Below are 43,192 nucleotides of genomic sequence, written 5' to 3'. Positions count from 1 at the left end.
AACGGCCGACTCGAACACCTCCGCGGCTCCGCCCTCGGCTTCCGCAACCTCACCCACTACATCGCCCGATCTCTACTCGAGGCCGGCGGATTCAGACCCCGACTACACCCTCAACTGCGATGAGCCACGAAAGACCCTCGACACAGTCGATTGAGACGTCCCCGCGGCCAAGGCCACATCTTTGGAATTCGCCATATGAACACCTTACCCAAGCATACGCAACCGCACTTTGGCCATGGATGAAACCCGCGCGATGTGAATTGATGCTATCCGCCTGCCGATGCCCTAATCAGCCCAACGACACCGCCATTTCATTGCAAATGGCACTCACATCTCTTCGTGCGTCAGGGGATCCCGGTCCTTCATCCGACCGCGCTCGAGCCCGGAGATCGCAGCCACCTCGGCGGGGGTGAGGGCGAAGTCGAAGACGGCGGCGTTAAGGCGCTGGCGTTCGGGGTTCGCCGACTTCGGGATCGGGATGGAACCGACTTCGATATGCCAGCGCAGGACCACCTGGGCGGGGGTGACATCGTGGGCGGCGGCCGCCTCGGCGATGGGGGCTTCGTCGAACAGCCCCTGGTCACGGTAGAGCGGGGACCAGCTCTCGGTCTGCACACCGATGGAGCGGTGGAAGGCGACGAGCTCGGTCTGCGGGAAATACGGGTGGAGCTCGACCTGGTTGACGGCCGGGGTGACGCCGGTCTTCTCGACGAGCTCGGTGAGCATCTCCGCGGTGAAGTTCGAGACGCCGATGGACTTCACCAGCCCACGTCTGCGCAGTTCGATGAGGCCTTCCCAGGTCTCGACGTACTTGCCGACGCTGGGGTTGGGCCAGTGGATGAGGTGGAGGTCGAGGTAGTCGAGGCCGAGCCGGGCCAGCGATTCCTCGGTGCTGGCGATGGCCTCGTCGAAACCGTGGTGGCGGCCGGGGATCTTGCTCGTGATGAAGAGGTCGCCGCGATCGATGGGGCTCTCGGCGATGGCGCGACCGACCTCGCGTTCATTCTCGTAGTTGACCGCGGTGTCGAGCAGTCGGTAACCGCTTTCGATGCCGGCGCCGATCGCTTCGACCCCGTCATCGCCGGTCATCGCGTAGGTGCCGAGGCCGATCTCGGGGATCGCGCGGCCGTCATTGAGATCGAGCGTGGGAATCTCAGTCATGCCTCCACCCTAGGCCCGCCGAGGCGGCCGCGGCCAGGGGCGGAATCGCTCAGTCGCCTGCCAAATCGTCTGCGACCATCCGCGCGAGCCTGACCGGCGCGGTGCTGCGGTACGAATCGGCGAGGAGTTCGCGGATCTCCCCGGCATCCAGGTCGGCAAGCTCGACGCCGATCCACCCTGTCGGGCCGAGGTACATGGGAACGAACGTGTTCGACCGTTCGAGCATCACCTCGGCGTCCATCGGCTCGAGGAGGACGAGCATCGCATGCGGATGCTGCTCCAGCTCCCCGGTGACGTGCTTCTCCGCGGCTCCGAAATACGCGAAGATCTTCTTCGTGAAGAACGTCGGCCGCCCGTGGGAGACCTTCTCCTGCGCCTCGGGAAAGCTCAACGCGATCTCCCGGAACTGCTTCAGCACCGGATCGTCGGGATCGAACATCAGCTGGTGTGCCATGTGCCCACGATACGTCCCCTCGCCGAGGCGGCCCCTGGCATCCGTCGAGACTGACCCCCGCATCGCCCGCGATTGACTCAGGCGAACAGTGACCAAAGCAACCGTCGTTCCTCGTCAGCGCGACGCTGCCCTCGGATAGGGTCGAAGCCATGACAGGAAAGCCCAGGACGAAGCTCAGGGACCGGTGGGTTCCGCGGACGATTCGCCGGCTCACGGTCCTGCAGCGGATCTCTGCGTTGTCGCTGCTCGGCCTGGGCATCGCGCTGCTGCTCACCGGCGTGCGATACATATGGGCGCTGTCGGAATGGGCGATCGCGCGCAGCCGCGGTCCAGAGGAAGCCTGCGAGGGTCTGTACTCGATGGGCCGAGTCGAAGAGATCGCGATCATCAACCGGGCGCCGTCGGGTTACATCTGTGAGGCGACCTTCGCCGACGGGTCGATCGGCACTCAGGACTTCACTCAAAGCGCGCCTGAACTTCTGTTCTGGAGCGTGGCCTTCGCCGTGATCAGCGTCGTCACCCTCATCGGCGTCCTCATCGCCGTGATCGTCAGAGCGCTGTTCCGCGTTCTCCTGTCCACAACCTCCCGCCGCCCTGCCCTGTGGGGTGTCGCCCTGGTCACCGCCGCAAGTCTACTGATTCCCTGGATCTACCTCTTCCTCTATGTTCAGTGGCAGGCAGGAGAGAGATCGATGAGCGGAATGGTCTGTCCGACCAGTGTCAACGGCCTTGAGGTCTATACCTTCTCCATCTCGCCCGCGCTCCTGCCCCCGCACCTCACGTGCACAGGACACACCTCTGATGGTGCCGAGTTCTCAACCACCAACTACGGCATCCCCTTCGGCCTCTTCATCATCGTCATCGTGCTGTTTGTCGCGGGCCTCGGCCTGATCGTCACCTCACGTTTCCTCCCGAAGCGCGGTGATCTCTCCGACACGTCACGAGTGCCTCAGCCGCTCGAGCACTGAGGTCCGGAACAGCGTCGGTGCCGCCCCGGCAACGGGGCGTGAAATCATCGTGGCGCATGCATGAACTCCGGCCACTTGTGTAGACAAGTGTGGATGCGGCCTGCTCAACTGGACTCATATGAGCGACGACACCCGTACCGCGCCCGCATCGGGCGCCCTGACCGAGCCGACCTCCGTCGCAGCCCAGGCGGCCGACACCCTGTCGGCACCCGCCGGAACACAGCCAGCTCCTGCCGACCGACCGCGGCCCACGACGCCACAGACGGCCGACGCCCTCGTCTGGCTCGGCGGCGAGAGCTTCGAACGGCAGACCATCGCGGTACCGACGTTGGGCGTGGGTGAGAGCCTCATTCGCCTGACCACGGCCACCGTGTGCGGATCCGATCGCCACACCGTTGCCGGACACCGGCCCGGCGCGTATCCCTCGGTGCTCGGCCACGAGGGCGTCGGCCGCGTCGCCGCCACTCAGGCCGGTCTCACGGTCGGTGACCGCGTCGTCTTCGCCGTCACCTCGGTGTGCGGGACCTGCGTCAACTGCCGGCGCGGGCTGAGCGCGAAATGCGCGCAGGTCGCCAAGGTCGGCCACGAATCGACGGCCTCGGGCTGGCCCTTGTCCGGCACGTACGCCTCCTACATCGTCCTCCCCCGCGGCGTCGCCGTCGCCGTCGTCCCGGACTCGGTGCCCGACGCGGTGGCCGCGACCGCCGGCTGTGCGGTCGCCACCGTCATGGCCGTCCTTGACGCCGCCGGCGACCTCACCGACCGTCGCGTGTTCGTCAACGGGCTCGGCATGCTCGGACTCACCGCGGTCGCGGCCGCGAAGTCCCGGGGCGCTGCCGAGGTCATCGCCTTCGATCCTGCCCCTGACCGGGGGCGTCTCGCCGAGGCGGCCGGAGCCGACACGATCGTCACCGCGGATCTCCCCGGCGACGTCGATGTCGCCATCGAACTCTCCGGCGCCGAGGCGGGTGTGCGCGCCTGCCTCGACTCGCTCGGCATCGGGGGCACCGCGGTCCTCGCCGGCAGCGTCTCCCCCGGCCCGCAGGTGGCCATCGACCCCGAGCACATCGTCCGCGGCTGGCGCACGATCACCGGCGTCCACAACTACGAACCGCATCACCTCGTACAGGCCGTGGACTTCCTCGCCGGGGACGGTGCGGACATGCCATGGGAGGACATCCTCGGCGGGCCCATCGGACTCGATGACCTGCCCGCAGAGTTCGCACACCCCTCCCCGGGGCTGCGCACCGTCGTCGACCTGAGCTGAGTCACGCCCTCGCGGTGTCGAGGTCCTGCCGCAGTGCCCGGGCGGCGGCCCCGATGTCGCTCGCCGAGGTGATGAACCGGAACCCCTGCTCCTCCCGGAGTTTGGCTTCCGCACCGTCGGCGCAGTGGATGCCGGGCACGATGCCGGCGGCATCGGCGGCCGAACGGATGCGCAGGAGCGCCTCGGCGTGGGCGTCATTGGGCCGGCCGGGCACCGCACCGACGGCGAACGCGAGGTCCGCGGGTCCGACGTAGATCCCGTCGACGCCGGGCACCGTGCAGATCTCCTCGACGGAGGCGAGCGCCTCGGCGGTCTCGATCATGACGAAGAGCAGGGGACGCTCGGCCCGGGAGTCGCGGACGCTGCCGGTGAGGATGTCCGCGGTCGCACCCCATGACCGGTTGCCGCCGCGGCTCGGGTAGTCGAGCGCCCGGACGGCCGCCTCGGCGTCGGCGACCGAATCGATGAGGGGGACGATGACGGCTTCGATGCCGGCGTCGGCGAGCATCCCGATCTCTGTGAACCGGTTGGCCGCGACTCGGGCGGTGACGAGCGCCGGCCCGTGGGCGCGGATCGCGTCGGAGAGGCGGACGATGTCGGTGGCGCGGATGTAGCCGTGCTGCATGTCCAGGCACACGTAGTCGAAGCCGGTCGCCGCGCCGATCGTCGCGAGCTCCGCGCTCGTCGACATCATCCACAGTCCGTTGTAGATGGCTCCGTCGCAGAGCCGGGCGCGATGGGTCTCGAAGGCTGCAGTCATAGAGGCATCGAAGCACATGAGCGGCCTGCGAGTCGGCACCGTCCACGAATCCGGCGAGTCGGCATCATCGGGCGCCGTTGCCGTGCGCGCCGAGCGCGAGCCGGGCAATGTCCCGCAGCACCGCGAGCTCCTCGCTGTCGACGAGCAGCGACCTCAGCTCCGTCGCGGCCTTCGTCACCGGACCCCGGTAGGCGCCTGCGACATTGTCCGGCTCCCTCGTCAGCGGGTAGGACACGCAGAGCGCGAAGACCGTGGCCCCGACCGTGAAGGCCACACTCGCCGAAGCGGTCCCCTGCACCCGTGCCTGCTTCGTCGCGTAGAACTCCGCCGGGTTCCCCGGCCCGCACAGGGCCAGTGCCGCGGACCCGCCGTCGACGAGCGGGAGGATCGTGCCCACCCCGCGGGTGACCCGCAGTTCGTGGTCGGCTTCGACGTTGCGCACGCACACCCGGTCTTCGCCGACGCGGATCCACAGCTGCACGGATTCGCTCGTGAGCGTGCGCAGGTGCTCGAGCACGGAGTTCGTCGTCGCGATGCTGCGCCGACCGGGGAAGGGCCCCAGACGCAGCACCCCTGAGGAGTCCCGGACGATGAACCGGTGGGCGCGCAGGTCGGCGAGGAGCCGGTAGGTCGTCGACTTCGAGTACCCGAGTCGGCGGCACACCTCGGCGGCGGTCAGCGGCGAATCCCGGAGCGCGGTGAGGATCGCGGCACTGCGGTCGATGACCCCGACCTCCTGCTCGCGGCGTTCCATTCCGGCCTCGCCTGCGGTTTCGCCGGCGGCTGCAGGGGTGCCTGCCACAGCGGACGGGTCGTCTGCGGGGGCGGAGGCGGCGGCGGGACTCGGCGGGGGCCGGCCGGCGGCGGTCGCCTCGGCGGGGGTGGGATCCGCCTCGGCGGGGGCGGGGTCATCGGTCATCGCTGTCCTCTCTGTCATCCGACGCTGACATCCGCGAGCAGCTTGCGGCGGCGCACCCACCAGCGGAAGACGAACGGGCCGACGATGCCTGCGACCATAAGGATGATGATCGCCAGGGACACCGGGCGGGTGATGAGGGGGAGGAACGATCCGCCGGAGATCTGGAGCATCCTGCGGAAGTTGTCCTCGAGCAGGGGGACGAGGACAAGGGCGAGGATCGACGGCGCCAGGGGGATCCCGCCCTTCTCCATGAGGTAGCCGATGACGCCGAAGATGCCGAGGAGCATGAGCCCGAAGAAGCTGAACTCGATCGCGTACGCACCGACGACGACGAGGACGAGGATCGCGGAGAAGAGGATCTCCTTGGGCATCTTGAGCAGTTTGACGAACACCCCGACGAGGGGGAGGTTGAGGATGATGAGGGCGACGTTGCCGACGTACATGCTTGCGATGATCGTCCAGATCAGACCCGAATCGTCGCGGAAGATCAGCGGTCCCGGCTGGAGTCCGTACATCGTGAAGACGAAGAGCAGCAGCGCCGTCGTCGCCGAACCGGGGATGCCGAGGCTGAAGAGCGGGACCATCGCACCGCCGACCCCGGCGTTGTTCGCCGCCTCGGGACCGGCCACGCCTTCGATGGCGCCTTTGCCGAACTCGTCCTTCCGCTTCGAGATCCGCTTCTCCATGATGTAGGACATGAAGGATGCGAGCGAGGGTCCGACGCCGGGGAGGACGCCGATGATGAACCCGAGCACCGAACCCCTGGCCCACGGGCCGGCCGACCGCTGCCAGTCCTCCTTCGTCATCCACTTCTCCGAACCGAAGCTCTGGATCTCCTCCTTCGCCCCACGGCCGAGCGCGAGGTTGCGGATCGCCTCGGGGATCGCGAAGAGCGCCATCGCGAAGATCGTGAAGTCGACGCCGTCGGAGAGCAGGCTGATGCCGAAGGTCTGCCGGGGCAGGCCCGTCTGGAAGTCGAGGCCGATGAGCCCGACAGCGAGTCCGATGAAGATCGAGATGAGCGCTTTGGCCCGTGAGCCTGCCGACATCGTCGAGGCGAGCAGGAGGGCGGTGGCCATGAGGAGGAAGTACTCGGTGGCGCCGAAGACGTTGGCCAGTTGGACGAGCAGCGGGGAGAGGAACGTCAGCCCGATGATCGCGAGCGTGCCGGCGAGGAACGAGCCGATCGCCGCGGTCGCCAGGGCTGCTTTGGCACGGCCGCGGCGCGCCATCTCGTAGCCTTCGATCGCGGTGACCGCACTGGCTACCTCGCCGGGGGTCTTGATCAGCGTCGCGGTGATCGACCCGCCGTACATCGACCCGTAGTAGATGCCGCAGAGCAGGATGAGCCCGTGCACCGGTTCCATGCCGAAGGAGACGGGGATGAGGATCGCGATCGCGGAGATCGGTCCGATGCCCGGCAGCACTCCGACGACGGTGCCGAGGAGCACGCCGAGGAGGGCGAAGGCGAGACTGGCCGGCTGCAGCGCCGAGGCGAAGCCGTTTCCCAGGTCGACGAGAGTGTCCATGTCCGTGCCCTCCCCTACCCTAGGATTCCTACGGGCAGATAGACCGCGAGCCCGTAGACGAAGGCGAAGTAGAGGATCACGGAGAAGAGGACCGAGTAGATGAGGTTGCGGATCCACTTCTGCGGGGAGTAGATGCTCGTGAGCGCCATGAGGAACGCCGCGGTCGAGAGGAGGAAGCCGACCGGGATGACGATCGCCAGATAGGCGAAGAACAGCGCGAACTGGAGCACGACCCGGCGCCCGGGCGGCTCGGGTGGTGCCTCGATGATGACCGCGGAGGCCTCACCGCCCTCAGCGTCCGTGCGGCCGCCGGCCCCGCCGGGCTGGGTCCGTGCCTTCCACACGGACTGCCCGGCGAGGAAGAGGCCGAGGACGATCAGTGCCACCCCGACGATCGCGGGGAACGTCCGCGGGGTGACGATGTCGGTGGTCTCCCTGATCGAGAACGTCGCCACGAAATAGACTGCGCCGATGACGGCGATGACGATCCCGGTGACGAGGTCGCGCCTGGTCGCGGTCATTTGTCCGAGCCCAGTTCGGTCTCCTTGACGCCCTCCTCGACCGTGGTCGCCGCTTCCTGCACGTAGGACTTCGCGTCGTCCCCGGTGCGGAACTCCGGTGACCACTGGTTCTTCTTCACCGTGTCCTCCCAGGTGGGAGACGTGCTCATCTCCTCAAGCGTCTTCGCCCAGAAGTCGACGGCCGGCTGGGGCATGTCGGCTGGACCGTAGACGCCTCGCCAGTTGCCGAGCGTGACATCGTAGCCGGAGTCCTTCGCGGTCGGCACCGTGTCGAACGGTGCGGCCAGAGGCTTCTCGGCGAACGTGACGAGTGGGACGAGGTCGCCGGCCTCAAGCGTCGAGCGGAACTCGCTCAGCCCGGCGATCGCGACCTTCGCATCGCCGTTGAGCATCGCCGTCGTCTGCTCACCGCCCCCGTCGTAGTTGACGAAGTTGACGTCGGCGGGTTTGATGCCCGCGGCCTTCGCGAACAGCGCGAACGGCAGCGTGTCGTCGCCGGCCGCGGCCACGGTGACCTTCTGCGGGTCTTCCTTGAGCGCTGCCACGAGGTCCTCGAGGTTCGCGATGTCCCCGTTCTTCGGGGCCACGACCATGAAGTCCTCGACGTAGAGGGTGGCGATGAGGGTCGCGTCCTCGGGACCGAACTCGCACAGTCCGCGGGCCTTCATCGTCTGGCTCGCCAGCGAGGTGATCGCGATCTGGTCGTCCTTGCCCTTCTCCTGCTGCATCATCGACGTCAGCCACGAGCATCCCGTGCCGCCGGGCCGGTTCTGCACCGGCAGCGGAGTCGTGACGAGTTCGTCGCGCTGCAGGGCCTCGACGACCGCGCGTGCCGTCGTGTCCCACCCGGAACCGGGTTCGGCCGGCGCCGTGACCGTCACCGGCCCCTTCGGGTAGTCCCCGCCCGCACCGGGCGGCTGCGCCTTGCCCTGACATCCTGAGAGGACGAGGATGCCTGCGGCCAGTGCCGCACCCACGCTCGCCCATCTCGTCCGCCGTCGCCCCGACTTCGCCGAGGTGGTCCGTCCTGTGCCTGTGATCGTCGTTGATCGCATTGCCGCTCCTTCACCGACTGCAGTGGTCTGCAGATTCCTGTCTTCTTCGGGTTCCGGTCCGCGTCCCACCGGTGCGGTCACCGGTCGGACGAGACGATGTCCGAGTTCGTCGCGTCATTGCGACTGCGTCCTCTCCTCGCCGAGGTCGACGTCGCCTGCGTCCGGGGGTGTCCCCGAGTGCCCGTCCCGGTGGATGCCGTTGTGCTCGCCGGGGGCGGGGACGTCGCTGCGCAGTCCCAGCCGTCGTCCGTCGAAGGTCAGCGGCAGCAGTGGGATGTCGACGCTGTCCCCGCTCGGCAGTCCCGTGGCCGCCAGTGCCCCCGAGGCGATGAGGTGGGGGTCGGTGGTGAGGTCGGCGGGAGTGTTGACGGGGGCGACGGGCAGGCCGCGGCGCGTGCACTTGTCCTCGATCTCGGCCAGGCTGAGCTGGGAGAGCGCGGCCTGCAGCTCCTGGTGGATGCGGTCGCGCTGGTCGACGCGTCCTTGGTTGTGTTCGAGCGCCGGATCCTCGGCGAGGTGGGTGAGTCCGAACTCGTCGCAGAGGTCGCGCCATTGGCCGTCGCTGACGGCGGCGACGAAGATCTGGTTGTCGTCCGCGTCGCGGAAGATGTCGTAGACGGCCCAGGTGGCGCGGCGGGTGGGCATGGGCCGCAGCGGTTCGTCGCTGAGCTGGGCTTGGGCCATGTGGGTGCCGACGAGGAAGGCGTTGTTCTCGAATAGGGCCGAGTTGACGAGCTGGCCGCGACCGGTCTGCTCGCGCACCCGCAGCGCAGAGAGGATGCCGATGACCCCGAACATGCCGCCCATGATGTCGTTGACGCTCGCCCCGGCCCGCAGCGGCTGTCCCGGTGGGCCGGTCATGAAGGCGAGTCCGCCGAGCATCTGCACGACTTCGTCGAGCGCGGTCCGCTCCCCGTAGGGTCCGGGGAGGAAGCCCTTGAGGGAGGCGTAGATGAGCCGGGGGTTGCGGGCGGCGAGTTGCTCGTAGCCGTAGCCCATCGACTCCATCTTCCCGACCCGGAAGTTCTCGAGGAGGACGTCGGCGGAGTCGATGAGGGTGAGGGCGACCTCCCGGTCGGCCGCCTCGGCGATGTCGAGCTGCACGCTCTGCTTGTTGCGGTTGAAGGCGGGGAAGAGGCCGGACCCGGAGCCGGGGAGGTACCGGGTCTTGTCGCCTGCCCCGCGGGGTTCGACCTTGATGACCTCGGCGCCGAGGTCGGCGAGGATCATCCCGCAGCTGGGGCCCATGACCATGTGGGAGAACTCGACGACCCGGATGCCCGCCAGCGGCAGCGGTGCGGCGGCGGGGGTGGGGGCTGCTGCCTCGGCGCTGGTGTGGGGGTTGTCATCGGTCATGGTCAGCGTCCCGGTCAGCCGCGGTAGGCGGAGGGGGTGGCGGGGATCTGGGACAGGCTCGAGGTGAGGTCGTGGCCGACGGCGGCGGTGAGGGGGTCGCGGACGCGGGCGAGCGCGTCGACGTCGACTCCGGTGGCCACGCCTTCGCGGTGGAGGAGGTGGACGAGGTCGTCGGTGCCGATGTTGCCGGCCGCGCCGGGGGCGAACGGGCAGCCGCCGAGTCCGCCCATCGCGGCGTCGAAGTGGGCGATGCCGAGGTCGAGGGCGGCGATGACGTTGGCCATGCCGAAGTTGTAGGTGTCGTGGAGGTGGAGGCCGATCGGTGTGCCGGGGAAGGCCTCCATGACCGCCGAGGTGTTCGTGCGCACGAGGGAGGGGTTGGCGTTGCCGATGGTGTCGGCGACCCCGATGGAGTGGGCGCCGGCTGTGACGAAGGGGCGGATGACTTCGACGAGGCGGTCGGCCTCGGTGATCCCGTCGAAGGGGCAGATGAAGCTCACGGCGGTGGTGATGTCCCAGCGCAGACCGTTGTCGGTGGCGAATTCGGCGGCTGCGAGGAGACGTTCGGTGGCCTGGGCGATCGGGGCGTCGGAGTTCGCCTGCGAATGCCCTTCGGAGGCGGAGACGACGAGTTTGATGTTCTTCGCCCCCGCGTCGACGGCGCGTTGGGCGCCCTTGAGGTTGAAGACGAGCGTGAAGAAATCGACACCCTGGTCCTCATAGGGTTGGAGACGCTGGAGCACGTCCCCGGTGTCGGCCATCTGTGGGACCTTCTTCGGGTTGACGAAGGATCCGACTTCGATCTGGGTGAGTCCGGCGGCGATGAGGCGCTGCGCGAGTTCGACCTTGGTGTCGGTGGGCACGATGGTCGACTCGATCTGCAGCCCATCACGCAGGGTCGTGTCGAGGATGTGAACCGATGCTGGCCGAACCATGGGACTCCCTCTGCGATGGCTCCCGCTCAGCGGGAACCCTGTTCCGGCATGCACCGTCGCATGCTGTTCTCAGGAATAGCATAGGGCGGTGGATTCGGGGAACACATGCGGGTCGCTATGTGAGAGCCACCCCGAAAGTCGCGGTCGGCAGTCCCGTCAATCGGGACACTCGCCTTCCCCGCACCCCAAAGGTCACCCGACGTCCCAGATTCGACCCGGCGCCACGTGATATCAGGGACGTCGGGTGAAGTTAGCGGGCGGGCGGGGCAGCCTGAGCGCCGGGAAGTGAGTCAGCACCGGGAAGTGAGTCAGCGCCTGAGACTGATTCAGCGCCTCGGGCGGTAGAGGAGCACGGCGGCGCCGGAGCGAAGTTCGCGGCGGTCGGTGGGTTCGAGATCGACGACCTCGGCGAGGCCGTTGAACACGTAGGGTCCGTAGCCGGCGATGCGCGGGTGGACGACGAACTCGTATTCGTCGATGAGGTCGAGTTCGGCCAGCGCCCGCGGCAGGGTCACCCCTCCGACGAAGAGCCCCGTGACCGAGTCGCCCTTGATCCTCTCGATCTCGGATCTGAGGTCGCTGCCGAGGAGTTCGGCGTTCCAGTCGACCTCGGTGAGCGTGCTCGAGACGACGTACTTCTTGGCCTGGTCGATCACCTCGGCGAAGATGTCGATGTCGGACCGCGCTCTCGAATCCCCAGCGGCGGCACCATCGGGCTGGCGCCATGCGGACTCCATGAGCTCATAGGTCTTGCGGCCGAAGAGGAGTCCGTCGGCGCGCCGCAGGTTCTCGGCGTGATGGTCGTGCAGCTCTTCGTCGGGCTCGATGGCCAGGTGGTCGCAGCACCCGTCGACGGTGATGTTGATCGAATACCGCAGCTCTGCCATGGGCTCACAGTACTGCCGGTCTCCGTGTTCGGGAAGGGTGCGCCGCCTACTCCCCGGTGGGCTCCTCATCCGCCGAGGCGGTTCCGTCATCGCCGACCTCATCGTCCTCCGGATCGCTCAGTCCCAGCCAGGCGAGCACCTCGGCGGTGTGTTCGCCGAGGTCAGGACCGAGATGGTCGATGGGGATGGACGCCCCGCCGATGACCGGGGTGATGCCGGGGAACGCGACGTCTGCGAGGATCTCCTCCCCGGTGGAGACGTCGAGCTCCTGGATCATGTTCCTCGCCCGCAGCTGTTCGTCGGTTACGAGATCCTCGGCGGTGTAGATCGGACCGGCCGGAACTCCGGCGTCCTCAAGTACGGCGACGACGTCGTCGACGTCGCGCACCGCACACCATGCACCGATCGCTTCATCGAGTTCGTCCCGCCGTTCCCACCGTCCGGCGTTCGTCTGCAAGTCGGGATCCTCGCCGAGGTTGGGGCGCCCGATCGCCGTCATCAGCCGGGTGAAGATCCCGTCGCCGTTGCCGGCGATGACGACGGACTTTCCGCCCGCGCAGAGGTAGCCGTTCGAGGGGGCGATGCCCTCCATCCGACCGCCGGTGCGGGTGCGCACCTCGCCGAACGCGGAGTAGTCGGGGACGAGGGATTCCATGACGGAGAACATCGCCTCGTTGAGGGCGACGTCGACGGTGCGGTCGGCCAACGGTTCGTCAGAGCCGATGTCTTTGCCGGTGACCGCCTCGGCGGCGCCGTGGATGCGTTGACGCTGCCGGTCGAAGAGCATCATCACGGCCCCGAAGGCCGCCTGCATGCCCGCGATCGAATCCCCGATCGAGATGCCGACGCGCACGGGCGGGCGGTCCGGGTCGCCGACGAGCTCACGGAACCCCGAATACCCTTCGGCGACGGCGGCGAAGCCGGGACGGGCAGAGAGCGGGCCGGTCTGTCCGAATGCGGAGATCCGGACGAGGATGATCTCCGGATTGACCTCGTCGAGGACCTCGGGTCCGATCCCCCACTTCTCGAGCGTGCCCGGCCGGAAGTTCTCCAGGACGATGTCGGAGCGGCGGACGAGTTCGAGGACGGCGTCGCGTCCGGCCTCGGAGCGGAGGTCGAGGGTCACGGACTTCTTGTTGCGGTTGATCGTCCGGTAGAGCATCGACGTCGTCCCGGCCTTGAGCCGCCAGTTGCGCAGTTCGTCGCCGGTGCCGGGGCGTTCGACCTTGATGACCTCGGCCCCGAAGTCGGCGAGCATCCGACCCGCCGTGGGTGCCGCGATGTAGTTGCCGAGTTCGAGGACTCGCACCCCGGTGAGCGGGAGGCGGCGCGTTGTCATGGGAGGCTCCTGTTCGTGCACGGACTGCGAGACGCTCAGGCGCATCTGTCACTGGTCTCGCCCGAGCAAACCGAGAATGAGATCACGATCGATCTTCGCATGTTCGTAGGACACATCGAAGGCCATGGCACGATCCTGTCGCTGAATCCCGCCGAGGATGGTCTCATGATCGTCCAGCGCACGCTGGTGCATCGGCCCTTGCTGGGCTGCGCTGCCCCAGATGTGCAGGGGCGCGCTGAGACTGATTCGCCGATCGAGACTCTGAATGATCTCGTGGAGCATCGGCTGGTGGGCGGCATCGATGATGGCGTGATGGAACTTCCCGTCGGCTGCTTGAGCGCCACGAGGATCATTCCTGTCCACGGCCAACCGGAACTCATCGAGCGCTCCTGAGATCGCAGTGAGATCGCTTTCGGTGCGTCGCATGGCCGCGGTCTGGGCAGCGAGCGCGTAGCCCAGCGCAATGGCGTCGATCGTCTCATCCAGCTGGGCGAGGTCGGACCCGAAGACACGCTCGACCGCTCCTCCGGCAGCAATGCTGCTCACGTCCATGACGAACGCACCACCCGTGCGCCCGCGCCTGGTCTCGATGCATCCCCGATCGATAAGCACGGACAGTGCATTGCGGACGGTGCTCCTGCCGACGGCAAGGGTCTCGGCCAGTTGGCGCTCGCTCGGCAGGCGCGTACCGGGAAGGAAGTCGCCTGCGGCGATCGCCGTAAGGAGACGATCGACGATCGCTGCGGTCTTCGGGTTGTCAGGCACCGGGGTGAGTTGGTTGTCGGTATGCGGCATCGCAAGCCCTCCACTGGTTCGGAACCGAACCGCGGCTCCGACTAGCCGCATGTTCTGTCTGACAGTTCTCAGAATGGTATTGCCATTAAACCATTTACTTCGTACCGTGGTCCATGTCACAGCATCGTCGAACTTCTTCAGAGCGGTGCTCGTGACGCTCTCACCTCGCCGTTCGGACTCCGGCCCACAGCTTCGGCCGCTGACCCACTACCAGCAGTTCTTGACAAGGAAGTCCCATGAACCGTTCCGAACCAAGCAACTCGAACCCACAGAAACCGCCCCTGCCTCCGGAGGCGACCGATGAGGCGCACACTGTCGAGTCCTTCGGATACACGCAGGAGCTGCGACGCTCGATCTCGACGACTGACCTCATCATCTACGGCCTCATCTTCATGGTGCCGATCGCCCCCTGGGCGATCTTCGGAACCGTGTACAACGAAGCCAAGGGCATGGTTCCCCTCGTCTATACGATCGGGCTGATCGCCATGATCTTCACCGCCCTGTCGTATTCGCAGATGTCCCGCCGCGTACCCTTGGCCGGTTCGGTGTTCTCCTACGTCGGTGCCGGTGTCCATCCCAACCTCGGGTTCTTCGCCGGATGGGTGATGCTGCTCGACTACCTGCTCGTCCCGACTCTGCTCTATGTGTTCGCCGCCGAATCGATGGTCGGCATCTTCCCGGGCACAGAACGCTGGATCTGGGCACTCGTGTTCGTTGCCATCAACACGATCGTCAACCTCGCCGGGGTCAACTCGATCAAGCTGATGAATCGACTCTTCCTCATCATGGAGCTCTTCTTCGTCGCCGCCTTCATCGTCATCGCCGTGACCACTCTCAACGGGGGAACTCTGCCCAACGCAGAATGGGCAACCACTCCGATGTGGAATCCCTCCGAAGTGACTGCGCCGCTCATCGCGGCGGCGCTGTCCATCGCGGTGCTCAGCTTCTTGGGATTCGACGGCATCGCCACCATGGCAGAGGAATCCACGGGAGGACATCGATCGGCAGGACGGGCGATGATCGTCTCGCTGATCGTCGTGGCGGTGCTGTTCATCACCCAAACGTGGCTGGCCAGCCTGCTCGCCGGAGGCATCGATGCGTTCCCGGAGGACAAGGTCGGCAATGCCTTCTTCGACATCGTCGCCGCAGCTTCCACCACCGGGTGGGCGAAGGCCTTCCTCGTGTGCAATGTGCTCGCTGTCGGCATCGCCAACGCCATGGCCGCCCAGGCGGCGACCTCGCGCCTGCTGTTCTCGATGAGCCGCGACAAGAAGCTGCCCGGGTTCCTCCACCAGGTCAATAAGCGACAAGTGCCGCAGAACGCGATCCTCGTGGTGTCCGGACTCAGCGCGATCCTCGTGGTCTTCTTCGTCGGCCAGATCGGGCTCATCTCCTCCATGGTCAACTTCGGCGCGCTCTCCGGCTTCCTCCTCCTCCACTTCGCCGTCATCTGGTCATACACCGTGCGCGGCAGATCGAAGGATTGGCTCAACCATGTGATCCTCCCCGGCATCGGGTTCCTCATCATCGGGTACGTTCTCATCAACAGCGACATCCTGGCCAAGATCGGTGGACTCTGCTGGCTCCTCGTCGGCATCATCGTCTTCATCGTCTATCGGAAGAAGGGTGCCGGGATCTCTGCCCTTCCTGCCGAACCACAGCCGACACCCGAAGAGACCACGACGAGACAGGACATCTGATCATGACCGCAACCACTCACTTCCTCCCCAATTCACTCGGCAAGGGTGCATTCGATGCCGGTGCCGAACCGGTTCTGCGCATCAAGCCGGGAACCGGAGAGACCATCGGGTTCGAAACCGATGACGCCGTCTACGCGCAGTTGGCAGAGCGCGGATCCCTCGCCGAGGTCACCGCACAGATCAACCCCATCACCGGTCCCGTGTACGTCGAGGGCGCAGCACCGGGCGACACGCTTGCCGTGACCATCCACGACATCGACCTCATCGACCACGGGTGGTCGGTCTACCTGCCCGGAGTCGGCGCATTGTCCGCACGAATGGGCGAGGCGGCCATGGCTCGGAGGATTCCCATCCGATCCGATGAGGTGGTCCTCACCGACACCCTGAGCGTGCCCGTCCGTCCCATGATCGGGTGCATCGGGACCGCTCCTGCCCAGGGCACCGGGTCGACGATCATGCCGAGTTACTCATTCGGCGGCAATATGGATCTCACCGACGCCGCTCCCGGGTCGACCGTTCACCTGCCCGTCGAGGTCGACGGCGCGCTGCTCTCCATCGGGGATCTCCACGCGATCATGGCACGCGGAGAATCGTCCTTCGTCGCCATCGAAGCGCAGGGCACGGCGATCGTGTCCGTCGATCTCATCAAGAACACGTCGCCGCTTCGTGCTCCGCGCATCGAAACCGACCGTGAGTGGATCTTCGTCGGCCTCGGCGATCCGGTACAGGATTCGATCACCGCCGGATACGAGGACATGTTCGACTTCCTCGTCCGGGACCACGGGTGGAACCGCGACGACGCCTATGTGGTCATGAGCGCTCTCGCCCATTCCGAACTGGGAGGGCCCACCGGTTCGACAGACCCAGATCCGCTGCATCCCATGGCCGCGGTCGGCGCAGTGACCGTCCACCGGCTGCCCAAGTCCGTGCTCACCTGACGTCGAAGTCGAAGCGACCAGGTCGCCGCCTCATCCCGCAGATCCGCCGTCGACCGCGTAGCGTGGGGGTATGGCGACTCAACCCCCCGACGGCCCGGTCGACTTCGATCTCATCAGGATGATCGCCGAGGCGACCGCCGACGACAGCGACCCGGTCCCCCTCCTCGACCTCGCCTCCACCTTGGCTGCCGCCCTCATCCGCGACACCGCCGAGAAGAGAGGCGACACCGACCACTACCCCCTGATGTCACCGCAGACGCGTGCGGAGGTCCAGCGGGAGGGTCTGGTCGCCCTGCAGTCGATCGCCGCGCAGATGCTCGAGTCCACCGACGGCGCTGCCGAACCGCTCGTGCGCGTGTGGGCGGCGATGTTCGACGACGAGCTCTTCCGCCGCCGCCTCCTCCGCGACCTGCCGCCGCGCAACCGTCACGTCCCCGACTGGGTGCGCCGCGCCGACGAGATCCGACCGCGCCGGGCCGCGACGATCGTCTCGCCCGTGCTCATCGAGGAGACGGTCTTCGTCGAGATCACGACCGCGGCCCGATCGTGCACGCTCGCCGTCGCGATCGAACGCAGCGGGCGCCCCTTCCTCGAGGACGCGTTCATCACTCCGGAGTCCTTCGACTCCGTCATGGCCGGCATCGTCGCCAACCCGGAGCTCGACGTCGACCGCATCGAACTCGACCCGGCCGATGCGCGCGCTCGGATCACCGACGCCCTCGAGATGAGCGACCACATCGTGCCTCCCGTCGAGACGGACTCCTGGCCGGGCATCCGAGCCTTCACCGAGTGGATGATCCGCCTCCTGCCGGCCGGCGGGACCGGGATCGAGCTCCGGGAGTGGACGCCCGAGGAGCTCGAATACCTGGCCTCGGAGTTCCACGCCTCCCCGTGGGCGGCCGGCCTGACCGTCACCGAACGCGATCATGCCCTCCGGCTCTTCGAGCTCCAGGCCCACTACGGCAACAACGATCCCCTCCGCTGGTCCGGCGTCTTCGTCGACTTCCTCCTCCATGATCTCTACCCCCGGAAAGTCATGGCCCCCGACGACTACATGCTCGCAATGCCTGCAGCCCTGGTTGCCCTCGTCCAGTACGCCAACGAGCGCTCCGGGGTCGATCCGAGCTTCACGCGCAATGCGCTGGCCGCGATCGAAGCCGGGAGCGCGGCCTACGTCCGACGGGTCACCGAAGGACCGATCGGCTACTCGGAGTACCTCGATTCGCCCGAGTTCCCCCTCACCGAGGAGGAGTACCAGGCTCTGCCCGCAACCCTCAAGGCGCTCATCGACGACGACCTGGCCGGCCCGCCTCCCGATCTGGATCCGGTGTGGGGCCGCTTCCTCAGCGACTACGTCGGCGGGCCCGAGAACCTCGCCAGCCTCGACACCGTACCGCTGCCGCTCGAGGACTTCGACCCGACCGGGCTCCCCGACGACGTCGTCGACCGGCTCCGACCGCTTCTGCCGCAGATCCGCACGGTCGCCACCGACTTCTTCGCCGATGCTGAGATCTCGACGGTCGTCTACCGGATCCTCGCCGAGGCGGCCCGCCGTGACCCGGCGATCTTCCGCCGCCGGTTCGCCGATGCGAACATGCTCGCCGCCCTGTTCTGGGTCGCTGGGAGCAACAACGACGCCTTCGACCTGAGCGAACGCGACGGAGTGGTGCGCTCGATCAAGAACCTCCAGGCCCACCTCGGCGTGAAGACGGCACCGAACCAGCGCGGGAACACGCTCCTCCAGGCCCTTGGACGCCCGAACGAAGGGATGGGCGTCGTCCTCGGCGATCCGGGGCTGCTCACCTCCGAACGCCGGGCCCGCCTCATCGCCATCCGTGAGGTGGTCGCCCCGGACAGCTGAGCCCCGCGCTCAGAACTCGACGTTCTCCGCCCCTTTGAGGCCGAGCATCGCCCGCGCTTCGTCGGGGGTGGCGACCTCCATGCCGAGCTCCTCGACGATGCGGACCATCTTGCTCACCTGCTCGGCGTTCGATTCGGCGAGCCGGCCGGGTCCGATCCACAGCGAATCCTCGAGACCGACACGGATGTGCGAGCCCATTGTCACCCCCATCGTCGCGAGCGGCTGCTGATTGCGCCCGGCGCCGAGGATCGACCACTCGTAGTCCTCGAGGAGACGGTCCGCGGTCCGACGCATGTGCATGAGATCCTCCGGGTGCCCGCCGATCCCGCCGAGGAGGCCGAAGACCGACTGGACGAACAGCGGGCCCCTCGCCAGTCCCCGGCTCTGGAAGTGTGCGAGGTTGTAGAGGTGGGAGATGTCGTAGCACTCGAACTCGAACCGGGTGCCGTTCGCGTTGCCGATCTCGAGGATCCGCTCGATGTCGGCGAAGGTGTTCTTGAAGACGAGGTCACGGGAGTTCTCGAGGTGCTCGCGCTCCCAGTCGTGGTCGAACTCGGTGTACTTCTCGAGCATCGGGAAGAGCCCGAAGTTCATCGACCCCATGTTCAGGCTCGCAAGCTCCGGTTTGAACGTCGCGACCGGGCGCATCCGCTCCTCGACGCTCATATGCGGGGATCCGCCGGTGGTGATGTTGACGATCGACTCGGTGTTCGCGGCGACCTTCTCGAGCACGGGGGCGAAGTGCTCCGGCTCCTGCGAGGGCCGACCGTCCTCGGGATCCCGGGTGTGCAGGTGGAGGATCGCTGCTCCCGCCTCGGCGGCGCCGATCGCGGCATCGGCGATCTCGTCCTGACTCACCGGCAGGTGCGGTGACATCGACGGGGTGTGGATGGCCCCCGTGACCGCCGAGGTGATGATGACTTTGCGTGGCTGTGCCATGGTTCGTTGTCCTCTGGATTCGGTGGGGTGCTCAGTAGAGCTTCTCGGTGTTGCCGTCGACGGCCATCGCCTGCCCGGTGACGTGGGAGGCCATCGCCGAGGCGAGGAACACGGCCATATCGCCGATCTCGCTCGCCTCGGCGAGCTTGCCCAGGGATGCCTGCGACGTGTAGAGCTCGGTGACCTCGGCGACGGTGGACCCGAGCATCTGGGCCTTCGCGGCGATGACCGCGTCGATGCGCGGACCGCCCACGGCGCCGGGGCAGATCGCATTGCAGCGGATCCCTTCGGCACCGAGTTCGATGGCGAGGGTCTTCGTCAGCCCGACGACCGCCCACTTCGACGCCGAGTACGGGCTGCGTCCGGCCATGCCGAGGCGGCCGGCGGCCGAGGAGAGGTTGACGATCGAGGCGCGCTCGCTCGTCCGCAGCAACGGCAGAAAGTGCTTGACGCAGTAGAACTGGCTGTGGATGTTGACGTCGAACGTCGCCAGCCACGCCCCTGAGTCCAGGGTCTCGATCGCACCGGTGGGTCCGGCGATCCCGGCGTTGTTGACGAGGACGTCGAGGCCGCCCCACTGCGCACCCACCTCGGCGGCAAGGGCCCTCACCTCGTCCTCGTCGGCGGCGTTGGAGACCGTGGCATGCAGGCCTGCTGCGGCGGCGTCGGCGACCGCGGCCTCGGCGATGTCGGTCACCCACACCTGCGCCCCGGCCGCGCGGAAGCGCTCCGCGATGCCCCGTCCGATGCCGGCGGCTCCCGCCGTGATGAGCACGCGAGCCCCGGTGAGTCCGAGCATGTCCATGATGTGTCCTTCCGTTGGTCGGGCAGTCGTCACCGGTCGATGCCGGGGGTCGTATCGGGGGTCGCCGAGGTGGTCGACACCGTCGCCGGGTCGGCCTCGTGTCCGCGCTTGAGGAACGGGATGAGGCACGCGCCGATGACGCAGACGGCGATGATGAACCACAGTCCCGAGGTCGCCGAACCGGTGAGGTCCTCCATGTAGCCCATGATGTAGGGGCCGAGGAATCCGCCGAGGAGGCCGATCGTGTTGACCAGCGCGAGACCGGCGGCGAGGCTCACCCCGGTCAGGCGGGTGGCGGGGAAGGTGAAGAGGATCGGCTGGAGGACGAAGAAGTTGAAGGCGGCCAGCGAGAACCCGATGAGGCCGAGGACAGGGCCGCCGATCGCCCCGATGATGTAGCCGACGATGATGCCGATCATCGCGGCCAGGGCGATCTTCTTCGACATGCTCGCGGTGGTCGCGAAGCGCGGCAGCAGCAGGGCGCCGATCGCGGAGAAGACCCACGGCACGGCGGTGAGCAGGCCGATCTCGACGCTGTTCATCTCACCCCAGCTGCCGACGATCGTCGGCAGGAAGAAGTTGAGAGCATAGACGGCGAGCTGGTGGCCGAAGTAGACGCCGATGACGAGGAGGATCTGCGGGTCGCGGATGATGTCGAGGAGCCGGTGGTTCGCAGCTCCGTGGGCGCCAGCGGCCTCCTCGGCGGCGATCGTGTTCTCGAGCCAGTCGGCTTCCTGTGGGGAGAGGAACTTCGCGGTGCGGGGGCTGTCGGGCAGGAACTTCCAGACGATGAGGGCGAGGAAGCAGGCAGGCAGACCTTCGATGAGGAACATCCACTGCCAGCCGTGGAGGCCGAGGAGACCGTCCATTGTGAGCAGGAGTCCGCCGATGGGGGCGCCGATGATGTTGGCGATCGAGACGCCGAGGAGGAACATGCCGTTGGCCTTGGCCCGGTCCTTCACGGTGAACCACTGCGTGAGGTAGTACATGACACCGGGGAAGAGTCCCGCCTCGGCGATGCCGAGGAGCATGCGGAGGATGTAGAAGGACCATTCGCCCTGGACGAACATCATCGCCGCGGAAATGAGGCCCCACGTGATCATGATCCGCATGATCCACCAGCGGGCGCCGACCTTGTGCATGATCATGTTCGAGGGGACCTCGAAGAGGGCGTAGGTGAGGAAGAAGAGGCCCGCGCCGATGCCGAAGGCCGTCGCGGAGATGCCGAGGTCGATCTCGAGGCGGTCCTTGGCCATGCCGATGTTCGTCCGGTCGAGGAACGCGAGGATGTAGGCGGCGATGAGCAGCGGCATGAGGCGGGCGAAGATCACCCGGTTGAGCACGGCCGGGGGTCGCAGGCCGTGTGCGGTGGAGTTCGTCATGGTCGTCCTTGTCGTGGTTCGGGCACGGCAGCGCTGCCGTGCTCACGGATCGGTGCGGGGTGGCTGGTGCTGGTGTTGGGGTGTCAGGGTCGAGGGGTGTCGGGCCGGCGGGTGGTCAGGGAGTTGAAGGTCTCCGGGTGGCATCCGCAGCTCGTGCCGATGTGGAGCCGGTGGGTGCAGATCACGGTGCGGGTGGGGGTGCTCGGATCGGCGATGCGTTCGAGGAGGACGGTGAACGCCGACCTCGCCATCTCGGCGACGGGTTGGACGATCGTCGTCAGCCCCAGCAGCGGCGAGCGCGAGCGGGCGAGCCCGTCGCTGCCGACGACGATGAGGTCGTCGGGGATGTCGATGCCGGCCACGAGGGAGTGCTCGATGATGCCGAGGGCCACCTCGTCGGAGCCGCAGACGATGGCCTGGGGTCGGTCGTGTGGGTCGGCGAGCAGCTCTTCGGCGGCGATGCGTCCGCCGTTGCGGTTGAGCCGGGTGCTCACTCGCCACCTGCCCGGGATGGTGATCCCGTGCTCGGCGGCGGTGGTGAGGAAGGAGTGCTCCCGGGTCGCCGAGGCGGTCGAGAAGCGGGGACCGATGACCGTGGCCACCCGCTGAACGCCGTGTCCGAGCACATGGGTCATGAGCTCTCGGGCCGCCTGCGCATCGTCGATGCCGATGAAGCTGGCATCGGCGTGCTCGACGGACCTGGAGAGGTTGACGACGGGGATGCGCGCGGTGCTCAGCGTCCGGTGAGCGCGGGCGTCGAGGCGCATGCCCCCGGTCGAGATGACCCCGTCGACGCCGCGGGCGGCCATCGTCGTCGCCACATGGGCGAGGCGTTCGGGGTCGTCGCCGGTGGTGGCGACGAAGACGTCGTAGCCCTCCTCGTCGGCGGCTTCGATGATCTCCTGCGCCCAGTGCATGTGCATGTAGTTGACCATCGACGGCACGATGAGTCCGATGACGCGGGTGAGCGTGCGGTTGTGCTGAGCCGTCGTCAGGGGTGAGCGGTAGCCCAAGTCGTTCGCGGTTTCGATGACCTGCCGCCGGACCGAGGCCGAGACACCCTGTTTGCCGTTGAAGACGTAGCTCACCGTCGCCGTGGACACACCGCAGGCCCGAGCCACCTGAGCCGCTGAGACCCGCGGCCTGGGCTTCGCCGTCTGCCTGTCGTCCATGGTGACCCTTCACGTCCTCGTAAAGCTCGCCTGCGGTGTGCAGGTCGACTGCTTCCATTGGACGCCCGCAGCCGAACGTTAAGCAATGTTAAGTCGATCGCGGGTGCGCGGGTGGTCGGCGGCCGGTGGATGGTGTGTCGGATCGTCAGGCAGCATGGACCGACCCCCGCCGAGGTGGGGGTCGGTCGGGCCGTGTCCGCCGGTTGAGGGTCGGCGACAGGGAGGGTGCGCTCAGGCGTCGGCGCGGTCGAAGGCCTGCGCGGCGTAGCCGGCCTTCGCCCGGCGCGGGACGACGACGACGGGGACCGGCGAGTTCTGGAGGATCCGCGTCGCGTGGCTGCCGAGGGAGACCCGTTTGAGGGTGCCGAGGCCCGAGGAGCCGAGCATCATCACCTCGGGGTCCTTCCAGCCGATGCTCGTCAGCGCTGCCGCCCAGTTCGGGCCGGTGCCGATCGCGACCTCCGTCTCACCGGGGCTGATGTCGAGTTCGTCGATCGAGCAGAGGATCTCGTCGGTGTCATGGCGGACCACCTTGGTCCACTCGTCGACGATGCCGGCTTCGACGTCGAGACCGATGCTCGCCGCCGAGAGCACACGCGAGCGCGGAGCGAACGAGGCGATGCGGAAGGGCACCCCGGATTCCGCAGAGACCATCGCGGCCCCGAGGACGAGGTCGGCCGAGGTGGACGAGCCGCTGTACGCGGCGGTGATGCGCTGGAGCTTCGCCCCCGCCTCGGCGCGGAAGCCCTCAGGGGCGAGGACGACCGGCAGTTCGGCGCTGTGGAGGAGTCCCGTGGAGACCGAGCCCAGGGTGATGCGGCCCTCCCGACCGTCGGCAGCGGAGCCGACGACGAGGCGGTAGGCGCCGACGCGGCGGCTGACCTCGAGCAGACCCCGGCGGGAGGACCGGGCCGGGTGGACGATGACCTCGGTCTCGATGTCATCGGGAACGAGCTCACGCGCCTGAGACAGGGACGCCTCGGCGACGGTGTGGATGTAGGACTGGAACTCCGCGTCGATCTTGTCCCGGTTGGGCGGCCACGCGGTCGAGCTCACCGAGACCAGGGTGAGGGACTTGGAGTAGGACCGGGCGAGGACGACACCGAGCTCGACCGCCGAGGAATCGTCCTGACCTGGGGCGACGCCGACGACGATGCTCATGACCTACCTCCTGGGGTCTCGCCGCGTTCGGCGGCGGCCTGCTGTTTTCCGAGAACGGAGTTCTTCCGGCCGAAGATGAGGTAGAGGCCGATGATGACGGCGGTCCAGACGAGGAAGACGAGGATCGTGATCGGGCGGAGGCTGCCGATGATCCAGAAGCAGCCGAGGATCGAGAGGATCGGCAGGACCGGGTAGAAGGGCACCTTGAAGCCGCGTTCGAGGTTCGGTTCGCGGATGCGCAGGAGGATGACGGCGAGGGAGACGACGACGAAGGCGACGAGGGTGCCGATGCTCGTCATCTCGGCGAGGAAGTTGATCGGGATGAACCCGGCCATGATCGCGATGACGATGGTGACGACGATCGTGCCCTTGACCGGGGTGAGGGTGCGCGGATTGACGTCCTGGAAGAGCTTGGGCATCATGCCGTCGCGGGCCATGGTGAACAGGATGCGGCTCTGACCGTAGATGGACACGAGGGTGACGCTGAAGATCGAGATGACGGCGCCGGCGGCGACGACGGTGCCCGGCCAGGTCGAGCCGACGATGTTCTCCAGGATCTCCGACAGGCCGGCGTCCTGGCCCTTGAACTTCTCCCACGGCTGGGCGCCGAGGGCGGCGACGGCGACGAGGACGTAGATCGAGGTGATGATGATGAGCGCGGCGATGAGGGCGCGCGGCATCGTCTTCTTCGGGTTCTTCGTCTCGTCACCGGCCGTGGCCACGGAGTCCATGCCGACGTAGGTGAAGAAGATGATGCCGGAGCCGGAGACGACGCCGGCGAGGCCGAAGGGGGCGAAGTTCGCGAAGTTGTCGGCGTTCCACCCGGTGAGTCCGACGACGACGAAGAAGACGAGGACGCCGAGCTTGATGCAGACCATGACCGTGTTGGCGACGACCGATTCGCCGGTGCCGCGGACGAGGAGGAAGCAGCACATGGCCAGGAGGATGATCGCGGGCAGGTTGACGATTCCGCCCTCTTCCGGCGCGTAGGCCAGGGCGTCGGGGATCTTGAAGCCGAAGAGGTTGAAGAGCAGCTGGTTGACGTACTGCGACCAGCCGACGGCGACGGCCGCGCCCGCGACCCCGTACTCGAGGAGGAGACACGCAGCCACACCCATCGCGGGCAGTTCGCCCAGCGTGGCGTAGGCGTACGAGTACGAGGAACCGGACACCGGCACGCTGCCGGCGAGTTCGGCGTAGCAGATGACGGCGAGACCGGCGACGACGCCGGCGATGACGAAGGACCAGATGACCGCGGGTCCGGCGACCGGAACCGATTCGGAGAGGATGAAGAAGATGCCGGTGCCGATCGTCGCGCCGACGCCGATCATCGTCAGGGAGAAGAATCCGATCGTGCGCTTGAGTTCGCTTCCGGTCTCCTCATCGCCTTTGGGTACGGGTTTGACCCGGAATAGCTGTTGCCGCAGGGAGCTCATGACTGTCCTTCCCGACATCATCGTCTTCGTTCAGACAGTGCACCGGGCGGGACGGGGGAATCCTGTCGCCTCTGGCGTGCACTCTGCTAAGGAGACCATACGACAGATCGAGTCCGGCGGCGCAGAAAACCTCGGAGGAAGTGTGTGACCTGGCGTGCCGCATTGTATTCAACCAAATGGTTGACAAGACGTTTGGGCGGGACTACCGTGGTCTTCAACCGATTGGTTGACAAAGAGGTCGGCAGACGAACCGGAAGGAGGAGCGGTGACCGATCAGCTTTCGAAGGTGTTCGCGGCACTCGCCGATCCCACACGCCGGGACATCGTCGCGCGACTCAGCGTGGCCGATGCCACGGTGGGCGAGCTCGCTGAACCCTATGACGTGAGCGTTCAGGCGGTCTCGAAACACCTCAAGGTGCTTGAGGATTCGGGGCTCGTCAGTCGGTCGCGGGATGCCCAGCGGCGGCCGGTCCACCTCGAGGACAACGTCTTCGACCTCATGACGAAGTGGATCGAGCGGTATCAGCGCCAGGCCGAGGACCGCTACAAGCGCCTCGACGTGGTGCTCGAGGAGATGGACGAGAACAATGAATGATGCAGAGGAGCATGACATGACCACCGACACCGATTTCAGCCAGGTGCAGCTCGACGTGCCCGAGGGCACGCAGGCGATGACGCTCACCCGCGACTTCAAGGCGAGCCCGGACAGGGTGTTCCGCGCACACATGGACCCCGAGCTCTTCGTCAGGTGGAACGGGCCCGAGTCGATCACGAACACGATCCGTGCCTGGGACCCGACGACCGGCGGGAACTGGAGCTACGTCTCCAGCGACGAGAACGGCGAGTACGGGTTCTTCGGGTCGTTCCACGAGGTCCGGGAGAACGAGCGCATCGTCCAGACGTTCACGTTCGAGGGCTTCCCCGACGCGGTCAACCTCGAGATCATGACGCTGACCGACCTCGGCGACGGGCGGACCCGGCTGTCGTCGACGGCGATCTTCGACTCGGTCGAGTCCCGGGATGGCATGGTCGCCGCAGGGATGGAGTCGGGCGTCGTCGAGGGATACCGCAAACTCGATGCCCTCCTCGCCGAGGAGGGGTGAGCGGGTCCCGGCAGCGTAGCCCTCGCCGGGGACGTCTCAACCCCACGATCGACTGGTCGCTCCACCGAGGTCGGTGAGCCGGTTTCGGCCCGACCGCCTCGGTGGGGCGACCGATCTCTGCGCGGGAGATGGCGTCGTACTATTCGTCGGTGCCCGATTCGGCGCGCTCGGCCATCATCGCGAAGTAGGCGTCGCGGCTGCGGGAGACGTGTGCTCCCATGAGTTCGGCCGCGGTCGTCTCCTGACCGGCGTCGACGGCGGCGAGGATCGCCCGGTGCTCGGGCCACGCCTGGGTGCCGCGGCGACTGACGTTGAGGGAGTAGAGCCACTCGATCTTCCCCGAGATCTGGCGCAGCAGGCTGATGAGCGAGAGGCTGCCGCTGAGTTCGGCGATCGCGAAGTGGAAGCGCATGTTGAGCACCGCGAGGTCGTGGAAACGACTCTCGGCGATGACGGTGTCACCGGCGTCGAGGATCCCGTTGATCTCCTTGCGCACCGCCCGCCAGCGCGGGTCGGGTTCGCCGCCGTCGGCCTGGGCGGCGGCGCGTTTCGCGGCGCGCCGGGCGGTCGCGGATTCGAGGACGATGCGGATCTCGAAGAGGTCCTCGGCGTCCTCGATGGGCGAGGGCGCGACGACGCTGCCGACGTAGGGCCGCGATTCGACGAGCCCTTCGGCCTCGAGCGAGCGCAGCGCTTCGCGGACGGGGATCCGGGAGACCGCATACTGCTCGGCCAGGGCCGTCTCCCGCAGCTTCGTCCCCGGTTCGAGGTTCCCTGCGATGATGTCGGCCCTGATCCGGGCACCGACGACGAGCGGGCTCATCAGCGCCCCGCCGCATAACCCTGGGCGCCGCGGGGATTCGCCGCGGCCGCGAGCGTCCCGGTCTCCGGCTCCCTCGTCACGCAGGAGAGCCGCCCGAGCTCCCAGTCCCCCGCCCAGGTCACCTCGTGTCCGCGAGCGATGAGTCCGTCGATGACGTCCTCGCCGAGGCGGTCCTCGACGACCGCGCCCGCCGGCACCCAGGTGCGCGGCCAGAACGATCCGGCGAGCGCCGTGGTGTGCAGGGCCGGGGCGTCGATCGCCTGCTGCGGGGAGTAGCCGCCGATGAGCATGCGCAGAATCATGAGCAGCTGCCACTGCTCCTGTTGGTCGCCGCCGGGTGAGCCGAGGGCGATGACCGGTTGGCCGTCCTTCGAGATGAGCGTGGGTGTCAGCGTCGTCCGGGGTCGTCTGCCCGGCACCAGCGCCGAGGGTGAGGTGTCGTCGAGCCACATCATCTGCAGGCGGGTGCCGAGGCAGAATCCGAGTGCGGGGATGGTCGGTGAGGACTGCAGCCAGCCGCCGGAGGGGGTGGCCGAGATGATGTTGCCCCAGCGGTCGACGACGTCGATGTGGCAGGTGTCGCCGTTGTTGACGCCGTTCTTCTGCACCGTCGGCTCGCCGATGCCGGCCTTGGAGAGCTCATCTCTGTCGGCGCCTTCGGCGATGAGCGGCGGGGTGAAGATCGGTGGGGTGCCGTTCCGGTCGGGGCCGGGTCGGAACTCGTGTGACGCGGTCTCGGCGATGAGGGCGCGCCGGGTCGCGGCGTAGTCCTCGCTGAGCAGCCAGTCGAGGTCGACCTCGGCGTCGCCGTAGTAGGCGTCGCGATCGGCCATGGCGAGTTTGAGTGCCTCGAGGATCGTGTGGGCCCCGATCTCGGTCGACGGGTCGAGGCGGTCGTCGTCGAAGCCCTCGAGGATGCGCAGGGCCTGGAGCAGGGCGGGGCCCTGTCCCCACGGTCCGATCTTCGCGATCTCGAAGCCGCGGAAGGTGATCGTCACCGGCGTCTCGAAACCGGCGTCGAAGCCCGCCATGTCGGCGACGGTGATGACTCCTGCGTGGTCCCCTCCGGTCGAATGCCGGTGCGGGGTCGTGACGAACTCGGCGATCGCCTCGGCGACGAACCCGGACTTCCACGCGCTCCTGGCCGCCCGGATGCGTGCAGTGCGGCCGTCGGCGTCAACGCTGGTGTTGCTCTCGCCGTAGTGGCCGACACCTTCCTCTTCGTCGCCTGCGGCGATGAGGCGTCGGAGCACCTCGGCGTAGGCGCGGTTGACGACGATCTCCCCGGCTTCGGGGATCCGACCCTCCGGCATCCACAGCTGCGCCGAGGACGGCCAATACTCGGTGAAGAGCTCCTGCACCCGCTCGATCGCGCCGACGACGCGGGCCAGGACGGGGTGGCCGTTCTCGGCGTAGTCGATCGCGTAGGCGAGCACCTCGGCGAGCTCCCACGTCCCGTGCTCCTCGAGGAGCGCCAGCCAGGCGTCGACGGATCCGGGCACGGCGGCGGCGAGCGCTCCGGCGCCGGGGACCATGTCGAGGCCCTCGCTGCGGAAGTGCGCGATCGTCGCCCCGGCCGGTGCCGGACCCTGCCCCATGAGGATCTGCGGGTGGGAGGGCTCGTCGGCGGTCGCGAACACACCGGTCATGTCCCCGCCGGGACCGTTGAGGTGGGGTTCGACGACGTGGAGGACGAAGGCACCGGCGGCGGCGGCGTCGAAGGCGTTGCCTCCCCGTTCGAGGACCGACTGCGCCGAGGCGGTCGCCAGCCAATGGGTCGACGCCGACATCCCGAAGCGGCCTTCGAGCGTCGGGCGGGTGGTGAATGCTGCGGGCGGCGTGTACGCCATGTCAGTGTCCTTCGTGGTCGGTGGCCAGTGTTCCCAGTGGCTTGCGTGCTCAGCGGCCTGCGGTGAATCGACGGCGATCCGCGCTCGAGGACCACTCCCAACGACGACGTCGGAGCAGTCTGAGTCTCGAACGTTCTGAGACTATTGCATACAATCTAACCTCGGGGAGTATTTTTGTATACGACCGACACGACCCACCCCACCTTCGAAAGGGGCGCGATGAACCGCCGACTCGACCTGGCCATGCTGCTCGTGCTCACCTTCTCCACGGGGATGGTCGACGCGATCGGCTACCTCGGCTTCGACAAGATCTTCACCGCGAACATGACCGGCAACGTCGTCATCCTCGGCATGGCCCTCACCGGCGCCGACGACCTCCCCGTCCTCCGACCGACGCTCGCGCTCGTCTTCTTCATGGTCGGCGCCGCCTTCAGCGGACGGATCCTCGGTCGCCGAGGAGAGGACTGGCACCACCGGACGACGACGATCTTCACGCTCGTCGCCATCGGCTGCGCAGGTCTCGCGGTCTATGTCGGCGTCGTCCCCGATCCCGAGGTCGGGATCACCGGCACGATCTTCACCTCGGCGCTCTCCACGCTCATGGGCGCCCAGGCAGCCGCGGCGAGGAAGATGAAGATCGCCGACGTCACCACCGTCGTCGTCACCTCGACGATCGTCGGCCTCGCCTCGGACTCACGCCTGGCAGGCGGTGACAGCACGAACTGGGCGCGCCGGGGTCTGGCCGTCGGACTCATCCTCGTCGGTGCTTTGGCGGGGGCGGCCTCCCTGCTCATCAATCAGTGGATCGGCATCGCGATCGTCTCGGTCATCATCGCGGTCGCGGCGTACATCGGCCACCGGGGCATGCATCGCCGTACCCGCACCGAGGCAGCCGCCGAGTCCCCCGCCGACGCCACCGTCTGACCGGAGGGCACCGGCCTCCCGGGGTGTTTCCAGGACGCTGAGTGTCGATTTTTCACGGCAGAATCGGCACTCAGCGTCCAGAAGCCAGCAGCGCGCTAGCCGGGTCGGCTTCGAGCCGACGGTCAGACCTCCACCCGCTACGGCGAATAACGCGTGGCCCGGCGCGCACTCAAGCAACGCTGCACGCCCGCCTGGCTCGATCCGCGGGCGATTCCAGGACGCCGAGTGACGATTCTGCGCTCGCAAATCGACACTCAGCGTCCAGAAACCGGCACTGCATGGGCCAGGCCAACCTCGAGCCAACGGTCAGACCACTACCGCTCCGGCGGAACACGCGCGACACCTGCACCGTCCGGACCCGCGCCGCCTCAACGCACGCTCATCCGCGCAGGCGGGTCATCTCCGGGTCGTAGAGCGGTTCGGCGGTGACGGTCGCGGGCAGTCGCTTCCCGAAGTACTCGATCTCGACCTTGTCGCCGACCGACAGGCTGTCCGGCAGCCACGCGTAGGCGATCGCCTTCCCGATCGTGTACCCGTACGCCGCCGAAGTGACGTAGCCGTCCGCGCGGCCCGCGCCGGCGGAACCGGATGCACCGTCAGCCCCCGCGCCAGCACCGCTGACACCCGCCGACGCCCCACCCACGACATACACCGGCTCCTTGCCGAGCACGATGTCGGTGGGCACGTCGAGGGTCAGGCAGGTGAGCTTCTTCGTCGCCTGTGACGCCCGGTCCGCGAGCGCCGTCTTGCCGACGAAGTCGTCGGTCTTCGAGGCCTTGACCGCGAAGCCGAGGCCCGCCTGCTCGGGTTCGTGCTCGCTCGTCATGTCCGTGCCGAAGGACCGGAAGCCCTTCTCCAGCCGCAGCGAGTTGAACGCCTCACGCCCGGCGGCGATGATGCCGAACTCCTGCCCGGCCTCCCACAGCACATCCCAGAGCCTGTGCCCGAGATCCGCCGAGGTGTAGAGCTCCCAACCGAGCTCACCGACGTACGACAGCCGCATCGCGGTGACCGGGACCCCGGCGATCGTGATGTGCTTCGTCCGGAAGTACTTCAGGCCCTCGTCGCTGAGATCGTCGTCGCTGACCGCGGCGATGACGTCCCGGGCGCGCGGCCCCCACAGCCCGATGCAGCAGGTGCCCGGCGTCATGTCGCGCACGCTCACCCACTGACTCGGATCGGCCGCGGTCTGCTCGCGGGCGGCTCGCGTGATCGCGGCGAGGTCGATGTTGCTGTTGGCGCCGACCTGGTAGGTCTCCTCGTCGAGGATGGCCACCGTGATGTCCGAGGTGATGCCGCCGGCCTCGTCGAGCAGCAGCGTGTAGCTCACCGCCCCGGGCTTGCGCAGCATCGACGAGGTCGTCAGCCCGTGGAGCAACTTGCCCGCACCCGGCCCCTTGACCTCGAAGCGCTTGAGCGCGGTCATGTCGTACATCGCGACGTTCGTCCGCGTCTTCCACGCCTCGACCGCGGCGATCGGCGAATGGAACTCGTTCGCCCAGTCGTCCCGCTCCGGCGCCCGCCACTCCTCCGGCAGGTCGCCGAGCAGCGCGGCGTTCGCCTCGTACCAGTGCGGCCGCTCCCAACCGGAGGCCTCGAGGAAGAACGCGCCGAGGCGCCTCTGCTGCTCGTTGAACGGACTGAGCCGCACGTCCCGCGGTGAGATCCGCGGCTGCAGCGGATGGAGGATGTCGTAGATCTCCCGGAAGTTCTGCTGCGAGGTCTCGCTCACGTACTCCGGCGTCGTCTGGATGTCCTCGAACCGGTTGAGGTCGAGCCCGGAGAGGTCGGTCTCGGAATGGCCGTGCGCGATGAGCTCGGCCACGGCCTTGGCGACGCCCGCCCCATGGGTCACCCACACCGCCTCGGCGACATAGAACCCGTCGACGTTCCGGGACTGCCCGACCAACGATCCGCCGTCGGGGGTGAAGGAGAAGATCCCATTGAATCCGCGCTGGATCTGGGTCTGCGCGAGCTCGGGGAGGATCTCCTGGCTGATCGACCATTCGCGTTCGAAGTCCTCGGGAGTGAACGTCAGCGACGAGGGCATCCGCTCGTCGGTGATCTCATCGGGCGAGTACCGCGGCAGCGTGTCGAGGTCGACGGGCATGGGGCGGTGCGCGTACGAGCCGATGCCGATCCGCTCGCCCCACTCCCGGTAGTAGAGGTCCTCGTCCTGGTAGCGAAGGATCGGGGCGCTCGCCCCCTTCGGCAGCTCGTTCTTGCCGGCCAGGCTCGGCACCTCCGTCGACCACGCGAACTGGTGGGCCAGGGGCAGCAGCGGGATCGGGGTGTCGGCCATGGCGCCGATCGTCGGCCCCCAGAATCCGGCGCACGAGACGACGATGTCGGCGGGGATCCGCTCGTCTCCGGCGTAGACGGCGGAGACCTTCCCGCCCGTGTGGTCGATGCCGGTGACGACGGTGCGATCACGGAACTCCACCCCGGCCGCACGTGCCCGTTCGATGACGAGCTGGGTCCCCTGCGCAGCGAGCGCAAGCCCGTCACCGGGGGTGAAGAGCCCGCCGAGGACCTTGTCGGGGTTGAGCATGGGGAACAGCCTCAGGGCCTCCTCGGTGTCGACCACCTCGGCGTCGACACCCCACGACCGGTTCCAGCCGGCCCGCCGCTCAAGGTCATGGAGGCGTTCGGGGGTCGTGGCGATTTCGAGCCCGCCGACGGGCAGGAACGAGCCCCGTCCGTCCGGTCCGGTGAGCGAGGTGAGCTTCTCGATCGTGTACTGCGCGAACTCCGTCATCGACTTCGACGGATTCGATGAGAAGACGAGGCCCGGAGCGTGCGAGGTCGACCCGCCGGGGATCGTCAGCGGTCCCTGCTCGATGACAAGCGTGTTGGTCCAGCCCAATCGGGCGAGTTCGTCGGCGAGGTTGGCCCCGACGATGCCCGCTCCGATGATGACGACCCGTGGGGAGGGATTCGACACTGGGTTCTCCTTGCTGTGGTGAGGCTGCGATGGAATTGGTGGTGCGCTCAGGCGTCGATGACGAGGTCGGTCTTCGCCGTCGAGCAGCAGGGAAGGATCTTCCCCGCGTCGATCTCGCGGGCACGGATGCCGCCCTGATGGTTCATCTCAACCTCTCCTTCGAGTCTGACGACCTTGCACGAGCCGCACATGCCCTCCTGGCAGTTCGCCCCGATGCGCACCCCGGCCCTCCGGGCCGCGTCGAGGATGACGACGTCCGGGGCGACCCGGACGTTGACCCGCGACCGGAGGAAGGCCATGGTGAGCTCGCCTTCTCCCACGGTAGCGAAGCCGTCCGGGTCTGCGTGTCTCGATTCGCCATCGACTTCGGTCTCCCCGGCCCCCGCCTCGGCGAGGGCGGCTGGGGCGTCGACGGGGACGGCGGCGTCGGCAGGCACGGCCTCGAGCGGGGCGCCGACCGTCTCGACGGCGCCTCCGGAGTCGTGCTCGGGTTCGTAGAGGTCGAAGGCGGCCGGCTGCTGCTCGTAGTACTCCTCGGCCGACGACGCGAACTCCTCCGCGATCTCCCCGGCCAGCGCGACCTCCTCGGCGTATTCGAGCCGAGTGGCACGGTCGCCGGAGAAGAACTCCATGAAGATCGAGGTGTCGTCGACGCCGACGCGGGCGAGGCAGTCGGTGGCCGTGTTGAGGTATCCCTCCGGCCCGCACGCGAAGACCTGGCGGCCGTTGGCGTCGGGGACCACCTCGTCGAGGAGGTCGGCGGACAGCCGCCCGGACCTGCCCGTCCACTTCGCACTCCCCTTCTTCGCCGCCTGCTTCCGATCGCCGAGGCAGTAGACGACCTGGATCCGGAAGTCGGCCTTCTCGAGGAAGTCGAGTTCGTCGGCGAACGCGAAGCGGTCGGGCGCCGAGCCGTGGTAGAGGAGGATGACGTCGGCCTGGCCCGGCAGCGAGTGGATCGTGCGGATCATCGACATCAGCGGGGTGATCCCGGCCCCCGCGGCGAGCAGGAGGTAGCGGGCGCGCCGGTCGTAGTCGGCGAGGTGGAAGGCCCCGACGGGACCGAGCATCTCGAGCACCGTGCCCGGTCGGATCGACTCGTGCGCCCACGGGGAGACGAGGCCCGCCGGGTCGCGTTTGATCGTCACGGAGAACGTCCACGGTTCGGTCGGGGCGGACGAGATCGAGTAGCTGCGGGACTCCGGCTCCGCCTCGGCGCCGTAGATGGGGAAGTCGATGTTCATGTACTGCCCCGACCGGAACGCCAGCGGCGCCCCGTCCATGCGGCGGAAGACGAAGGTCATCATGTCCCCGGCCTCGGGGATCGTCTCGACGCATTCGGCGGTGAACTCCTGAGGATGCCAGGGACCGAGCGCCGTCGCGGCTCCGGCCGGTCCCGCCGTCGAGCCGAGCACCCGGTTCCACGGCATCTCGAGGCCCCGGATCCGCTGCGCGAGCGGGATCGTGGGGTCGTCGACCACCCTCATTCCACGTGCTCCCGCATCCGGTCGATGTACCAGCCGATGAAGGCCTCGACCTGGTATTCGCTCTTCATGTACGGCCCCTGCTCGTAGAAGGGACTGCCCGCGCCGGTCTGGCACAGCTCGACGAACGCCTTGTCCTGGAGGTTCGTCTGCTTCCACGTGTGGGTGAGCGTCTCGAGGTCGTAGTCGACGCCCTCGACGGCATCGTCGGCGACGAGCCAGGTCGTGCGCACCAGCGTCTGGTGCGCGTTGATCGGGTACGCCCCGAAGGTGATGACATGATCGCCGAGGAGGTGGAACCAGCTGTTGGGCTGCAGGTGCATCGAGCACCGTCCGAGCCGGAAGTCCGGCAGATCGCCGAGGAGCTTCTTCGACAGCCGGCGACCGTCGGCGGAGAACGACTCCCCCTCCCCGTCGAGGGACTCCCGGGAGATGCGGATGCCCGCGACCCTGCCGAGGTCCTCGATGACCTCGTAGGGCAGACCGTAGCGGCGGCATCGGAACTCCAGTGCCGCCTGCGCGGCCTGGTTGCGCTCCCACACATCCGTCAGATGCGTCGGCACCGTCTCATCGGTCAGCCCCCATGTCGGGAAGAGCGAGCACGCGAGCTCGGGGTGGCCGTCGCAGTGGTAGCACTCGCGGTTGTTCTCCATGACGAGCTTCCAGTTGCCCTCCTCGACGATGGTCTGCTGGTAGGCGACCTTCGTCTTCGCCAGCTCGTGCGGACCGATGTAGGGGGCGAAGAGCTCGGCCACCTCGGCGAAGTCGGTGGGCGGCTCCTCGGCGAGGCAGAGGAAGACGAGGCCGGCGACGACTTGCACATGGGCCCGCTTGAGCGCATAGCAGGCCTTGTCGAAGGACATCTCCCCCGGCGCCGAGGCGTGGATGAGGTCGCCGTCGGGCGAATAGGTCCACGAGTGGTAGCCGCACACGAGGTTGCCCGTCGTGCCTGAGGGTTCGGTGAGGACGCGGGCGCCGCGGTGCCGGCAGACGTTGTGGAGGACGTTGACCCCGCCGTCGTCGGTGCGCAGGACGATGAGCGAGTACGGCCCGTAGTCGAGGGTGACGTAGTCGCCGGGTTCGGGGATCTCGGCGACGCTGCACGCGAAGACCCAGTGCTGGGAGAAGATCGCCTGCATGTCGAGGTTGAAGAGGTTCGCGTCGGTGTAGAACGGAGCCTCGAGTGAGAAGCCGGTGCGTCTGGTGTCGAGGAGCAGTCGAATTTCGTCGAGGCGCTCTTCGGTCATCCCTGCGGGGAAGCCCTTCTTCGTCGGTGCCAGATTGGTAGCGGTCAAATTCCCATCTCCCTTGATCCCCTGAGAATGCGCGCGGTCAGGGATGCCGTCTGCTCGTGGTCATCGCTGCCGTCGACCGCCGGGCACGCCCATCGCCCGATCCCGCCGCGTCGCTGCTGTCACGATAGAACAGCCGAACACTGCGGGAAAAGCGCGAGATTCCGAAGAACAACATGCAGGAAAAGTGCATAATGTGAGCATGATCGATCCGCGTCTCATCACGCTGCGGACCTTCGCCGCTTCGGGCACGATCGCGGCCACCGCCGAGCTCACCGGATACTCTCCCTCGGCGGTGTCCGCGCAGCTGCGCGACCTCCAGAATTCGCTGGGGATGACGCTCCTGACCAAGGACGGGCGGGGCCTGCGGCTGACCGCGACGGGCAGGTATCTCGTCAGGCGTTCGGACCGGCTGATCTCCGTGTGGGAGGAGATCCGCGCCTCGTCGTTCACCGCCGGGGACCAGGCGCCTTCCCATTTCGGAATCGGCGGGTTCTCCACCGCCTCGGCGAATCTGCTCGCCCCGCTCGCCGCACACCTCCGCAGCACCCATCCCGACGTCAAGGTCCACATCATCGAGGCGAGCCCCTCGCGGTGCTTCGACCTCCTCGTCGCCGAACGCATCGACCTCGCCGTCGTCGTCTCCCCGCAGGGCGACGCCCGGGTCGAGGACGACGCGCGGTTCGAGAAGATGGACCTCCTCGATGACCCACTCGACGTCATGGTGCCCTCGGACCATCCGGTGGCCGGCCTCGATGCGGTCTCGCTGTCCGAGCTCGCCGGCGAGGACTGGATCACCGCGGTGCCGGGCTCGCCGTACCATGCGCTCTTCATCGCCGCATTCACGGCGGCCGGGGTGACGCCGACGATCTCGCACGAGTCCGTCGAGTGGGAGACCTCGGCCGCACTCGTCGGCGCCGGCGTCGGAGTCAGCCTCGTTCCGAGGCTTGCGAATCTCTCCGGCGAGGACAACGTCACCCGCGTGAGACTGACGGGAACGGGGCGTCTGAGCAGGAAGATCATCGCGGCCGTGCGCACGGGCAGCCGCGGCTCACCGCTCATCCGCGAATCCCTGCGGCACCTGCGGGCGACCTCGCAGCGGATACTCGCGACCCGCCTCGGCGAGACGGACTGAGACGCCGGATCTCCGCCCTCGGTACACCCTTTCGGCCTCGCGTGGGTTCGATTAGCGTGGCAAGTGACGGGGTGTTGACAAACTCTTCCCTGCGCAACGAGACTGACACCACGTCTGATACAAGACTGATATTTCAGGAGGCCGTTCGGCACTCCCGCCGATTTCGCCTCACGATTCCGTCCGAACGGAGACTCAACGATGAGCAACAGGGCAATCAGCTACGCAGGTCCAGGCAAGGTCGAGGTCATCGACACCGACTACCCCGAGTTCGTCCTCAAGGACGGCCCGGGCGTCAATCCCGCCAATGTCGGCCGCAAGGTCGACCACGGCGTCATCCTCAAGACGGTCGCGACGAACATCTGCGGCTCCGATCAGCACATGGTCCGCGGTCGCACCACTGCGCCGGAAGGGCTCGTGCTCGGCCATGAGATCACCGGCGAGGTCGTCGAGGTGGGCCGTGACGTCGAGTTCGTCAAGGTCGGCGACCTCGTCTCGGTGCCGTTCAACATCTCATGCGGCCGCTGCCGCAACTGCAAGGAAGGCAAGACGGGCATCTGCCTCAACGTCAATCCCGACCGGCCCGGATCAGCCTACGGCTACGTCGACATGGGCGGCTGGGTCGGCGGGCAGGCCGAGTACGTGCTCGTGCCCTACGCCGACTGGAACGTGCTGAAGTTCCCGGACAAAGAGCAGGCGATGGAGAAGATCCTCGACCTCACGATGCTCTCGGACATCTTCCCCACCGGTTTCCACGGCGCGGTCGGTGCGGGCGTGCAGGTGGGGTCGACGGTCTACGTCGCCGGTGCCGGTCCCGTCGGACTGGCGGCGGCCACCTCGGCGCTGCTGCTCGGTGCCGCCGTCGTCATCGTCGGCGACCTCAACGAGGACCGGCTCGCGCAGGCTCGCAGCTTCGGCTGCGAGACGGTCGACGTCTCGAAGGGCGATCCGAAGGATCAGATCGAGCAGATCCTCGGCACCCCCGAGGTGGACTGCGGCATCGACGCCGTCGGCTTCGAGGCGCGCGGGCACGGCAAGGATGCCAGCCACGAGGCCCCGGCCACCGTGCTCAACTCGCTCATGGACATCACGCGGGCCGGCGGCAGCCTCGGCATCCCCGGGCTCTACGTCACCGGTGACCCCGGCGCCGTCGACGAGGCGGCGAAGGAGGGGTCGCTGTCGATGCGCTTCGGCCTCGGCTTCGCGAAGTCGCACGTCTTCGTCACCGGCCAGTGCCCGGTGATGAAGTACAACCGCGGCCTCATGCAGGCGATCCTCCACGACAAGGTGTCGATCGCGAAGAACGTCAACGCGACGGCGATCTCGCTCGAGGATGCTCCGCAGGGCTACGCCGACTTCGACTCGGGGGTGGCGAAGAAGTTCGTCCTCGACCCGCACGGCCTCATCCGCGCCTGAGCGGGAAGCCGCGCGCTGAGAGGGCAGCGCCCACACTCATCGAGACAGCCACTTCGCGCTGAGACCACCACTTGAGAGTGGCAGTCTCGACGCGAAGTGGCGGTCTCGATGCGATCCGCTCGACGACGAGCGCAGTGCGGCCACCGCGTCTCGCCGCACTGCGCGCGCCCCTCACCGGAAGTTCGGGACGACCTCGTCGATGAAGAGCTGCAGGGATGCCTTCTTCTCCTCGTGGGTGAGAGCGTTGTCCGACCAGAAGCTGTACTCGTCGTAACCGAGGTCCTCGTAGTGCCTGATGCGTTCGGTCACCTCGGCGGGGGTGCCGATCATCGCGGACTTGTGCAGTGACTCGAGTTCGAACTCTGGGCGATCGGCGAATCGCTCCTCCGGCGTCGGGTCGAGGAACCCGTTGACGGGGTCCTTCTTCCCGAACGCCCACGCGGAGAACGTCCGGTAGTACTTGTTGATCCCGGCGGCCCCGACCTTCCAGCCCTCGGGGTCTTCGGGCGAGTGGAGGTAGGTGTGCCGGAGCACCATGATCTCCGGTCGCTTCTCCACCTCGGGGTGGGCGGCGAGCGCGGTCTCGAACTTGTTCATCAGGTCCTCGACCTCACGGTCGTCCTTCATCAGCGGCGTGACCTGGACGTTGCAGCCGTTGGCCACGGCGAAGTCGTGGGTCTCGGGGCTGCGCGCGGCCAGCCAGATCGGCGGGGTCGGCTGCTGGACGGGCTTCGGCACAGCAGTCGAGACGGGGAACTGCCAGTGTTCGCCCTCATGTGCGTAGTCGCCCTGCAGCAGTGCGCGCATCCCGGGCACGAGTTCGCGCAGGTACTCGCCGCCGTCGGCCGCGGGCATGCCGCCTGCCATCCGATCGAATTCGAACTGGTAGGCGCCGCGGGCGATGCCCACCTCGGCGCGCCCGCCGCTGATGACATCGAGGAGGGCGACCTCGCCGGCCGCACGCAGCGGATGCCAGAACGGGGCGATGATCGTGCCCGAACCCAGCCGGATCGTCGAGGTCTGCGCAGCGAGTGCGGCAAGCTGCTGCATCGGTCCGGGGGAGGCGACGTACTCCATCGAATGGTGCTCGCCGATCCACACCGTCCCGAAACCGCCGGCCTCGGCCAGCTGCACGAGTTCGACGAGGTTCTTCCAGTGCTGCTCGGGGCTGATCGAATCGTCCCAGCGTTCCATGTGGAGGAAGAGGGAGAAGCGCATGAGTGGTCCTTTCCTTCGGTTCCGGGTCGCCCCGGAACTCTGCTCGGTGTCTGTGTGTCTGTGTGTCCGTGTCTGTCGGCCGGTGATCGTGTGCCCGGCGTCCGCGGATCAGTTGCTCGGCGTCCGCGTCCGGTCGACCGCAACCGCGGCGCTGACGCAGTGAGCCTTCAACCGGCGCAGCAGGCCCTCAGCCGGCGCTTTCGCGTTCGGCGATCGTCGTGTTCGTGCGCGACCAGAGCTCCTTGTCCACCTCCCGCACGATCACGGTGATGTTCTCGTCGGCGGCCCCCGTGGTCGCCGCCGCAACCTCGTGGACTCCGGCGATGAGGGCCCTCAGCTGTTCGGGCGTGCGGCCCCGACCGATCGAGATGTCGATGAGCGGCATGTCCTCACCTTCCCAGCACGAAGGGGTCGGCGACCGGCCCTTCGTCCGTATTGATCCAGATGCTCTTGAGCCGGGTGTACTCGTGCATCGATTCGATGCCGTGCTCGATGCCGACCCCGGAGTTCTTGAACCCCTGTCGCGGCGACATCGGGGACATGGCCCGGTACATGTTGATCCAGATGGTCCCGGCCTCGAGCCGCTGCGACATCCGCATGCTCCGGGCCAGGTTCGTCGTCCACACGCCGGCGGCCAGTCCGTATTCGGTGTCGTTGGCGAGCGCGAGGACCTCCTCCTCGGTGTCGAAGGGCATGATCGCGGCGACCGGCCCGAAGATCTCCTCCTGGGCGATGCGCATGTCGTTCGTCGTGTCCGTGAGCACGGTGGGCTGGAAGAAGTAGCCGGGCAGATCGACGTCGGGTCGTCCCCCGCCGTAGGCGATCCGTCCGCCCTCTTCAACGCCGATCCCGACGTATTCGCTCACCTTGTTCAGCTGCGCCTCGAAGGCGAGTGGGCCGAGCTCGGTCTCCGGGGCGAGCGGGTCGCCGATGACGATCGAGGCGGCCCGCGCGGTGACCTTCTCGAGCAGTTCGTCGTAGATCCCCCGCTGGGCGAACACCCGTGATCCGGCGATGCACGTCTGCCCTGCGGCGGCGAAGATGCCGGCGATGACGCCCATCGCGGCATTGGAGACGTCGGCGTCGTCGAAGACGATGTTCGGGCTCTTGCCTCCCAGCTCGAGCGTCGATCCGATGAATCGCCCTGCCGCCGAGGCGGCGATCGCTGCCCCGGTCCGCGTCGATCCCGTGAAGGAGATCTTCGCAAGCTTCGGGTTGTCGACGAGCGCCTGTCCCGCCTCGGCGCCGAGACCGGTGACGACGTTGACGACGCCCGCAGGGAAGCCCGCCTCATACGCGAGTTCGGCGAGGCGGAGGATGGTGCGCGAGGTGTACTCGCTCGGCTTGATCACCGTCGTGTTCCCGGCGGCCAGCGCCGGGGCGAGCTTGGACAGGGTCAGCGTCATCGGCGAGTTCCACGGGGTGATGAGCCCGACGACGCCGAGCGCCTCACGCTGGGTGAAGTTGATGACCTCGGGTGAGTTCGTCGGGATCTGCGAACCTTGGACCTTGTCGGCCAGCCCACCGAAGTAGTAGAGGTACTCGGGCAGTCCTTTGAGCTGTCCGGTCATCTCCCGCAGCAGCTTGCCGTTGTCCTGGCTTTCGAGCCGCGCGAGTTCCTCGGCGTTCTCCCCGATGAGGTCGCCGAACCTCCGCAGCAGGTGACCCCGCTGGGTCGGTGTCGTCCGCTGCCATCCGGTGGATTCGAAGGCCGCTGAGGCGGCATCGACGGCCCGTGCGACGTCGGCTTCGGTGCCGCGGGCGAATTCGTAGAGGGTCTCAAGCGTGGCGGGGTTCGTGCTCTCGAGGTAGTCGCCGTCAGCCGGGGCACGGTGCTCACCGGCGATGAAGTGGTCGAGCCTGATCGTCATGTCCGGCTCCTCTCTGTGGTCGATGGCGTCGATGAAGGCGATGTGGACGTGCTGTTCCGGGCCCGGAGGTCGATGAGGTTCTCGAGGCGGTCGGCGAGGTCATCGGGATGGGTGACCGGCAGCATGTGCCTGGCACCGGGCACGATGGCGACCTCGGCATCGGGTATCCGGCGGGCCAGCCGTCGGCTCATCTCCGGTGTCGATCCCGGGTCGAGTTCGCCGGTGATCGCGAGCGCGGGCACGGAGATCTCCGGCAGTCGGGCGGCGATGTCACGGTCCCCGGTGGCGAAGACCGCGTACGCGTGCAGGTAGGAGTCGGGGTCGTTGGCGAGCAGCACGGCGCGCGTCTCCTCCCTCCAGGCGGCTGTCTCCTCGGCCTCGCCCGCGGGAAACCACCGGTCGAGGGCGCGGTCCATGCTGCCGGCGAAGTCCCGCGCCGCACCGTCGAGTCGGGCCTGCACTGCCGCAGCCTCCTCGTCGGTGCGCTCGGCGACCGAACTCACGCACGTGAGGCTGCGGACCCGGCCGGGCTGGTCGACCGTGAGCCGCTGCGCGACGAGCGCACCCAGGGAGAACCCGACGAGGTGCACGGGTCCGGCAGGCAGCCGAATGGCGACGTCGGCAGCCATCTCGGCCAGGGTCGTCGGGGAGGTCAGCGCAGGCTGCTCACCGTGACCTGGCAGGTCGAGCGCAACGGTGGGGCGCCCGAGCCGCTGTTCGACTCGGCCCCACACGCTGCGATCGAGCCCCACCCCGTGCAGCAGCACAACGGGGACGTCATTGTCTTCCCGCATCGCGTCGCCGCCTACTGGTCGGCGGCGAGCGGCGCCAGGCGCTGCTGCGGTCGGCCGCCCGTGGACCCGGCGAGGGCGACGAGGATCTCGTCGGCGTGCGGGGCGTCGGAGACCCTCCACTCGAAGGTCTGGTGGTGCGAGCGGATCGTCGCATCGGTGAAGTGCTTGAGCGGGATGTCGAAGACCGCCCCCGCCTCGGCGCGCTTCTCCACGGCCGGCAGCAGGGTGCTCGCCGAGGCGGCGTCCCGGAAGTGATTGCCGAACTTGAGGGTGTGGATGAGTGCTGAGCCGTGCTCGATCTCTCCGCCCTGACCGACGATCGCCGCCTTGCCGTAGGCTTCGAGGTCACCCCCGAGCGCTTCCATGACGCGGGGGGCGAGCAGGGCGCCGAGTTCGCTGGCGGTGGCGTCGATGCCGGGACCGAGGTCCTCGACGAATCCCTGACCGTGCCACGGGTTCTCGATGACGGCGGCGACGGCGGCGACCCGGATCGGCGGGTCGACGGTGCGTCCGCCTTCGGTGAGGACGTCTTCGACGACGGTGGTGAGCTTGCGGATCTTCATGGGAGGAGTCCTTTCAGGATGTCGGTGGTCACGGTGCCGTCGGTGCGGCGGTCGCCGATCCGCGCGAACGGCCGAGGACCGTTCGCGGCGGCGGCGATCACGCAGATCTCGTCGGGCTGTGGGGCGTCCGGGAGTCGGACGTCGATGGACTGGTAGTGATCCCGCGAGGTGGCGTGGGTCTTGTGCCACATGGGAACGCGGATGCTCGCCGAGGCGGCCGCGCGGCCGTCGGCGAAGCAGAGCACCGAGGTGCCCTCGAGCAGCTCCCGCATGATGTTGCCGAAGAACGGGGTGTGGATGAGGGCTCCGGCGTGCTCGAGCTCCCCGGCCGTGCCGACGACGGCGGCTTTGCCGAAGGCCTCGACCGCTGTCGCAGGTCCGATGGCTGCGAGCAGGCGATCGGTGAGGACCTTCGCGAGGACCGGGGCGATCGCCTCG

Annotated in this window: 40 protein-coding genes (1 of these 40 running past the window's edge); 10 read left to right on the top strand and 30 right to left on the bottom strand. The window is 67.6% G+C overall.

The window, feature by feature from the left end; all coding sequences use genetic code 11:
- Positions 1 to 102 precede the first annotated feature (102 nt).
- The 3 genes from AACX88_RS17690 to AACX88_RS13920 form a co-directional block, all read right to left on the bottom strand.
- Positions 103 to 195: a LacI family DNA-binding transcriptional regulator gene (locus AACX88_RS17690; protein ID WP_190246592.1), complete on the bottom strand. Its 93-nt coding sequence runs from the start codon at positions 193 to 195 to the stop codon at positions 103 to 105.
- A gap of 132 nt (positions 196 to 327) precedes the next feature.
- Positions 328 to 1,161, bottom strand: coding sequence for an aldo/keto reductase (locus AACX88_RS13925; RefSeq protein ID WP_190246593.1), 834 nt, complete (start codon positions 1,159 to 1,161; stop codon positions 328 to 330).
- Positions 1,162 to 1,210: 49 nt separating this feature from the next.
- Positions 1,211 to 1,615, bottom strand: a complete 405-nt coding sequence (locus AACX88_RS13920) for an MmcQ/YjbR family DNA-binding protein (protein ID WP_223289816.1) — start codon at positions 1,613 to 1,615, stop codon at positions 1,211 to 1,213.
- 236 nt (positions 1,616 to 1,851) lie between these two features.
- On the opposite strand from AACX88_RS13920, the gene AACX88_RS13915 reads away from it, so the two are divergent.
- Both AACX88_RS13915 and AACX88_RS13910 read left to right on the top strand, forming a co-directional pair.
- Complete coding sequence (locus AACX88_RS13915; RefSeq protein ID WP_339393524.1) at positions 1,852 to 2,583, top strand: hypothetical protein; 732 nt, start codon at positions 1,852 to 1,854, stop codon at positions 2,581 to 2,583.
- 118 nt (positions 2,584 to 2,701) lie between these two features.
- Complete coding sequence (locus AACX88_RS13910; protein WP_339393523.1) at positions 2,702 to 3,850, top strand: zinc-binding dehydrogenase; 1,149 nt, start codon at positions 2,702 to 2,704, stop codon at positions 3,848 to 3,850.
- Between the two features lies 1 nt (position 3,851).
- Here AACX88_RS13910 and AACX88_RS13905 read toward each other — a convergent pair whose 3' ends face one another.
- The 10 genes from AACX88_RS13905 to AACX88_RS13860 all read right to left on the bottom strand — a co-directional run bounded on the left by AACX88_RS13905 (position 3,852) and on the right by AACX88_RS13860 (position 13,946).
- Positions 3,852 to 4,610: an HpcH/HpaI aldolase family protein gene (locus AACX88_RS13905; RefSeq protein ID WP_339393522.1), complete on the bottom strand. Its 759-nt coding sequence runs from the start codon at positions 4,608 to 4,610 to the stop codon at positions 3,852 to 3,854.
- Positions 4,611 to 4,674: 64 nt separating this feature from the next.
- Positions 4,675 to 5,529 carry a helix-turn-helix domain-containing protein gene (locus AACX88_RS13900; RefSeq protein ID WP_339393521.1) on the bottom strand — a complete coding sequence of 285 codons (855 nt, stop codon included), beginning with the start codon at positions 5,527 to 5,529 and terminating at the stop codon, positions 4,675 to 4,677.
- Between the two features lie 14 nt (positions 5,530 to 5,543).
- On the bottom strand, positions 5,544 to 7,058 hold the full coding sequence (locus AACX88_RS13895; protein ID WP_339393520.1) for a tripartite tricarboxylate transporter permease: 1,515 nt from the start codon (positions 7,056 to 7,058) through the stop codon (positions 5,544 to 5,546).
- Positions 7,059 to 7,072: 14 nt separating this feature from the next.
- Positions 7,073 to 7,579 (bottom strand): tripartite tricarboxylate transporter TctB family protein, encoded by a 507-nt coding sequence (locus AACX88_RS13890; protein WP_190246598.1) that lies wholly within the window; start codon positions 7,577 to 7,579, stop codon positions 7,073 to 7,075.
- Positions 7,576 to 8,634, bottom strand: coding sequence for a tripartite tricarboxylate transporter substrate binding protein (locus tag AACX88_RS13885; RefSeq protein ID WP_339393518.1), 1,059 nt, complete (start codon positions 8,632 to 8,634; stop codon positions 7,576 to 7,578). The genes AACX88_RS13890 and AACX88_RS13885 overlap by 4 nt, the downstream gene beginning before the upstream one ends.
- Positions 8,635 to 8,748: 114 nt before the next feature.
- On the bottom strand, positions 8,749 to 9,990 hold the full coding sequence (locus AACX88_RS13880; RefSeq protein WP_339393516.1) for a CaiB/BaiF CoA transferase family protein: 1,242 nt from the start codon (positions 9,988 to 9,990) through the stop codon (positions 8,749 to 8,751).
- Between the two features lie 14 nt (positions 9,991 to 10,004).
- Complete coding sequence (locus AACX88_RS13875; RefSeq protein ID WP_339393515.1) at positions 10,005 to 10,925, bottom strand: hydroxymethylglutaryl-CoA lyase; 921 nt, start codon at positions 10,923 to 10,925, stop codon at positions 10,005 to 10,007.
- Between the two features lie 326 nt (positions 10,926 to 11,251).
- A complete protein-coding gene (locus AACX88_RS13870; RefSeq protein ID WP_339393514.1) occupies positions 11,252 to 11,812 on the bottom strand; it encodes a dihydrofolate reductase family protein in 561 nt (186 codons plus the stop codon).
- A gap of 46 nt (positions 11,813 to 11,858) precedes the next feature.
- Positions 11,859 to 13,151: a CaiB/BaiF CoA transferase family protein gene (locus tag AACX88_RS13865; RefSeq protein ID WP_339393513.1), complete on the bottom strand. Its 1,293-nt coding sequence runs from the start codon at positions 13,149 to 13,151 to the stop codon at positions 11,859 to 11,861.
- Between the two features lie 48 nt (positions 13,152 to 13,199).
- Positions 13,200 to 13,946: a FadR/GntR family transcriptional regulator gene (locus tag AACX88_RS13860; RefSeq protein ID WP_339393512.1), complete on the bottom strand. Its 747-nt coding sequence runs from the start codon at positions 13,944 to 13,946 to the stop codon at positions 13,200 to 13,202.
- A gap of 236 nt (positions 13,947 to 14,182) precedes the next feature.
- Between AACX88_RS13860 and AACX88_RS13855 the strand changes: the two genes are divergently transcribed.
- The 3 genes from AACX88_RS13855 to AACX88_RS13845 all read left to right on the top strand — a co-directional run bounded on the left by AACX88_RS13855 (position 14,183) and on the right by AACX88_RS13845 (position 18,445).
- Positions 14,183 to 15,646 carry an APC family permease gene (locus tag AACX88_RS13855; RefSeq protein ID WP_339393511.1) on the top strand — a complete coding sequence of 488 codons (1,464 nt, stop codon included), beginning with the start codon at positions 14,183 to 14,185 and terminating at the stop codon, positions 15,644 to 15,646.
- A 2-nt stretch (positions 15,647 to 15,648) separates the two neighbouring features.
- Complete coding sequence (locus AACX88_RS13850; protein ID WP_339393510.1) at positions 15,649 to 16,584, top strand: acetamidase/formamidase family protein; 936 nt, start codon at positions 15,649 to 15,651, stop codon at positions 16,582 to 16,584.
- 70 nt (positions 16,585 to 16,654) lie between these two features.
- Positions 16,655 to 18,445, top strand: a complete 1,791-nt coding sequence (locus AACX88_RS13845) for a hypothetical protein (protein ID WP_339393509.1) — start codon at positions 16,655 to 16,657, stop codon at positions 18,443 to 18,445.
- Between the two features lie 9 nt (positions 18,446 to 18,454).
- Here the strand turns inward: AACX88_RS13845 and kce are convergent, their stop codons facing one another.
- From kce to AACX88_RS13815, 6 genes are all read right to left on the bottom strand, one after another.
- Positions 18,455 to 19,384: a 3,5-dioxohexanoate:acetyl-CoA acetone transferase gene (kce, locus tag AACX88_RS13840; RefSeq protein ID WP_339393508.1), complete on the bottom strand. Its 930-nt coding sequence runs from the start codon at positions 19,382 to 19,384 to the stop codon at positions 18,455 to 18,457.
- 31 nt (positions 19,385 to 19,415) lie between these two features.
- Positions 19,416 to 20,189, bottom strand: coding sequence for an SDR family oxidoreductase (locus AACX88_RS13835; protein ID WP_339393507.1), 774 nt, complete (start codon positions 20,187 to 20,189; stop codon positions 19,416 to 19,418).
- Between the two features lie 29 nt (positions 20,190 to 20,218).
- Positions 20,219 to 21,571 (bottom strand): MFS transporter, encoded by a 1,353-nt coding sequence (locus AACX88_RS13830; protein WP_339393506.1) that lies wholly within the window; start codon positions 21,569 to 21,571, stop codon positions 20,219 to 20,221.
- A gap of 83 nt (positions 21,572 to 21,654) precedes the next feature.
- The gene (locus AACX88_RS13825) at positions 21,655 to 22,743 is read right to left on the bottom strand and encodes a LacI family DNA-binding transcriptional regulator (protein ID WP_339393505.1); all 1,089 of its coding nucleotides are present in this window, start codon (positions 22,741 to 22,743) and stop codon (positions 21,655 to 21,657) included.
- A 231-nt stretch (positions 22,744 to 22,974) separates the two neighbouring features.
- Positions 22,975 to 23,904 carry a universal stress protein gene (locus tag AACX88_RS13820; RefSeq protein ID WP_339393504.1) on the bottom strand — a complete coding sequence of 310 codons (930 nt, stop codon included), beginning with the start codon at positions 23,902 to 23,904 and terminating at the stop codon, positions 22,975 to 22,977.
- Positions 23,901 to 25,340, bottom strand: coding sequence for an APC family permease (locus AACX88_RS13815; protein WP_339393503.1), 1,440 nt, complete (start codon positions 25,338 to 25,340; stop codon positions 23,901 to 23,903). Before AACX88_RS13815 ends, AACX88_RS13820 begins: the two co-directional genes overlap by 4 nt.
- Before the next feature lie 265 nt (positions 25,341 to 25,605).
- Between AACX88_RS13815 and AACX88_RS13810 the strand changes: the two genes are divergently transcribed.
- Complete coding sequence (locus AACX88_RS13810) at positions 25,606 to 25,935, top strand: ArsR/SmtB family transcription factor (RefSeq protein ID WP_339393502.1); 330 nt, start codon at positions 25,606 to 25,608, stop codon at positions 25,933 to 25,935.
- A gap of 16 nt (positions 25,936 to 25,951) precedes the next feature.
- Positions 25,952 to 26,443, top strand: a complete 492-nt coding sequence (locus AACX88_RS13805; RefSeq protein ID WP_339393501.1) for an SRPBCC family protein — start codon at positions 25,952 to 25,954, stop codon at positions 26,441 to 26,443.
- A gap of 139 nt (positions 26,444 to 26,582) precedes the next feature.
- On the opposite strand, the gene AACX88_RS13800 is transcribed toward AACX88_RS13805, so the two are convergent.
- Positions 26,583 to 27,266 carry a GntR family transcriptional regulator gene (locus AACX88_RS13800; RefSeq protein ID WP_339393500.1) on the bottom strand — a complete coding sequence of 228 codons (684 nt, stop codon included), beginning with the start codon at positions 27,264 to 27,266 and terminating at the stop codon, positions 26,583 to 26,585.
- The gene (locus AACX88_RS13795) at positions 27,266 to 29,116 is read right to left on the bottom strand and encodes a gamma-glutamyltransferase family protein (protein ID WP_339393499.1); all 1,851 of its coding nucleotides are present in this window, start codon (positions 29,114 to 29,116) and stop codon (positions 27,266 to 27,268) included. The genes AACX88_RS13800 and AACX88_RS13795 overlap by 1 nt, the downstream gene beginning before the upstream one ends.
- Positions 29,117 to 29,290: 174 nt before the next feature.
- Here AACX88_RS13795 and AACX88_RS13790 point away from each other — a divergent pair, with 174 nt between their 5' ends.
- Positions 29,291 to 30,040, top strand: coding sequence for a YoaK family protein (locus tag AACX88_RS13790; RefSeq protein WP_339393498.1), 750 nt, complete (start codon positions 29,291 to 29,293; stop codon positions 30,038 to 30,040).
- A gap of 379 nt (positions 30,041 to 30,419) precedes the next feature.
- Here AACX88_RS13790 and AACX88_RS13785 read toward each other — a convergent pair whose 3' ends face one another.
- Genes AACX88_RS13785 through AACX88_RS13775 form a run of 3 tightly spaced genes read right to left on the bottom strand, consistent with a single transcriptional unit; the run spans position 30,420 to position 35,715 of the window.
- Complete coding sequence (locus AACX88_RS13785; protein WP_339393497.1) at positions 30,420 to 32,984, bottom strand: GcvT family protein; 2,565 nt, start codon at positions 32,982 to 32,984, stop codon at positions 30,420 to 30,422.
- A 47-nt stretch (positions 32,985 to 33,031) separates the two neighbouring features.
- Positions 33,032 to 34,471, bottom strand: a complete 1,440-nt coding sequence (locus AACX88_RS13780; RefSeq protein ID WP_339393496.1) for a 2Fe-2S iron-sulfur cluster-binding protein — start codon at positions 34,469 to 34,471, stop codon at positions 33,032 to 33,034.
- On the bottom strand, positions 34,468 to 35,715 hold the full coding sequence (locus AACX88_RS13775) for an aromatic ring-hydroxylating oxygenase subunit alpha (protein WP_339393526.1): 1,248 nt from the start codon (positions 35,713 to 35,715) through the stop codon (positions 34,468 to 34,470). The genes AACX88_RS13780 and AACX88_RS13775 overlap by 4 nt, the downstream gene beginning before the upstream one ends.
- 247 nt (positions 35,716 to 35,962) lie before the next feature.
- Here AACX88_RS13775 and AACX88_RS13770 point away from each other — a divergent pair, with 247 nt between their 5' ends.
- Together AACX88_RS13770 and fdhA are read left to right on the top strand one after the other, a co-directional pair.
- A complete protein-coding gene (locus tag AACX88_RS13770) occupies positions 35,963 to 36,895 on the top strand; it encodes a LysR family transcriptional regulator (RefSeq protein ID WP_339393495.1) in 933 nt (310 codons plus the stop codon).
- Positions 36,896 to 37,093: 198 nt separating this feature from the next.
- Positions 37,094 to 38,308, top strand: a complete 1,215-nt coding sequence (gene fdhA, locus AACX88_RS13765; protein ID WP_009380155.1) for a formaldehyde dehydrogenase, glutathione-independent — start codon at positions 37,094 to 37,096, stop codon at positions 38,306 to 38,308.
- A gap of 171 nt (positions 38,309 to 38,479) precedes the next feature.
- Here the strand turns inward: fdhA and AACX88_RS13760 are convergent, their stop codons facing one another.
- From AACX88_RS13760 to AACX88_RS13735, 6 genes are all read right to left on the bottom strand, one after another.
- Positions 38,480 to 39,526: an LLM class flavin-dependent oxidoreductase gene (locus AACX88_RS13760; protein ID WP_339393494.1), complete on the bottom strand. Its 1,047-nt coding sequence runs from the start codon at positions 39,524 to 39,526 to the stop codon at positions 38,480 to 38,482.
- 187 nt (positions 39,527 to 39,713) lie between these two features.
- Positions 39,714 to 39,911: a tautomerase family protein gene (locus tag AACX88_RS13755; protein WP_339393493.1), complete on the bottom strand. Its 198-nt coding sequence runs from the start codon at positions 39,909 to 39,911 to the stop codon at positions 39,714 to 39,716.
- Between the two features lie 4 nt (positions 39,912 to 39,915).
- On the bottom strand, positions 39,916 to 41,397 hold the full coding sequence (locus AACX88_RS13750) for an aldehyde dehydrogenase (protein ID WP_339393492.1): 1,482 nt from the start codon (positions 41,395 to 41,397) through the stop codon (positions 39,916 to 39,918).
- Positions 41,394 to 42,191 carry an alpha/beta fold hydrolase gene (locus AACX88_RS13745; protein WP_040342254.1) on the bottom strand — a complete coding sequence of 266 codons (798 nt, stop codon included), beginning with the start codon at positions 42,189 to 42,191 and terminating at the stop codon, positions 41,394 to 41,396. Before AACX88_RS13745 ends, AACX88_RS13750 begins: the two co-directional genes overlap by 4 nt.
- An 11-nt stretch (positions 42,192 to 42,202) precedes the next feature.
- The gene (locus tag AACX88_RS13740; protein WP_009380160.1) at positions 42,203 to 42,754 is read right to left on the bottom strand and encodes an amino acid synthesis family protein; all 552 of its coding nucleotides are present in this window, start codon (positions 42,752 to 42,754) and stop codon (positions 42,203 to 42,205) included.
- A protein-coding gene (locus tag AACX88_RS13735) for an amino acid synthesis family protein (protein ID WP_009380161.1) crosses the window boundary here: on the bottom strand, positions 42,751 to 43,192 show its 3' portion. It continues 245 nt past the right edge of the window; only the last 442 of its 687 coding nucleotides appear in the window; the start codon falls outside the window, past its right edge — the gene reads right to left on this strand; it ends in the stop codon at positions 42,751 to 42,753. The genes AACX88_RS13740 and AACX88_RS13735 overlap by 4 nt, the downstream gene beginning before the upstream one ends.

Source organism: Brevibacterium metallidurans (assembly GCF_037101285.1).
GTDB lineage: Bacteria > Actinomycetota > Actinomycetes > Actinomycetales > Brevibacteriaceae > Brevibacterium > Brevibacterium metallidurans.
This window is presented reverse-complemented; position numbering and strand designations above follow the sequence as displayed.

Excerpts from the sequence above, each read along its gene's own strand:
- AACX88_RS13775 (WP_339393526.1), bottom strand. The coding sequence starts at position 35,715 with ATGACCGAAGAGCGCCTCGACGAAATTCGACTGCTCCTCGACACCAGA.
- AACX88_RS13895 (WP_339393520.1), bottom strand. The coding sequence starts at position 7,058 with ATGGACACTCTCGTCGACCTGGGAAACGGCTTCGCCTCGGCGCTGCAG.
- AACX88_RS13845 (WP_339393509.1), top strand. The coding sequence starts at position 16,655 with ATGGCGACTCAACCCCCCGACGGCCCGGTCGACTTCGATCTCATCAGG.
- AACX88_RS13870 (WP_339393514.1), bottom strand. The coding sequence starts at position 11,812 with ATGGCAGAGCTGCGGTATTCGATCAACATCACCGTCGACGGGTGCTGC.
- AACX88_RS13900 (WP_339393521.1), bottom strand. The coding sequence starts at position 5,529 with ATGACCGATGACCCCGCCCCCGCCGAGGCGGATCCCACCCCCGCCGAG.
- AACX88_RS13740 (WP_009380160.1), bottom strand. The coding sequence starts at position 42,754 with ATGAAGATCCGCAAGCTCACCACCGTCGTCGAAGACGTCCTCACCGAA.
- AACX88_RS13865 (WP_339393513.1), bottom strand. The coding sequence starts at position 13,151 with ATGACAACGCGCCGCCTCCCGCTCACCGGGGTGCGAGTCCTCGAACTC.
- AACX88_RS13875 (WP_339393515.1), bottom strand. The coding sequence starts at position 10,925 with ATGGTTCGGCCAGCATCGGTTCACATCCTCGACACGACCCTGCGTGAT.
- AACX88_RS13745 (WP_040342254.1), bottom strand. The coding sequence starts at position 42,191 with ATGCGGGAAGACAATGACGTCCCCGTTGTGCTGCTGCACGGGGTGGGG.
- AACX88_RS13830 (WP_339393506.1), bottom strand. The coding sequence starts at position 21,571 with ATGACGAACTCCACCGCACACGGCCTGCGACCCCCGGCCGTGCTCAAC.
- AACX88_RS17690 (WP_190246592.1), bottom strand. The coding sequence starts at position 195 with ATGGCGAATTCCAAAGATGTGGCCTTGGCCGCGGGGACGTCTCAATCG.
- AACX88_RS13885 (WP_339393518.1), bottom strand. The coding sequence starts at position 8,634 with ATGCGATCAACGACGATCACAGGCACAGGACGGACCACCTCGGCGAAG.
- AACX88_RS13860 (WP_339393512.1), bottom strand. The coding sequence starts at position 13,946 with ATGCCGCATACCGACAACCAACTCACCCCGGTGCCTGACAACCCGAAG.
- kce (WP_339393508.1), bottom strand. The coding sequence starts at position 19,384 with ATGGCACAGCCACGCAAAGTCATCATCACCTCGGCGGTCACGGGGGCC.
- AACX88_RS13890 (WP_190246598.1), bottom strand. The coding sequence starts at position 7,579 with ATGACCGCGACCAGGCGCGACCTCGTCACCGGGATCGTCATCGCCGTC.
- fdhA (WP_009380155.1), top strand. The coding sequence starts at position 37,094 with ATGAGCAACAGGGCAATCAGCTACGCAGGTCCAGGCAAGGTCGAGGTC.
- AACX88_RS13755 (WP_339393493.1), bottom strand. The coding sequence starts at position 39,911 with ATGCCGCTCATCGACATCTCGATCGGTCGGGGCCGCACGCCCGAACAG.
- AACX88_RS13800 (WP_339393500.1), bottom strand. The coding sequence starts at position 27,266 with ATGAGCCCGCTCGTCGTCGGTGCCCGGATCAGGGCCGACATCATCGCA.
- AACX88_RS13855 (WP_339393511.1), top strand. The coding sequence starts at position 14,183 with ATGAACCGTTCCGAACCAAGCAACTCGAACCCACAGAAACCGCCCCTG.
- AACX88_RS13760 (WP_339393494.1), bottom strand. The coding sequence starts at position 39,526 with ATGCGCTTCTCCCTCTTCCTCCACATGGAACGCTGGGACGATTCGATC.
- AACX88_RS13780 (WP_339393496.1), bottom strand. The coding sequence starts at position 34,471 with ATGAGGGTGGTCGACGACCCCACGATCCCGCTCGCGCAGCGGATCCGG.
- AACX88_RS13905 (WP_339393522.1), bottom strand. The coding sequence starts at position 4,610 with ATGACTGCAGCCTTCGAGACCCATCGCGCCCGGCTCTGCGACGGAGCC.
- AACX88_RS13850 (WP_339393510.1), top strand. The coding sequence starts at position 15,649 with ATGACCGCAACCACTCACTTCCTCCCCAATTCACTCGGCAAGGGTGCA.
- AACX88_RS13750 (WP_339393492.1), bottom strand. The coding sequence starts at position 41,397 with ATGACGATCAGGCTCGACCACTTCATCGCCGGTGAGCACCGTGCCCCG.
- AACX88_RS13770 (WP_339393495.1), top strand. The coding sequence starts at position 35,963 with ATGATCGATCCGCGTCTCATCACGCTGCGGACCTTCGCCGCTTCGGGC.
- AACX88_RS13815 (WP_339393503.1), bottom strand. The coding sequence starts at position 25,340 with ATGAGCTCCCTGCGGCAACAGCTATTCCGGGTCAAACCCGTACCCAAA.
- AACX88_RS13820 (WP_339393504.1), bottom strand. The coding sequence starts at position 23,904 with ATGAGCATCGTCGTCGGCGTCGCCCCAGGTCAGGACGATTCCTCGGCG.
- AACX88_RS13910 (WP_339393523.1), top strand. The coding sequence starts at position 2,702 with ATGAGCGACGACACCCGTACCGCGCCCGCATCGGGCGCCCTGACCGAG.
- AACX88_RS13925 (WP_190246593.1), bottom strand. The coding sequence starts at position 1,161 with ATGACTGAGATTCCCACGCTCGATCTCAATGACGGCCGCGCGATCCCC.
- AACX88_RS13835 (WP_339393507.1), bottom strand. The coding sequence starts at position 20,189 with ATGGACATGCTCGGACTCACCGGGGCTCGCGTGCTCATCACGGCGGGA.
- AACX88_RS13880 (WP_339393516.1), bottom strand. The coding sequence starts at position 9,990 with ATGACCGATGACAACCCCCACACCAGCGCCGAGGCAGCAGCCCCCACC.
- AACX88_RS13805 (WP_339393501.1), top strand. The coding sequence starts at position 25,952 with ATGACCACCGACACCGATTTCAGCCAGGTGCAGCTCGACGTGCCCGAG.
- AACX88_RS13920 (WP_223289816.1), bottom strand. The coding sequence starts at position 1,615 with ATGGCACACCAGCTGATGTTCGATCCCGACGATCCGGTGCTGAAGCAG.
- AACX88_RS13795 (WP_339393499.1), bottom strand. The coding sequence starts at position 29,116 with ATGGCGTACACGCCGCCCGCAGCATTCACCACCCGCCCGACGCTCGAA.
- AACX88_RS13825 (WP_339393505.1), bottom strand. The coding sequence starts at position 22,743 with ATGGACGACAGGCAGACGGCGAAGCCCAGGCCGCGGGTCTCAGCGGCT.